General features: G+C 72.1%; 52 protein-coding genes, 1 tRNA gene and 1 other RNA gene (1 of these 54 only partly in view). 38 read left to right on the forward strand and 16 right to left on the reverse strand.

The annotated features are described in order from the left end of the window. Window positions 1–166: 166 nt before the first annotated feature. From rocD to ACZ4XD_RS16395, 3 genes are all read right to left on the reverse strand, one after another. Window positions 167–1,402, reverse strand: a complete 1,236-nt coding sequence (rocD, locus tag ACZ4XD_RS16385) for an ornithine--oxo-acid transaminase (protein ID WP_468042597.1) — start codon at window positions 1,400–1,402, stop codon at window positions 167–169. Continuing rightward, window positions 1,402–2,214: a dimethylargininase gene (gene ddaH, locus ACZ4XD_RS16390; RefSeq protein ID WP_468042779.1), complete on the reverse strand. Its 813-nt coding sequence runs from the start codon at window positions 2,212–2,214 to the stop codon at window positions 1,402–1,404. The genes rocD and ddaH overlap by 1 nt, the downstream gene beginning before the upstream one ends. Window positions 2,215–2,478: 264 nt before the next feature. Beyond that, window positions 2,479–2,973, reverse strand: a complete 495-nt coding sequence (locus ACZ4XD_RS16395; RefSeq protein WP_468042599.1) for an Lrp/AsnC family transcriptional regulator — start codon at window positions 2,971–2,973, stop codon at window positions 2,479–2,481. A 255-nt stretch (window positions 2,974–3,228) separates the two neighbouring features. On the opposite strand from ACZ4XD_RS16395, the gene ACZ4XD_RS16400 reads away from it, so the two are divergent. The 4 genes from ACZ4XD_RS16400 to ACZ4XD_RS16415 all read left to right on the forward strand — a co-directional run bounded on the left by ACZ4XD_RS16400 (window position 3,229) and on the right by ACZ4XD_RS16415 (window position 8,482). Then, window positions 3,229–4,068 (forward strand): alpha/beta fold hydrolase, encoded by an 840-nt coding sequence (locus ACZ4XD_RS16400; RefSeq protein ID WP_468042601.1) that lies wholly within the window; start codon window positions 3,229–3,231, stop codon window positions 4,066–4,068. A gap of 166 nt (window positions 4,069–4,234) precedes the next feature. Next, window positions 4,235–5,167, forward strand: a complete 933-nt coding sequence (locus tag ACZ4XD_RS16405; protein WP_468042603.1) for an ATP-grasp domain-containing protein — start codon at window positions 4,235–4,237, stop codon at window positions 5,165–5,167. Further along, entirely contained in the window at window positions 5,164–6,093 is a 930-nt protein-coding gene (locus ACZ4XD_RS16410) for an ATP-grasp domain-containing protein (RefSeq protein ID WP_468042605.1), read from the forward strand. The genes ACZ4XD_RS16405 and ACZ4XD_RS16410 overlap by 4 nt, the downstream gene beginning before the upstream one ends. Before the next feature lie 154 nt (window positions 6,094–6,247). Continuing rightward, a complete protein-coding gene (locus tag ACZ4XD_RS16415; protein ID WP_468042607.1) occupies window positions 6,248–8,482 on the forward strand; it encodes a terpene synthase family protein in 2,235 nt (744 codons plus the stop codon). A 172-nt stretch (window positions 8,483–8,654) separates the two neighbouring features. On the opposite strand, the gene ACZ4XD_RS16420 is transcribed toward ACZ4XD_RS16415, so the two are convergent. Beyond that, window positions 8,655–8,828, reverse strand: a complete 174-nt coding sequence (locus tag ACZ4XD_RS16420; RefSeq protein ID WP_468042609.1) for a hypothetical protein — start codon at window positions 8,826–8,828, stop codon at window positions 8,655–8,657. Next, window positions 8,825–8,986: a hypothetical protein gene (locus ACZ4XD_RS16425; RefSeq protein ID WP_468042611.1), complete on the reverse strand. Its 162-nt coding sequence runs from the start codon at window positions 8,984–8,986 to the stop codon at window positions 8,825–8,827. Before ACZ4XD_RS16425 ends, ACZ4XD_RS16420 begins: the two co-directional genes overlap by 4 nt. Window positions 8,987–9,117: 131 nt before the next feature. On the opposite strand from ACZ4XD_RS16425, the gene ACZ4XD_RS16430 reads away from it, so the two are divergent. The 10 genes from ACZ4XD_RS16430 (at window position 9,118) to ACZ4XD_RS16475 (ending at window position 19,511) form a co-directional block, all read left to right on the forward strand. Continuing rightward, complete coding sequence (locus ACZ4XD_RS16430) at window positions 9,118–9,954, forward strand: helix-turn-helix domain-containing protein (RefSeq protein ID WP_468042613.1); 837 nt, start codon at window positions 9,118–9,120, stop codon at window positions 9,952–9,954. Continuing rightward, on the forward strand, window positions 9,951–10,145 hold the full coding sequence (locus ACZ4XD_RS16435) for a DUF397 domain-containing protein (protein WP_468042615.1): 195 nt from the start codon (window positions 9,951–9,953) through the stop codon (window positions 10,143–10,145). The genes ACZ4XD_RS16430 and ACZ4XD_RS16435 overlap by 4 nt, the downstream gene beginning before the upstream one ends. A gap of 31 nt (window positions 10,146–10,176) precedes the next feature. Next, window positions 10,177–10,380, forward strand: coding sequence for a DUF397 domain-containing protein (locus ACZ4XD_RS16440; protein ID WP_468042617.1), 204 nt, complete (start codon window positions 10,177–10,179; stop codon window positions 10,378–10,380). Between the two features lie 125 nt (window positions 10,381–10,505). After that, window positions 10,506–12,665 carry a nuclease-related domain-containing DEAD/DEAH box helicase gene (locus ACZ4XD_RS16445; protein WP_468042619.1) on the forward strand — a complete coding sequence of 720 codons (2,160 nt, stop codon included), beginning with the start codon at window positions 10,506–10,508 and terminating at the stop codon, window positions 12,663–12,665. Window positions 12,666–12,866: 201 nt separating this feature from the next. Continuing rightward, complete coding sequence (locus tag ACZ4XD_RS16450; protein WP_468042621.1) at window positions 12,867–13,673, forward strand: chitin-binding protein; 807 nt, start codon at window positions 12,867–12,869, stop codon at window positions 13,671–13,673. A 102-nt stretch (window positions 13,674–13,775) separates the two neighbouring features. Then, window positions 13,776–14,468: a Crp/Fnr family transcriptional regulator gene (locus ACZ4XD_RS16455; protein ID WP_468042623.1), complete on the forward strand. Its 693-nt coding sequence runs from the start codon at window positions 13,776–13,778 to the stop codon at window positions 14,466–14,468. Between the two features lie 177 nt (window positions 14,469–14,645). Next, on the forward strand, window positions 14,646–15,632 hold the full coding sequence (locus ACZ4XD_RS16460) for a hypothetical protein (RefSeq protein ID WP_468042625.1): 987 nt from the start codon (window positions 14,646–14,648) through the stop codon (window positions 15,630–15,632). Further along, window positions 15,629–17,893, forward strand: coding sequence for a hypothetical protein (locus ACZ4XD_RS16465; RefSeq protein WP_468042627.1), 2,265 nt, complete (start codon window positions 15,629–15,631; stop codon window positions 17,891–17,893). Before ACZ4XD_RS16460 ends, ACZ4XD_RS16465 begins: the two co-directional genes overlap by 4 nt. Further along, entirely contained in the window at window positions 17,890–18,855 is a 966-nt protein-coding gene (locus tag ACZ4XD_RS16470; protein ID WP_468042629.1) for a hypothetical protein, read from the forward strand. Before ACZ4XD_RS16465 ends, ACZ4XD_RS16470 begins: the two co-directional genes overlap by 4 nt. Window positions 18,856–19,037: 182 nt before the next feature. After that, complete coding sequence (locus ACZ4XD_RS16475) at window positions 19,038–19,511, forward strand: Pycsar system effector family protein (RefSeq protein ID WP_435602489.1); 474 nt, start codon at window positions 19,038–19,040, stop codon at window positions 19,509–19,511. A 40-nt stretch (window positions 19,512–19,551) separates the two neighbouring features. Here the strand turns inward: ACZ4XD_RS16475 and ACZ4XD_RS16480 are convergent, their stop codons facing one another. After that, complete coding sequence (locus tag ACZ4XD_RS16480; protein ID WP_468042631.1) at window positions 19,552–21,336, reverse strand: FAD-dependent monooxygenase; 1,785 nt, start codon at window positions 21,334–21,336, stop codon at window positions 19,552–19,554. 90 nt (window positions 21,337–21,426) lie between these two features. Here ACZ4XD_RS16480 and ACZ4XD_RS16485 point away from each other — a divergent pair, with 90 nt between their 5' ends. The 4 genes from ACZ4XD_RS16485 to ACZ4XD_RS16500 all read left to right on the forward strand — a co-directional run bounded on the left by ACZ4XD_RS16485 (window position 21,427) and on the right by ACZ4XD_RS16500 (window position 24,773). Further along, window positions 21,427–22,152, forward strand: coding sequence for a TetR/AcrR family transcriptional regulator (locus tag ACZ4XD_RS16485; RefSeq protein WP_468042633.1), 726 nt, complete (start codon window positions 21,427–21,429; stop codon window positions 22,150–22,152). Between the two features lie 4 nt (window positions 22,153–22,156). Then, window positions 22,157–22,957, forward strand: a complete 801-nt coding sequence (locus ACZ4XD_RS16490; protein ID WP_468042635.1) for an Fpg/Nei family DNA glycosylase — start codon at window positions 22,157–22,159, stop codon at window positions 22,955–22,957. A gap of 147 nt (window positions 22,958–23,104) precedes the next feature. Next, a complete protein-coding gene (locus ACZ4XD_RS16495; protein ID WP_468042637.1) occupies window positions 23,105–24,043 on the forward strand; it encodes an alpha/beta hydrolase in 939 nt (312 codons plus the stop codon). Window positions 24,044–24,053: 10 nt separating this feature from the next. Then, window positions 24,054–24,773, forward strand: a complete 720-nt coding sequence (locus ACZ4XD_RS16500; RefSeq protein ID WP_468042639.1) for a helix-turn-helix transcriptional regulator — start codon at window positions 24,054–24,056, stop codon at window positions 24,771–24,773. Window positions 24,774–24,911: 138 nt separating this feature from the next. Here ACZ4XD_RS16500 and ACZ4XD_RS16505 read toward each other — a convergent pair whose 3' ends face one another. Both ACZ4XD_RS16505 and ACZ4XD_RS16510 read right to left on the reverse strand, forming a co-directional pair. After that, on the reverse strand, window positions 24,912–25,568 hold the full coding sequence (locus tag ACZ4XD_RS16505; protein WP_468042641.1) for a response regulator transcription factor: 657 nt from the start codon (window positions 25,566–25,568) through the stop codon (window positions 24,912–24,914). Further along, window positions 25,556–26,737: a sensor histidine kinase gene (locus tag ACZ4XD_RS16510; protein WP_468042643.1), complete on the reverse strand. Its 1,182-nt coding sequence runs from the start codon at window positions 26,735–26,737 to the stop codon at window positions 25,556–25,558. The genes ACZ4XD_RS16505 and ACZ4XD_RS16510 overlap by 13 nt, the downstream gene beginning before the upstream one ends. A gap of 188 nt (window positions 26,738–26,925) precedes the next feature. Between ACZ4XD_RS16510 and ACZ4XD_RS16515 the strand changes: the two genes are divergently transcribed. Then, entirely contained in the window at window positions 26,926–27,090 is a 165-nt protein-coding gene (locus ACZ4XD_RS16515) for a hypothetical protein (RefSeq protein ID WP_467113049.1), read from the forward strand. A gap of 76 nt (window positions 27,091–27,166) precedes the next feature. On the opposite strand, the gene ACZ4XD_RS16520 is transcribed toward ACZ4XD_RS16515, so the two are convergent. The 3 genes from ACZ4XD_RS16520 to ACZ4XD_RS16530 are packed head-to-tail and all read right to left on the reverse strand — an operon-like array spanning window position 27,167 to window position 29,929. After that, on the reverse strand, window positions 27,167–27,661 hold the full coding sequence (locus tag ACZ4XD_RS16520; protein ID WP_468042645.1) for a GerMN domain-containing protein: 495 nt from the start codon (window positions 27,659–27,661) through the stop codon (window positions 27,167–27,169). Beyond that, the gene (locus ACZ4XD_RS16525) at window positions 27,658–29,235 is read right to left on the reverse strand and encodes an ATP-binding protein (RefSeq protein WP_468042647.1); all 1,578 of its coding nucleotides are present in this window, start codon (window positions 29,233–29,235) and stop codon (window positions 27,658–27,660) included. The genes ACZ4XD_RS16520 and ACZ4XD_RS16525 overlap by 4 nt, the downstream gene beginning before the upstream one ends. Window positions 29,236–29,242: 7 nt before the next feature. Then, the gene (locus ACZ4XD_RS16530) at window positions 29,243–29,929 is read right to left on the reverse strand and encodes a response regulator transcription factor (protein WP_042150635.1); all 687 of its coding nucleotides are present in this window, start codon (window positions 29,927–29,929) and stop codon (window positions 29,243–29,245) included. A gap of 133 nt (window positions 29,930–30,062) precedes the next feature. Here ACZ4XD_RS16530 and ACZ4XD_RS16535 point away from each other — a divergent pair, with 133 nt between their 5' ends. From ACZ4XD_RS16535 to ACZ4XD_RS16565, 7 genes are all read left to right on the forward strand, one after another. Beyond that, complete coding sequence (locus ACZ4XD_RS16535; RefSeq protein WP_468042650.1) at window positions 30,063–30,740, forward strand: hypothetical protein; 678 nt, start codon at window positions 30,063–30,065, stop codon at window positions 30,738–30,740. After that, window positions 30,698–31,834 (forward strand): peptidoglycan-binding protein, encoded by a 1,137-nt coding sequence (locus ACZ4XD_RS16540; RefSeq protein WP_468042652.1) that lies wholly within the window; start codon window positions 30,698–30,700, stop codon window positions 31,832–31,834. The genes ACZ4XD_RS16535 and ACZ4XD_RS16540 overlap by 43 nt, the downstream gene beginning before the upstream one ends. Then, on the forward strand, window positions 31,831–32,559 hold the full coding sequence (locus ACZ4XD_RS16545; RefSeq protein WP_468042654.1) for an ABC transporter ATP-binding protein: 729 nt from the start codon (window positions 31,831–31,833) through the stop codon (window positions 32,557–32,559). Before ACZ4XD_RS16540 ends, ACZ4XD_RS16545 begins: the two co-directional genes overlap by 4 nt. After that, complete coding sequence (locus tag ACZ4XD_RS16550; RefSeq protein ID WP_468042656.1) at window positions 32,556–33,764, forward strand: ABC transporter permease; 1,209 nt, start codon at window positions 32,556–32,558, stop codon at window positions 33,762–33,764. Before ACZ4XD_RS16545 ends, ACZ4XD_RS16550 begins: the two co-directional genes overlap by 4 nt. A gap of 606 nt (window positions 33,765–34,370) precedes the next feature. Next, window positions 34,371–36,302, forward strand: coding sequence for an ABC transporter ATP-binding protein (locus ACZ4XD_RS16555; RefSeq protein ID WP_468042658.1), 1,932 nt, complete (start codon window positions 34,371–34,373; stop codon window positions 36,300–36,302). Between the two features lie 268 nt (window positions 36,303–36,570). Beyond that, entirely contained in the window at window positions 36,571–38,223 is a 1,653-nt protein-coding gene (locus tag ACZ4XD_RS16560) for an APC family permease (RefSeq protein WP_468042660.1), read from the forward strand. A gap of 182 nt (window positions 38,224–38,405) precedes the next feature. Beyond that, entirely contained in the window at window positions 38,406–38,717 is a 312-nt protein-coding gene (locus ACZ4XD_RS16565; RefSeq protein ID WP_468042662.1) for an SHOCT domain-containing protein, read from the forward strand. A 193-nt stretch (window positions 38,718–38,910) separates the two neighbouring features. Here the strand turns inward: ACZ4XD_RS16565 and ACZ4XD_RS16570 are convergent, their stop codons facing one another. The 3 genes from ACZ4XD_RS16570 to ACZ4XD_RS16580 form a co-directional block, all read right to left on the reverse strand. Then, on the reverse strand, window positions 38,911–39,591 hold the full coding sequence (locus tag ACZ4XD_RS16570) for a DUF305 domain-containing protein (protein WP_468042664.1): 681 nt from the start codon (window positions 39,589–39,591) through the stop codon (window positions 38,911–38,913). A 94-nt stretch (window positions 39,592–39,685) separates the two neighbouring features. After that, on the reverse strand, window positions 39,686–40,099 hold the full coding sequence (locus tag ACZ4XD_RS16575) for a DUF6153 family protein (protein WP_468042781.1): 414 nt from the start codon (window positions 40,097–40,099) through the stop codon (window positions 39,686–39,688). Between the two features lie 148 nt (window positions 40,100–40,247). Continuing rightward, window positions 40,248–40,592, reverse strand: coding sequence for a hypothetical protein (locus tag ACZ4XD_RS16580; protein ID WP_468042666.1), 345 nt, complete (start codon window positions 40,590–40,592; stop codon window positions 40,248–40,250). A 287-nt stretch (window positions 40,593–40,879) separates the two neighbouring features. Between ACZ4XD_RS16580 and ACZ4XD_RS16585 the strand changes: the two genes are divergently transcribed. Then, complete coding sequence (locus tag ACZ4XD_RS16585) at window positions 40,880–41,815, forward strand: YcxB family protein (RefSeq protein ID WP_468042668.1); 936 nt, start codon at window positions 40,880–40,882, stop codon at window positions 41,813–41,815. 90 nt (window positions 41,816–41,905) lie between these two features. On the opposite strand, the gene ACZ4XD_RS16590 is transcribed toward ACZ4XD_RS16585, so the two are convergent. Next, window positions 41,906–41,993, reverse strand: a tRNA-Ser gene (locus ACZ4XD_RS16590). Between the two features lie 130 nt (window positions 41,994–42,123). Between ACZ4XD_RS16590 and ffs the strand changes: the two genes are divergently transcribed. The 11 genes from ffs (at window position 42,124) to ACZ4XD_RS16645 (ending at window position 54,645) form a co-directional block, all read left to right on the forward strand. After that, window positions 42,124–42,222: signal recognition particle sRNA small type (ffs, locus tag ACZ4XD_RS16595), an RNA gene on the forward strand. 46 nt (window positions 42,223–42,268) lie between these two features. After that, on the forward strand, window positions 42,269–44,872 hold the full coding sequence (locus tag ACZ4XD_RS16600; RefSeq protein ID WP_468042670.1) for a DNA polymerase III subunit gamma and tau: 2,604 nt from the start codon (window positions 42,269–42,271) through the stop codon (window positions 44,870–44,872). 166 nt (window positions 44,873–45,038) lie between these two features. Then, a complete protein-coding gene (locus ACZ4XD_RS16605; protein WP_078889642.1) occupies window positions 45,039–45,389 on the forward strand; it encodes a YbaB/EbfC family nucleoid-associated protein in 351 nt (116 codons plus the stop codon). 51 nt (window positions 45,390–45,440) lie between these two features. Then, the gene (gene recR, locus ACZ4XD_RS16610) at window positions 45,441–46,040 is read left to right on the forward strand and encodes a recombination mediator RecR (RefSeq protein WP_086718526.1); all 600 of its coding nucleotides are present in this window, start codon (window positions 45,441–45,443) and stop codon (window positions 46,038–46,040) included. Continuing rightward, window positions 46,033–46,695, forward strand: a complete 663-nt coding sequence (locus tag ACZ4XD_RS16615) for a DUF5063 domain-containing protein (RefSeq protein WP_042150613.1) — start codon at window positions 46,033–46,035, stop codon at window positions 46,693–46,695. Before recR ends, ACZ4XD_RS16615 begins: the two co-directional genes overlap by 8 nt. A 344-nt stretch (window positions 46,696–47,039) precedes the next feature. Beyond that, window positions 47,040–48,311 carry an aspartate kinase gene (locus tag ACZ4XD_RS16620; protein WP_018089933.1) on the forward strand — a complete coding sequence of 424 codons (1,272 nt, stop codon included), beginning with the start codon at window positions 47,040–47,042 and terminating at the stop codon, window positions 48,309–48,311. Next, entirely contained in the window at window positions 48,308–49,423 is a 1,116-nt protein-coding gene (locus ACZ4XD_RS16625) for an aspartate-semialdehyde dehydrogenase (RefSeq protein ID WP_468042674.1), read from the forward strand. Before ACZ4XD_RS16620 ends, ACZ4XD_RS16625 begins: the two co-directional genes overlap by 4 nt. 487 nt (window positions 49,424–49,910) lie before the next feature. Further along, on the forward strand, window positions 49,911–50,573 hold the full coding sequence (locus tag ACZ4XD_RS16630) for a SigE family RNA polymerase sigma factor (protein ID WP_468042676.1): 663 nt from the start codon (window positions 49,911–49,913) through the stop codon (window positions 50,571–50,573). Continuing rightward, window positions 50,570–52,150 (forward strand): hypothetical protein, encoded by a 1,581-nt coding sequence (locus tag ACZ4XD_RS16635; protein WP_468042678.1) that lies wholly within the window; start codon window positions 50,570–50,572, stop codon window positions 52,148–52,150. Before ACZ4XD_RS16630 ends, ACZ4XD_RS16635 begins: the two co-directional genes overlap by 4 nt. An 88-nt stretch (window positions 52,151–52,238) precedes the next feature. After that, window positions 52,239–53,177 carry an SURF1 family protein gene (locus ACZ4XD_RS16640; protein ID WP_468042679.1) on the forward strand — a complete coding sequence of 313 codons (939 nt, stop codon included), beginning with the start codon at window positions 52,239–52,241 and terminating at the stop codon, window positions 53,175–53,177. A gap of 295 nt (window positions 53,178–53,472) precedes the next feature. Next, the gene (locus ACZ4XD_RS16645) at window positions 53,473–54,645 is read left to right on the forward strand and encodes a cation diffusion facilitator family transporter (RefSeq protein WP_468042783.1); all 1,173 of its coding nucleotides are present in this window, start codon (window positions 53,473–53,475) and stop codon (window positions 54,643–54,645) included. Window positions 54,646–54,851: 206 nt separating this feature from the next. Here the strand turns inward: ACZ4XD_RS16645 and ACZ4XD_RS16650 are convergent, their stop codons facing one another. Beyond that, on the reverse strand, window positions 54,852–56,271 hold the 3' portion of the coding sequence (locus tag ACZ4XD_RS16650) for a S9 family peptidase (RefSeq protein ID WP_468042785.1). 416 nt of this gene lie beyond the right edge of the window; only the last 1,420 of its 1,836 coding nucleotides appear in the window; its start codon lies off the right edge, out of view; its stop codon occupies window positions 54,852–54,854.

A 56,271-nucleotide genomic window follows, 5' to 3' on the forward strand; every position in this document is an offset into this window, starting at 1 on the left:
TAGAGCCACGCGCTCCCAGCTCCCCCCTCCCCGCCCCCCCCCCCCCCCCCCCCCCCCCCCCCCCCCCCCCCCCCCCCCCCCCCCCCCCCCCCCCCCCCCCCCCCCCCCCCCCCCCGCGCGTGCCGAACGTGCGCCGGGTGCCGGGTGCCGGGTGCCGTGCGCCGGGTCAGCCCAGCGCCCGCTCCAGGCTGCCCAGCGCCGACGCCAGTTCCTCGGCGGTGATGGTCAGCGGCGGGGCCAGCCGGATCGTCGAGCCATGGGTGTCCTTGACCAGCACGCCTTCCTTCAGCAGACGTTCGCTGATCTCCCGGCCGGTGCCCAGGGCGGGGTCGATGTCGACACCGGCCCACAGGCCGCGGGCACGGAAGCCGGTCACGCCCTTCCCGGTCAGCGCGGCCAGGCCGTCGCGCAGTACGGCACCGAGTTCGGCGGCGCGGCGCTGGAACTCCCCGGTGGCGAGCAGCTCGGTCACGGCCGAACCCACCGCCGCCGCCAGCGGGTTGCCGCCGAAGGTCGAGCCGTGCTGGCCGGGGCCGAGCACGCCGAGCACCTCGCGGCGGGCGACGACCGCGGAGACCGGGACGATGCCGCCGCCGAGCGCCTTGCCGAGCAGCAGCATGTCCGGCACCACGGACTCGTGCTCGACCGCGAGGGTGGTGCCGGTGCGGCCCAGCCCGGACTGGATCTCGTCGGCGATGAACAGACAGCCGTTGCGCCGGGTCAGTTCCCGTACGCCGGTGAGGTAGCCGTCGTCGGGGATCAGGACGCCCGCCTCGCCCTGGATGGGCTCGATCAGCACGGCGGCCGTCGTCTCGTCCAGGGCCGCCTCCAGCGCGGCGAGATCGTTGTAGGGGACGGTACGGAAGCCGGGGGCGAAGGGGCCGAAGCCGACCCGGGCGGTGTCGTCGTCGGAGAAGCCGACGATGGTGGTCGTCCGGCCGTGGAAGTTGCCGCCCGCCACCACGATCGTCGCCCGGTCCGCCGGGACGCCCTTGACGTCGTACGCCCACTTGCGGGCCACCTTGATGCCGCTCTCCACCGCCTCGGCGCCGGTGTTCATCGGCAGCACCATGTCCAGGCCGGTCAGCTCGGCGAGGCCCTCGGCGAAACCGGCGAGCCGGTCGTTGTGGAACGCGCGGGAGGTGAGGGTGAGTTGATCCAGCTGCCGGTGCGCGGCCTCGATCAGCGCCGGGTGCCGGTGGCCGAAGTTGAGCGCCGAATAGCCGGCCAGCATGTCGAGGTAGCGGCGCCCCTCGACGTCCTCGACCCAGACCCCTTCGGCGCGCGCGACCACCACGGGCAGCGGGTGGTAGTTGTGCGCGAGCACCGGACTCTCGGCCTGGATGAGCTCCGCGGACGAACGGGGAGCCTGGGCCGGGACGGTACGGGTGGGAGCGGTCATCAGCGGATCTCCTGGGTGCAGCACTTGATGCCGCCGCCGGCCTTGTGGAACTCCGACAGGTCGACGGGGACGGGGACATAGCCGTGCGCGATGAGCTGCGCGATCAGGCCGGTCGCCTGCGGGGCGACGAAGACATGGCGGCCGTCGGAGACGGAGTTGAGGCCGAAGGCCATGGCGTCCTCCCGGGTGGCGAGCACCGCGTCGGGGAACAGCCGCCGCAGCACCTCACGGCTGCCGGACGAGAACGCCTCGGGGTAGTAGGCGATATGCGCCTCGCCCGTCTCCGGCGATTCGCCGAGGACGAAGAGCGCGGTGTCCAGGTGGTAGAAGTACGGGTCCACCAGCTGGAGGCCGATCGTCGGCACGCCGAAGAACTCCTGCACCTCGCGGTGCGCCGCCGGGGTGGTGCGAAAGCCGGTGCCGGCCAGGATGAAGCGGCCGGCCGGGACGAGATCGCCCTCGCCCTCGCACGGTGACTCCGGCCGGTAGACGTCGTAACCGGCCGCCTTGAACCAGGTCTCGTACTCCGTGGACTCCGGCCGCCGCTGCGGCGCGTGGAAGTGCGAGCCGAAGACCCGGCCGCCCACGACCAGCGCGGAGTTCGCCGCGAACACCATGTCCGGCAGGCCGGGCACCGGAGGCACCGTCTCCACGGTGTGCCCATGGGCGCGGTAGGTGCCCATCAGCGTCTCCCACTGGCGCCCGGCGAGCGCGGTGTCCACGGGCACGTCGGCCCGCATCCATGGGTTGATCGCGTAATGCACGGCGAAGTGTCTGGGCTCGCAGACCAGATAGCGCCGGGGGCGCGACACACGACTCATCGGCACGGGACGATCCCTTCGCTTCCTCGGGCAAGGCGGGGCGACCAGGGGTCACAGAGCGTCACCCCGAATGCTTCCAAGGTAAGGAGCGAGGGATTCGGGCCACAAGAAACAAATGCTGCTGAGCGGCGCAGCAATGCTGCGTGTCGCCGAGCTCTCACGCAGTTTTGCTGCGCGCTTTGGGTCCGGATTCCGCTTGCGCCGCCGACGGGCCGGGCCTCCGGCGGCTGTGACGGGCCGCGCGCAGCGGGCGCCTCAGCGGACGGTCCCTTCGGCGGACGGCCGGGCGCCCGCCTCCGGGCTGTCCGGCAGCAGATGGGACAGCACCATGTAGCTGATCGTCTTGCGGATGAACGGCTCGGCCCGGATGCGTTCGAGCACCTCCTCGAAGTGCTCCACATCGGTCGCCCGTACGTGCAGCAGCGCATCCGCGCCCCCGGTGACCGTCATCGCCGCCGCGATCTCCGGGTGGTTGCGCACCACCTCAGCGAGCCGGCGGGGCGGCGCCGCGCTGTCGCAGTACACCTCGACATACGCCTCGGTCAGCCAGCCCAGCGCGGCCGGGCGGACGGTGGCGGTGAACCCCGTGATCACGTTGTTCTCCCGCATCCGGTCCACCCGCCGCTTCACCGCGGTGGACGACAGCCCGATCGCCGTCCCGATCTCCGCGAAGCTCGCCCGGCCGTTGTCGATCAGCGCCGCAACGATCTTGCGGTCGAGGTCGTCGAAGGGCACGGCCTTATGGGTCACTGGGCCTCCCGATTGCTCCCGGTCCATGCCGGTCCTGCTCCGTTGCGTCGCCTCACGGTAGCGACACCGGGAGCGGAGGCGGACGGGGCCGCTCCGGCGGGCGGAGCGGGGCGGCCGGGCGGCGTGGGACGGCCGGGCGGTTTCCGGCGGCCGGGCGGCGGCCTTGCCGCCCGACGTACGGGCAGCCGTGCGGGCAGCCGTACGGCCAGGGGAAACCAGTTGCTCCGCACGGACGCCGCTGACAAGGTCGCGGCCATGCCCACCTTCTCCGCGCCCGACGGGACCACGCTCGCCTACCACGTGTCCGGAGACGGACCCCCGGTGATCTGCCTGCCGGGCGGACCGATGCAGGATTCCGCATACCTCGGCGACCTCGGCGGCCTGGCCGCGCACCACCGGCTGATCAGGCTGGATCTGCGGGGTACCGGCGGCTCCGCGGTACCGGCGGACCCGGCCTCCTACCGCTGCGACCGGCTCGTCGACGATGTGGAGGCGCTGCGCGAGCACCTCGGCCTGGAAAGCGTCGATCTGCTCGCGCACAGTGCCGGCGCGAACCTCGCGGTGCTGTACGCGGGCCGCCACCCCGACCGGGTCGGCAAGTTGGCGCTGATCACGCCCAGCGTCCTGGCCGTCGGGCTCGTCATCACCGGAGACCTCCGGCGCGAGACCGCGCGGCTCCGCCACGGCGAGCCGTGGTTCGCCCCCGCGTTCGCGGCGTTGGAAGCGCTCGTCGCGGGCCGGCCGACGGACGACTGCCGAGCGGCCATCGCCCCGTTCTTCTACGGCCGTTGGGACGCGGCGGCGCAGGCCCACCGGGCCGCGGAGGACGGCCAGCGGAACGCGGCGGCCGCGGCTGTCTGCGGCGCCGACGGTGCCTTCGACCCGGAGGCCACCCGCAAGGCGCTCGCCGCCTTCGGGCGGCCGGTGCTGCTGCTCGCCGGTGAGGTCGACCTGGGTGCCCCGCCGCCTGCGATGGCGGAGTTCACCGACCTGTTCCCGCAGGCCCGGCTGGTCGTACAGCCCGGCGCCGGGCACTTCCCGTGGCTCGACGACCCCGGGCGCTTCGCGGCGGCCACCACGGAGTTCCTGGCGTAGGCGTAGGCGTAGGCGTCGGGTAGCCGCGGCCCACCGGGTCCGCCCTTGGACGGGCCGGGGCCCGGCGCGTGGGTGCACCGTCCCCGGCGGGCTCCGCATGGGATCCTGGTGTGTCCAGGATCTGCCGGACGGACGGTGGACGTGCGGCGATGACGAGGGTGCCCCGATGAGACTCTGCTTCCTGGTGGAGGAGCAGTACCGCCATGACGGCATGCCGCTGGAGGTGATCCACCAACTCCGCGCCTGGGGCCACCAGGTGGACGTGGTGTGGCCCGGCCGCTCGCTGATCCGGATATCCGAGGCGGTCCGGGCCGGCAGCCACGATGCCTGGGTCCTCAAGACCGTCTCCGGCGGTCCGGGCCTGACGCTCCTGGAAGCGGCCGCTTCGGTCGGGCTGACGACGGTGAACGACGTCCGGGCCATCCGTGGCGTACGGGACAAGGCGCTGGCCGCGGTGATCGCCCGCGGCAAGGGACTGCCGGTCCCGGTGACGTATGCGGCGGCCCGCCCCGAGGAGTTCGCGGAGATAGCCGAGGCGGAGTTCCCGCTGGTGGTGAAGCCCGCGGACGGCAGTTCCGGGCGCGCCGTGCGGCTGGTGGCGACGCCGGACCGGCTGCTGGAGCCGGGCGGCGCGGACGGACCGGCCGACGGTCTGCTGATCGCCCAGCCCTATGTCCCCAACTCCGGTACAGATCTGAAGGTCTACAGCGTCGCCGGTGAGCTGTACGCGACCGAGCGGTGCTCCCCGCTGCACCCCGCACACGCCGTATGCGAACGACAGGTGCCGCTGACGCCCGAAGTCGCCCGGATCACCGCCGAGATAGGCGCCGTCTTCGGCCTCGACCTCTACGGGGTCGACATCCTGCTCGGCCCGGACGGCCCGGTGGTCGTCGACATCAATGACTTCCCCAGCTTCCGTCAGGTGCCGGACGCGGTCGCCCGGGTGTCCGCCGCGGTCCTGGACCTGGCCCGCCAGGGGGCGCGGGGGACCTACGCCACCGCGCGGACGAGCGCGATGGCCGCCCCGCCGCCCCCGTTCACCGCGCCGCCCGTTCCCCGCCCCACCAGGCCCGCGGCGTCGATCGGCGGCGGCCGGTGAGGATCTGTCTGCTCACCGCGGACCCCGCGCATCCGCTGCTGGCCGCGGTCACCGGTCTGCTGACGCCGGATCACCGGGTCGAGACCCTGGACCCGGGCGTCGAGGGGCCGGGCCCGGACCTCTCCTCGCTCGCCGATGTCTATCTCCTCAAGGCACGGACGCCCCGGGCGCTGGCGCTCGCCGCGCTCCTGGAGGAGCACGGCGCACCGGTGCTCAACTCGGCGGCGGCGACCGCCCGGTGCCAGGACCGGGTGACGATGGCCGCGATGGCGCGCGCGGCGGGGCTGCCGTTCGCGGCCACCCGCGCCGTGGCCACCCTGGGGGAGCTGGCAGCGGCCGGTGCCCCGGACGGCCCGCTGGTGATCAAGAGCCGGTTCAGCCGCCGCCGGGACCTGGTGGCCCGCGCCGACAGCGCCGTACGGCTGCGGGAACTGGCCGCCGACTGGGCCGGGGAGCCGGTGGTGGTCCAGGACTTCACCCCGAACAGCGGCTGGGACCACAAGCTGTGGGTGGTCGACGGGCAGCTCTTCGCCGCGCTGCGCCGCTCGGAGCTGGCCCCCGACGGCCGCGGTCCGAATCTGCCGCTGCCGGTCGGTGAGCTGCCCGCCGGCTGGACCGCCGCCGCGCTCCGGGTGGGCGAGGTGTTCGGCCTGGACGTCTACGGGGTGGATCTGCTCGATGCCGGGGGCGGTGCGCCCCTCATCGTGGACATCAATGCCTTTCCTGGTATCCGCGGCCAAGCCGGTGCCCCGGAGGCGCTGGCGGCGCTCGCCCTGCGGACCGCGGCGCGCGGCCGGGCCGAGCGGACCGGCGGGTCTGGCGGGGCCGACGAGGCCCACCGGGCAGGCGGGGCGGCGGGGCCGACGGGGGCGGCAGGGGCGGCAGGGCCGGACGAAAGAAAAGTGCCACAAGTCAGCGAGAAATGAACCCGGTTGGTGTCGCTCCGAACCGAAGGGGAGTGGAGGCGGACGCTCCTCCTCCGTAAGGCCTAAGGCGCCGGGCCCCGGGGTAGCGCAGCCCCGTCAGGGGGGCGTGATCCACCGCGCTTCCTTCCGTACGCAGGGGAAGAGGCCGGCAACGGTGACACAGCCATTCGAATTGCCCCATTTCTATACGCCCCATCCGGCGCGGTTGAACCCGCATCTGGAGACCGCGCGCACGCATTCCAGGAAGTGGGCCCACGCCATGGGAATGCTGGAGGGCTCGGGCGTCTGGGAGGAGAAGGATCTCGACGCCCACGATTACGCCCTGCTGTGTTCCTACACCCACCCGGAGTGCGACGCCGACGCGCTGTCGCTGGTGACCGACTGGTATGTCTGGGTCTTCTTCTTCGACGACCACTTCCTGGAGAAATTCAAGCGGACGCTGGACCGGAAGGGCGGCAAGGAATATCTGGACCGGCTGCCCGCCTTTATGCCGATGGACCTGACCGCGCCCCTTCCGGAGCCGGCCAACCCGGTCGAGGCCGGGCTCGCCGACCTGTGGCGGCGCACGGTGCCGCAGATGTCCATGGACTGGCGGCGGCGGTTCGCCGAAAGCACCGAGCATCTGCTCAATGAATCGCTGTGGGAACTGTCCAATATCAATATCCACCGGGTGCCCAACCCCGTTGAATACATCGAGATGCGCCGCAAGGTCGGTGGCGCGCCCTGGTCGGCGGGCCTGGTGGAGTATGCGACCGGCGCCGAGGTGCCCGCGTCCGTCGCCGCCTCCCGGCCACTGCGGGTGCTGCGGGACACCTTTTCCGACGCCGTTCATCTGCGGAACGACCTCTTCTCCTATCAACGCGAGACGGAGGAGGAAGGCGAGCTGAGCAATGGCGTCCTGGTACTGGAGAATTTCCTGGACTGCACCACCCAGGAAGCGGCGGATGCCGTCAACGATCTGATCACCTCCCGGCTCCAGCAGTTCGAGAACACCGTCCTCGCCGAACTCCCTCCGCTCTTCCTGGAGACGGGGCTCGACCCGGCCTCCTGCGCGAAGGTGCTGGCGTACGCCAAGGGGCTCCAGGACTGGCAGTCCGGCGGCCATGAATGGCATATGCGCTCCAGCCGCTACATGAACGGCGGCGGGGCGGCGGCCGACAGCTCGCGGCCCTGGTCGCCCTTCTCCTTCGGCGGCCTCGGCACCTCGGCGGCGGACCTGAAAACCGCCCTGGCCACGGCCGGTGCGCTCCGCCTCCGCAGCGGCACCCACCTCCCGCACCAGAAGGTCGGACCGTCCCGACTCCCCGACTTCTGCATGCCGTTCACCACCACCCTCAGCCCGCACCTGGAAGGCGCCCGGCTGCGGCTCATCGACTGGGCGCACCGTATGGGCCTCCTGCAGCCGCAGCCCGGTGTGCCGCTCTCCGACATCTGGGACGAGCCCGTGATGGTCCGGCACGATCTGGCGCTGTGCGCGGCGGGCATCCACCCGGACGCCACCCCGGAGCAACTGGACCTGGACGCCGCCTGGCTGGCCTGGGGCACCTACGCCGACGACTACTATCCGGCGGTCTTCGGCCGCACCCGCGACCTCGCCTCGGCGAAGGTCTGCACCGAGCGGCTGTCGGCCCTCATGCCGCTCGATCCCGGCACCACCCCACCCGAGCCGGTCAACGCCCTCGAACGCGGGCTGGCGGACCTGTGGTCCCGTACGGCGGCCGGTATGGCTCCGGAGGCACGCCGGGCGTTCCGCGAAACCGTCGACACCATGACCGCCAGCTGGCTCTGGGAGATCGGCAACCAGATCCAGCACCGCATCCCCGACCCGGTCGACTACATCGAGATGCGCCGGGCGACCTTCGGCGCCGACCTCACCATGAGCCTGAGCCGACTCGCCCACGGCCGGCGGGTCCCGCCGGAGATCTACCGCTCCGGCCCGCTGCGCTCACTGGAGAACGCCGCCGCCGACTACGCCGGCCTGATGAACGACGTCTTCTCCTACCAGAAGGAGATCGAATACGAGGGCGAGGTCCACAACGGCATCCTCGTCGTCCAGACCTTCTTCGGCTGCGACTACCCGACCGGGCTGGCCATCGTCCATGACCTCATGACCTCGCGGATGCGCGAGTTCCAGCATGTCGCGGCCCATGAACTCCCCGTCGTCTACGACGATTTCCAGCTCTCACCGGAGGCGCGCGAGGCGATGGACGGCTACGTCCGCGAGCTGGAGCACTGGATGGCCGGCATCCTCATCTGGCACCGGGACTGCCGGCGCTACCGGTCCTCCGAACTGCGCCACCCGATGGGTTCGCCGGGCCGACTGGGTGTGCCGACCGGGTTGGGGACGTCGGCGGCCGGTCTCTTCCGGTCGGCCGTGAGGGCCGGATAGCACCGGCATCCCGGGACGAGGCACGGCGGCAGACCAGGACCGGCGGGGAGGTAGACCACGCCGGATTCCCCGTCCAGTGCTCCGCCGTGCTTCGTCCACCACCCTTCGGGGCTCGCCTCGTACGGCGTGCCGGCGTAGGGGGCTGCGGTGGCCTTCTCCGCGTCCGGGGGGCTCACGGCTCCCCCTGCCTCTCGGCCTGTTCCGCGCCCTGGCTCTCGACCGGAACGTCGTCATGCTCCGGGTGCCGCCGCAGCAACACCCGGCAGTCGACGGCCTTCGACCGGTCGCCGTTCCGCTCGGCTGCCGCCAGCACGGTCCGCAAGGTCTCGCACGTCGTGCACCTCACAGCGACCTCCCCAGCTGTCCGTGGCGCTGCCGCCGGGCGTAGTCCTGGTGCATCCGCGCACGAAGGTGCGTGAGGGTCTCGCTGTCGCTGTCGCTGTCGCTGTCATCGGCTGGTTCGGGGCACTCCGGGTCCGCGTCGTCCGGTAAGCCGGTGTTCACCGCTACATCCTCTGGACCGCTCAACGCCCGCTCCTCTCCGTAGTCATTCCACTACCAAGGGCGGCCAGAGTGACCTAGAGTCGGGAGCTACTCAACCTGTCGAAGGAGGGGGAAGCGTTGGTGAAAGCTCTGTGAACCGCAAGGAGTTGACGCCGGACAGTAGTCCGCAAGCGGCCTTCGGGGCGCGCCTGCGCAGCTCACGGGAGGCGCGCGGCTGGACGCAGGACGAACTCGCCGAGCTGATGGGTTATTCCAGTACGCATGTCTCGGCGGTGGAAACTGCACGGAAACCCCCTACTCTGCGTTTTTCGCGTAGTGCCGACCGCACCTTCGGCACCGAAGGCACCGTGGACACGTTCGAACGGCAGTGGCGCGAGATCCGGCACGGCAGCCTGCTGGAGGGCTTCCCGGAGTACGTCGGCCACGAGGGCCGGGCGGCGGAGATCCGGCTGTACGAAGTGGGCATCATCCCTGGTCTGCTCCAGACCCCGGAGTACGCCTCAGTGTTAGCCGGGAGCCACGTCAGGCGCGGAGCCATCACGCCAGAACAGGCGGACGAACGGGTGTCGCTCATCGCGGAACGTCAGGCGGCGCTGGCCCGTACGCCACCGCCGCTGGTCTTCGTGGTGCTGGACGAAAGCTGCATCCGACGTCCCATCGGCGGATACGCCGTCATGGAAGCCCAGTTGGCGCGGCTGGTCGAGTTCGCCGAGCTGCCGAACACTGTGGTCCACGTTGCCCCGTTCGAGATGGGGGAGCGGCGACCATTCCACCTACCGATCACGGTGCTGACGCTGCCGGATCGCTCGCTCATGTCCTACGCCGAGTCTGCCCAACGAGGCCATCTTGAACGGGAAAGCAGCTCGGTGTTGCCCATACTGGCGGCCTACCATCAGCTACAGGCCGACGCCCCTTCCCAAGCGGCGTCCGTGGCCATGATCAATGACCTACGAAAGGGCATCTCGTGACCGAATCCCTCCGCTGGTTCAAGTCCTCGTACAGCGACAATGGTGGTCAGTGCATCGAGTGGGCGCCCGAACATGCGGCGGCGACCGGTGAGTTCCTGGTCCGTGACAGCAAGGACCCGAACGGACCGCAGCTCGCGCTGTCCCGTCAGGGCTTCGCCGGGCTCGTGGAGTTCGCCAAGTTCCACGTGTGATCCGCTCCCCATTCGCAGGAAAGGGCGTTCCATGACGACCGATTCCCTCCGCTGGTTCAAGTCCTCGTACAGCAGCAACGGCGGCCAGTGCATCGAGTGGGCGCCTGAGCCTGTGGCGGCCACCGGCGAGTTCCTGGTCCGGGTCCGTGACAGCAAGGACCCGAACGGACCGCAGCTCGCGCTGTCCCGTCAGGGCTTCGCCGGGCTCGTGGAGTTCGCCAAGTCCCACGCGTAACCCGCCTCACCGCGGACCTCCGCACCATGCGCCCGTGCCCCTCCCGTGCGCACTTCCGTGTCATGTGACCTCGTCCTAGGGTTCTTGGCTCATGCCTACGGGGGCGAGCGGTGAGGGGGCGGACGATGGCGGCAGGGAGTGGGCTGGGCGGGTCGGCCGGGGCGTCGGCGGCCCGGCGGGCGCAGCAGGCGCGTCGGCAGGAGCGGCTGTTACGGGAACAGTGGCAGGCCGCCAGGGCGCGGGCCGAGCGCTGGGAGGCGGCGAGCGAGGGGGAGCGGCGGGTCGCCGCCCAGCTGCTGATGCTGGCCGAGCGGGGCTGGCGGCTGCTCGTGGACCGGCGCTGGCCGGGCACCCGCGCGGCCAATGTGGACATGCTGCTGATCGGCCCCGGCGGAGTCTTCGTCATCGACGTCAAGAACTGGCGGGCCGCCCCGGAGACCTGTGCCGGCCGGCTACGGGCCGGCGGATTCTCCCGCGACGAGCACCGCCGCAAGCTGCTCGCGGTCACCAAGGCCGCCGAGAGCGCGGTGGCGTCCCTGGGGATGTCCCCGGTGGCGGTGCGGCCGCTGCTGGCCTTCGCGGGGCATCGGGTCGACGCGGAGCTGGGCCGGGTGCGGCTGCTGGGGGAGCGCGAGATAGGCCCGGCGCTGCTGTCGGAGCGCACCCGGCTGTCCGCCCAGTCCGTCCGCGCCCTCACCGAGCATCTGGAACGGGTCTTCCCCGAGTACGAGGCCCCGTCCGCCGCCCCCACCCCGGACACTCCCGCCCTGGACACCGCCGCCCCGGGCACCGCCACTTCGGATACCGCCTCCCGAATACCGGACGACCCCGCATCCGACGGCCTCTTCGACCTCGACGGGCTGCGGGACGCCGCGCTCGACGAGGCGCGCCGGGCGCCCATCGAGCAGTGGATGACCTTCCTCGACCCGGACCAGCTCGCCCTCGTACGGCGCAACTGGGCCGGTCCGGCCAGGATCAGCGGCCCGGCCGGCACCGGTAAGACGGTCATCGCCCTGCACCGCGCCGCCTACCTCGCCCAGCGCACCAACGGCCGCATCCTGTACGTCACGTTCGCCAACAACCTGCCCCGCGTCCAGGCCACCTTCCTGAAGACCATGGCCCCGGCGGTGGCTGACCGGGTCGACTTCCGCAGCCTGCACTCCTGGGCACAGGAGTATCTGCGCGACCGCGGCGTGCCGGTCCACCTGCACAAGGAGAAGGCGGAGACGGCCTTCAGCTTCGCCTGGAAACACGTCGGCCGGAACAGCTGTCTGACCGAGATCGATCCGCTGCACCCGTATTGGCGGGAGGAGATCGACTACGTCATCAAGGGCCGCGGCATCACCTCCTTCGACGAGTACGCCGCGCTGCCGCGCCGTCGCCGCCGCGCCGGGCTGCGCCGTCCGCACCGGCAGGCCGTCTGGTCCCTGTATGAGGCGTACGAGGCGCAGCGCACCGAGCGTGCCGTCCACGACTTCAACGATGTGCTCTCCCTCGCGCTCGCCGAGGCGGCCGGCCGGATCGGGCACAGCGCCTACACGGCCGTCGTCGTGGACGAGGTCCAGGACCTGACCCTCGTCGGGGTGCGGCTGCTGCACGCCCTGGTGGGCGACACCCCCAACGGCCTCCTCCTGGTCGGCGACGGCCAACAGGCCGTCTACCCGGGCCAGTTCCGCCTCTCGGACGCGGGCATCGACATCCGCGGCGACCGCGGCCAGGTGCTGCGCGCCAACTACCGCAACAGCAAGGAGATCGTGGACACCGCGCTCTCCGTGGTCGCCGAGGACGCCTTCGAGGACCTCGACGGGCTGCGTACCCCGGGGCGCCGGGACATCGACCTGACCTACCACGACGGCGAGGTGCAGCGCGCCGTCCTGCCCACCCCCGCCGCGCACGACGAGGCGCTGCTGACCGCGCTGCGCGGCCTGACCCCGCAGGAGCTGGCCGGTTCCGCCGTCCTCTGCCCCGCGAAGCGCGCCATCGAGCACTACCAGCGCCTCCTCACCCGGGCCGGCCTGCGCGTCTGCTCGCTGGACCGCTACGACGGGCACCCGGTGGAGGCCGTCAAACTCGGCAGCTACCGCCGCGCCAAGGGCCTGGAATTCAAGCGCGTCTATCTGCCGCAGCACGACACCCCGCCGCCCACGGGCACCCCGGACGGCCGCACCCCCGTCGAAACCGCCCACGAGCGCGCCGAACTGGCCCGCAGTCAGCTCTACGTCGCCATGACCCGCGCCCGCGACGTCCTCTGGCTGGGCAGCGTCCGGCCGGTGCGGGGGAACTGAGCGACGGGGCCGGCCCCGGTCCAGGCCCGGCCCCGTCGGCCTTACCGACCCCGTCCCTGCCGCCCGTAATGTCCTGCTGCACGGTGAATCTCCCCTTCGGTGGGAATATCCCGAGAGGGCGTCGGGAACCCCACATGGCGACATCCCGTAAGGGCCAGGCCCAGGACCGGCCCGCCGCCATGGCTGACAGGAGTTCCGACTGTGCGACGCAAGACCGCTTTCCTTGGTGCGCTGGCTCTCACCGGGGGGCTCGTCGCGTTCGCTCCCTCCGGCGCGCATGCCATCACCGGCGTCATCACGTACCACACCCGCCCCGACAACCGGCCGCACGAGATCCTCGACCCCGGCGACGACCACTGCTACGGAGTGGGGGACGGCTACGGCGAGGTGGACAACGACACCCCCACCGACCTCGTCCTGTACAACGGCCGCGACTGCACCGGCTCCGTGGTGACCGTCGTACCCGCCCGCGGCTGGCTCACCGCGAGGTTCGGCAGCCTCCAACTGAGCTCGAACGGCCCCCGGGAAGAGGTCCCCTCCGCCGACGAGGACCGCCGTGACGACCAGGATCGTCGGGACGACCAGGATCGTCGCGATGACCAGGATCGTCGGGACGACCAGGACCGTCGCGATGACCAGGATCGCCGTGACGACCAGGACCGTCGCGATGACCAGGACCGCTCGGACAGCCCGGACCGTTCCGACGGGCAGGACCCGTCCGACAGCCAGGACAGCGCCGACCGTCCGGACCGCGCGGATGACACGGATGCCTCCGACGCCCCGGGACGTGCCGACGGCGCCGGCGCACGGGACACCACGGGCAGCGCCGACCCCTCCGACAGCCTGGATCACTCCGAGTACCCGGAGACCCCGCAGGACAGGGACACGAATGGCACGGAGCGCCGGGACCGGCCCGCGAGTTCGGCGAGCGCGCATCCCGTGGATCCGGTGAACGCGGGGAACCCGGGACGTCCGGGACGGCAGGGGCGTCCGGTCCGCGCGGGCTGAGGCGCGGCAGAGGGGGCTGAGGTGCGAGGGAGCCGGGTGGGGGCCGGCTCCCGTCACCGCCTTCCGCCGACACCGCGGGCGGAGTTCTTCTAGGCTCGGCACATGGGTGAGCGCCAAGGGGGAGCGCCGGTCGCGACAGGCCGGACACTGCGGCACTTCGTGGGCGACGCGGTCTGGCGGGACCTGCTGGGCCAGGTGTACGAGCGCCGGCATCCGGCCGGGACGATGATGCTCCGTCAGGGCGAGCCCGGGACGCATGTGCTGGCCGTGCTGAGCGGGGTCGCCAAGGTGCTCCGGCGCGAGCGGAACGGAGATCTGACCCTGCTGGCGTTCCGCGGGCCGGGGGAGCTGCTCGGCGAGGTCGCGGTGCTGGACGACGACGTACGGTCGGCGAGCGTGGAGACGATCTCGTCGTGCACCGTGGGGGTCGTCGGCAAGGCGGAGTTCCTGCGGTTCGTCGTGGACCACGATCTGTTTCCGGTGCTGGTGCGGTACGCCTTCACCAGGATGCGGGAGTCGGACGAGGCCCGCGGTGGTGGTGACACCCTGACCCGGCTGGCGGCCACCCTGGTGGGGCTCGCCGATATCGCCGGGCAGACGGGCGGCCGCCCCGGTGAGTCGCTGGAGCTGGCCCTCACCCGTCACGAACTGGCCCAGTACCTGGGCATTTCCCGTAACACGATCTCGTCGACGCTCGCCGAGCTGGAGTCCTGCGAGGTGCGGGCCGGACGGAAAAGCATCGTCCTCGGCGATCTGACCGCGCTGCGCCGGAGGGCCGCCGCTCCCGGAAGCTGACGCCCCATCCGGTGTGGCGCGCGTCACGCCGTCACTGCACTACGGGTGCACACCGGGGAACCGTCCCTCGCGAGACTCGTGTGTGGAGCTGAACGACGGATTCAGCCCCGGTTCATGACGGCCCGTCGCCCGGCCATGAACCCGGTGAAGACCGCACGGGAAAGCCAAGGAGTTCCGATGTCATCGTCCCGCCCGGACCTGCCCGAAGCCAGTGCCCAGCCCTACTCCCGCAGCCGGCCGCTGCCGCCGTACCGGGGGATCGTGGCGGTCGACGCCAAGGACTTCACCGGATACCCGGCCATCGAGCACGGCGCGATCAGCCAGGCCATTCCGCAGCTCCTCCAGACCTCGTTCGAGCGGGCCGGCATCGCCGAGGTCTGGGCGGAGCGGCGGTTCCCCGACTCCACCGGCGACGGCTATGTCTTCGGGTTCGACCCGGCGAAGATGCCGTTCGTCATCCACCCCTGGCTGAGCACCCTCCAGGACGTGCTGACCGAGTTCCATCTGCACTCCACGGGCGCGGTGCGCATCCGGCTCAGGGTGAGCCTGCACATCGGGCCGCTGCCCGACGCGGGGCAGGAGTACGACGGCAACGGGACCCCGCGGAACGACACCCACCGGCTGCTCGACTCCCGCCCGGTCAAGGCGATGCTGGCGGCCTCCAGCGCCAACATCACCCAGGTCGCCGCCATCCTCTCCGACCGCTGCTACCAGGACGCGGTGGTGAGCGGCTACACCGGGCGGCACCCCGACCACTTCCTCCAGGTGCCGGCCACCGTCGAGGGCAAGCAGTTCGACCAGGCGGCCTGGCTGTATGTCCCGGCCCCGTCGGGCAATCTGTACGACCGCCGCATCCTCGGGGACCGGGTGGTCGAGGACCACGAGTCCGGCGAGAGGGAGCGCGCTGAGGATTCCCGGCGCGCCGCGCGCCGGGACGCCGCCCCGCAGGTGCAGTACCGGGCCGACCGCGGGAACATCAACCGCGGGACCGTGTACGGCGGTCAGAACGTCCGGAACGTCGAGACCGGCGGCGACTACATCGGCGGTGACTACGTCGGTGGCGACCGCTTCGGTGGGGACTACGTCGGCGGTAACAAGGCCGGCACGGTGCAGGGCAACCAGGGCGACACGGTCCACGGCGACAAGCACGAGGGCCGCCGATGAGCGCCGAGGACACGCGTACGGACATCCCGCAGCAGAGCGACGGGGCGTCCCGCGGGGCACCGGAACCGCAGGCAGCGGGCGAGGAGCCGCCCGAGGGCGATATCGGCTTCGCGGACCCGGACGACGCGGACGTCGACGAGGCGGCGGCGGAGTACGCGCTGCACGGCGGGGAGTTCGCCGGTCTGCCCTTCGGCAGTCAGCCGCCCTCGATGATCTACGCCCCGCACGCCAACATCAACACCGGCTCCGTGCACGGCGGTCAGCGGGTGCAGAACAGCGGGGGCACCGGCGGCACCGGCGAACGGCGGGTCGAGGCGCACGAGGGGCCCATCTCCGCGGTGGAGGTCCTTGACGCCAAGGCCGGGTTCGCGGAGCCCGACTGGTTCCCCGCGGCCCTGTCCGAACTCGACAGCCGGCTGCTGTTCCTCACCGGCGAGCCCGGTACCGGCCGCCGCACCGCGGCGCTCAACCTGCTGCACCGGCACAGCGGCGGCAGCATGAGCCTGCGGGCGGTCGACGGCGATATGAATCTTGCGTCCTGGCGCCCCAGGCACCGCGACACCCGCGGCTATCTGGTGGACGGGCTGCTGCCCGAGTACCCGCTGAAGCCGGGGATGGTCCGCCACCTCCAGAGCCTCCTGAGCACGGCCGACGCCCGCATGGTGGTGGTGCTGCCGGACGCCCCGGAGCTGGTCCGGCGCCTGTCGCGCGAACTCCATGTCACGCCCGTCCGGTGTACGCCACCGGCCGCGCGGGCGGTGTTCGACGCCCGCTTCGCGGACGCGGTACCGGACCCGTCGGAGCGCACCCGGCGGCTGGCCCTCCTGGAGCCCGGGCTGCTGGACGAGCTGCTGGCCCCGGAGCTGGTGCCGGCCCAGGTGGCCGAGCTGGTGGCCGCGGTCGCCACCGCGGAGGACGGCGGGCCGGACCTCGCCGACATCCAGAAAAGGCTGAGCTTCCTCGCGGAGGGCGAGGTGCCGGACCTGCTCGCACGGCTGCGGGACGATGCCGACGGGCTCGCCTTCCTCCTCGCGACCTGCGTGTTCGAGGGCCTGGACCACCGGATCGTGCGGGAGGAGGCGGAACGGCTGCTGGAGCTGGCGGACGGGCGGCTCAGCTCCGTACTGCCGGAGGGCGCCGCCGGCTCCGACGAGGACGGGCGGCGTGACCGGGAGCGGAAGCCGCGGCCCAATCCGCAGTTCGTCTTCCGGCGGTCGCTGGACGAACTCCTGTGGAGCGTCCGGGCGGAGCGCTCCCCCAGGGAGATCCACTCGAACTCCGGCTACACCTACGCCGTGGAGGCCGTGCGCTTCACCCGCCACCGGCAGGCGGAGGCCGTGCTGCGGCATGTCTGGCGGGAGTACGGACACCTCTCCGGCCTGCTGACCGAGTGGATGGCGGACCTCAGGAACGAGCAAGAGCTGACCGAGCCGGTGGGCCGGGTGATGGGCCGGGCCGCCGGCTGGGGCGGGGGCCGCCGGGCCCTTGAGCACATCGGCACCCTCGCCAGGTCTTCGCGTCGGAGCAGCCGCACCATCGCCGCGTACGCGCTGGGCGTGGCGGCCGGAGATCCCGTCCTGGCCCGCGAGGTCAAATACCGCCTCAGCCGGTGGAGCGCGCAGCAGAGCTGGCAGGTGCGCTCCACCGTCGCCTACACCTGCGGTGCGGACTTCGGCGCCTCCCGGCCCGAGGTGGCCATGCGGCTGCTGCGGAATGTGCCCCGTGGCCGGGACGACGAGCACGAGTTCACCGTGGACCGGGCGGTCCGTGACGCACTGGGCGATCTGTTCGCCTCCGGCAGCCAGGCCACGGTCTTCCGGCATCTGGCCGAATGGGCGGACGGCGAGGGGGCCTTGGCCGACATCGCGCTCTGGACGTTCCCGCAACTGCTCCAGAACACCTCGTGGTGTCAGGAACAGCTGGCCGACGACGGCGAATACGCGGCGCAGATCATCGACCTCGTCCACCGGACCCTCAACGACGAGGAGCGCTTCGCGGCGACCTGCAGCGCGGTGCTCTGGTGGTGCCGGATGGCCACCTGGGGCGACCTGCCGCGAACGGCCGTGGAGACCCTGCTCAGCGCGCTCGCGGCGGACTTCCGGCACGGGGTGTTCCGCCTCTTCGTCGTGATCGACCGGGCCGATATCCCCGATCTCGCCGGACTCGCCATCGCCCGGGAAGCCCTGAACTCCTGGCGGAACGGCGAGCAGCCATGGCAGCCGGCGAACGGCAGCACCCACCCGAACGGGAGAACGTCATGACGACCGACAGCAACCAGCCCGTCTACACCCCCGCCGCGCGGGCCCCTTGGCGGGAGATCCTGCGGCACCGCTGGTCCGGCCGCCTCGACCGGGCCCTGGTGCTGCGGGAACACAGCGGCGCCTACCGGGTACTGGGCTCCCGGAATCGGGCACTGCTCGGGACAGCCGACGAGGCGGCCGCGCAGGCGTCCGCCGCGCCCAGGCTGCTGGGCGGCTACGACAGCGCCTTCCACGTCCAGCTCCATGAGCAGTCGGGGACCCGGAGCGTGGCACTGCCCACCGCCTACGGCACGGAGTCGGTGGACCTCCGGGTGCTGTGGTGGGTGCACGACCCGGTGGAGGTGGTGCGCTCGCGGACCGCGGACGGCTGGGACGCGGTCCGTAAGGAGCTCGACCGGCGGCTGCGTCACCTGGAGGACGCCCACGCGGCCGACGGGCAGACCCTCGGCGCACCCGAGATCATGCAAGATCTGGCCGCGCCACAGGAGCTGGAGGGTCTCGGCCTCACCTACCGCGTGACGGACATCAGCGGACAGGAATCAGAGGGTGAGCTGCGGCTGGGGCAGCCCGGCGGGGGCGAGCTGCCGTACTCCTGGACCGCCAACCGGCGGGAGGAGTTCCAGTTCTGCGAGCAGGCCGTGCGCAACGGCCCGGTGTCGCTGGCGGCGCTCTGGCTGGTCCGGCACCCCGACCAGGTTGGCCAGGTGCTGGACTGGACGGTGAACCACCGCGGTCTGCTCAAGGAGGAGACCAGCTGGCAGGACGAAATCGCCGGACTGCTCGGCACGTTGACGGAGCAGGAGCGGCAGGAACTCTCCGGGCTGCTGCGGGACCGGCTCGCCGGACTGGGACGCCGGGTGCCCGCACCGTCGGCACCGCAGGATGCGCCGGCGGACAAGGGGCCTGGGGGCTCGGGGCTGAACGGCCACCGGCGCGGGCCGGCGAAGGAGTGGTCGGTGTGAGGCGTACGGCGCTCCCCCGTCCTTCGGTGCGCCTCACGCCGCAGCGGGGAGCGCGGGCCGGGGCCGCCGGGGCGCGCCGGCGCCCCGCTCCGCGCCCGCTCCGTCAGCGGCACCGGACCCTGCGTGACCGCCGCGTCCCCGGCACGGCGCCGGGGACGCCGCACCCGGAGACCCTGGCGGCGATGGAACGCTTCCTGGCCGCCAACGGCGTGGAGATCGCACGGGCGGACACCAAGGCCGCGGTACTGCTGGGCTTCATGGGCGCCGTGCTCGGCGCGTTCATCACGGTGACCCGCGGTGCCGCCACGCATCAGGCCGCCGCCTCGTGGAAGGCGGATGTGCTGTGGTGGGGCGCGGTCACCACCGCGCTGCTGGCCATCGTCTGCTTCGTCTCCGCCATCGCCCCCCGGAGGCGCAGGGGAAGGAAGCCCGGCCTGGCGGGCCCCGGCTACTTCGAGCACATCGGACGGGGGGAGGACGGCGACGGCCTCAGCCACGCCTTCGCCCGTATCGCACACGACCCCACCGGCCCGCTCCTGGACTCCGTCCGGCGCACCAGCGCGATCATCCGCTCCAAGTACCGCTGGATCGAAACGGGAACGGCACTGCTGCTGGTGGCCCTTCCGCAGTTCGCGGCCGCGTTACAACCGGGGTGAGGGTGCGGGCCGCCGATGGGTGGAAGGGCCTCGCCCCTGACTACCCCTGCACCGGGGCACCCGCCCACTCCGTCAGGGCGCGATGGCGCTCGGTGCGGCGGTCTGCCAGGGCCGGTGTGCGGGTGGCCCAGGCGATGTGGCCGTCGGGGCGGAGGAGGATCTCCCGTACCCCGTCGAGGTCGGTGCGGTGGTCGTGGCGGGTGACGGTCAGGGCGGTCACCCGGGGGCCCCAGCCGGGGGTGACGGTCCGCCGCAGCTGCTCGTCACCCGCGAGGTCCAGCAGGACGAAGCGGCCGGGCGGGAGGAGTTCGTAGGCGCGGATGGCCGCGGAACCGGTCGCCGTCAGGGCGATATCGGGCATCCGGCGTCCCGTCAGGGGGTCGGCGTCGGTGGCGGTGGGCGGATAGACCGTGTCGAGCGCGGAAATCCGCCCGGCCAGGCGGCGGTTGACCTCCTCGATGCCCAGGAGTTCCGTCAGCAGGGTGCGCAGCGCGGCGGCCGGGCGCTGATACGGGGGGAGTAGGGTCAGCTCCATCAGCAGCGTCTGGACCTCGGTGTTCTCGGTGACCGCCCGGCCGACCGGATGCCGTTCGGCGTGGTAGCTGTCGAGCAGTCCGGGCGGGGCCCAGCCGTGGATCTCGGCGGCGAGCTTCCAGCCCAGGTTCATCGCGTCCTGGAGCCCGGTGTTGAGGCCCTGTCCGGCGGCCGGGAAGTGGATATGGGCGGCGTCGCCGGCCAGCAGGACGCGTCCGGCGCGGTATTGGGCGGCGAGGCGGGTGGCGTTGCCGAACCGCGACAGCCAACGGGGCTGCGCCACCCCGCAGTCGGTGCCGCAGAGGTCCACCAGGGAGCTGCGGAACTCCTCCGGTGTCAGCGGTTCGGCGGATGGTGTGCGCATCCGCCGCGGGTCGATGAGGACGAGCCGGGTGAGGCCGCCGGTCCGGCCCTCCGCCGGGCCGTTCGCGGGTCCGTCCGCCTCCAGCGGGGCGACCAGGACGCCATGGGCGCGCACACGGTCGAGGGCCGCCGGGTCGACGACCGCGAAGTCCCCCAGTACGCCGGTCAGGGTCTCGTCGGTGCCGGGGAACGCGATGCCGGCGGCCCGCCGCACCGCGCTCCGTCCGCCGTCGCAGCCGACCACATAGCGTGCGCGGACGGTCCGCAGGCCGCCGCCGGGCCCGCGGACGTCCACCTCGACACCGCCCGCCATCTCGACACCGCCCGCTGCCGCGCGCCCGCCCCGCCCGTCGCCGCAGCCTCCGTCACCGCCCTCACCCTGGCGCAGCCCGATCACCTCGTATCCGCGCCGGACCGGCACCCCGAGTTCGCGGGCGCGTTCCGCCAGCAGCTGCTCGGTGCGGGCCTGGGCGAGGAACAGGGTGTAGCCGTGCCGGGTGTCCAGCGCGCTGAAGTCCAGCCGGGTGTCCAGTCCGGCGAAGTGCCACTCCGGGACGGCGCGTCCGTGCGCCAGGAAGCGTTCCACCAGGCCCCGTTGGTCCATCAGCTCGATGCTGCGCGGGTGCAGGGTCAGCGCCCGTGAGTCCCGCTGGGCCGCGGTCCGCCGCTCAAGGATCTGCACCCGTACGCCGCCCAGTGCCAGCTCGGCACCGAGCATCAGCCCCGTCGGCCCCGCACCCACCACGAGCACATCGACCTCGTCGGCCGCCTCGGCAGCGGCCTCCCTCACCTGGGCCTCCACTTCGGCCGCCACCTGGACCTCCCCATCGGTCGCCACCTGGGCCTCGACTTCGGCTACCACCTCGGCCTTCCACTCGGTCGCCACCTCGGCCTCGCCCTCGCTCTCGCCCTCGAAAGCGGCATCCATCGACTGCCTCCCCGCATTCGTGCCCGCTATTTGGTGAACGCTATTTAGTGAACGATGTTCACGTGAACGCCGTTCACTATAATGAGCGCCATGAGCGCCGCGTCAACCCCCAGCCCGACCAGCCCTCCCGGCGCCCGGCCCGCCACCACGGGGCGGGGCCGGCCCCCGAAGCTCGACCAGGCGCGGACCGTCGAGGTGGCCCTGGCGCTGCTGGACGAGGTCGGGCTGGACGCGCTCACCATGCGGCGGCTGGCCGAGGCCATGGACGTACGGGCCGGTGCGCTCTACCGCTACTTCGCCACCAAGCACGAACTGCTGACCGCGATGGCCGAGGTGCTGCTGGCCGACTGTCTCGACCGGCCGCTCGGGTCGCCGGACTGGAGCGAGCGGGTGGCCGAACTGGCCCGCCGGATGCGTACGGCGCTCCTGGGCCACCGCGACGGCGCCCGCGTCTACGCCGGTACGCACGCCACCGGCGCCCACACCCTCGGCTTCGCCGACGCCCTCGTCGGCGTGCTGCGGGAGGCGGGCTTCGCCGCCGACGACGCGGGCCGGGCCGCCCTCACGGTCGTCCACTTCACCCTCGGCCACACCCTGGAGGAGCAGGCCGCACACCAGGGCACGGACGCCGGCCCGGCGGACCCGGCACGGCTGCGTGCAGCGGTGACCCCCGGCCAATACCCCCATCTGACCACCGCGTTGCCAGTGTTTGCCAGCACGGACTTCGCCGCCCACTTCGAATTCGGGCTGGGGCTCCTCCTCCAGGGCCTGCGCGCCCTCGGGCCCGGCGCCGCGCCCCCGGGGACCGGCGGGTGACGCCATGCCCGAGCTGCCCGACGTCGAGGCGTTCCGGGAAATCCTGGCCTCCTGTGCGCAGGGGAGGCGGATCCGGCGGACCGAGGTGTACGACGCGGGCGTACTGCACGGGGTGAGTGCCGGGCGGCTGCGCCGCGAGCTGACCGGCCGCCGGTTCGCCGAGCCGGAGCGGCGCGGCAAGTGGCTGCTTGCGCGCACCGACGGCCCCACCGTGCTGCTGCACTTCGGGATGACCGGTGAGCTGGTGTGCGCCACCCCCGCCGAATCGGCGCACGCCCATGACCGGGTGGTGTTCACGGTGACCGGCGGACGCCAGCTGCGCTACCGCGACCAGCGCAAACTCCAGGGCCTGTGGCTGGTCGACGAGGCCGGGCTGGACCGGATGCTGCGCGACCAGGGGCCGGATGCGGCGACGCTGACCCACCAGGGGTTCGCGGCGGTGCTCGCCGGGCGGCGCGGCAGCCTCAAGTCGGTCCTCATGGACCAGTCGGCACTGGCCGGACTCGGCAATCTCCTCGTCGACGAGATCCTGTGGCGCGCCCGGCTGCACCCCGCCCGACGGGCCGGTGCGCTCTCCGCCGACGAGCACGGCCGGCTGTACACGGAGCTGCGCCGCACCCTGCGCTCGGCGGTCCGCGCGGGCCGCGTACCGCCACGCAGATCCTGGCTCACGGGACGCCGCGACGACCCCGGGGCGAGCTGCCCGCGCTGCGGCACGACCCTGTGCCGCAAGCGTCTCGCGGGCCGCGGCACGGTGTGGTGCCCCGACTGCCAGCCCGAGGGGAACGACGGGGGCGAGAGCTGAACTACGATCCGCGGTAAGCCGCTTGGGGCCGTGCGCGCGGTCAGTAGAGGGGGCGGTGACGCGGCAGGCGGCAGGGCAGGAGTGTGGCGCGGCTCACCAGGAAAAGGTGACAGGGGGGTGTCGCGGACGGCTGCGAGCGTGGGCGGCATGACGCTCACCGATGAGGACTGCCTCGACGAGACCCTGGCATTCAACAAGCAATTCGAGGCCGCTGCCGCGAGCCGCCCGGCGCGCGAAGAGACGCCGGACGCAGCCCTGCTGGCCACCCTTCGGCGCAACCGGCTCGGTGGTGACACACCACCGGTCAGACTGCCGCACGGCCAGGACCGCGTCAGTGCGGGCGGGGTGGCGGTACGGGTCTTCGTGCCGGAGCACGTGGAGGGCGTGTATCTGCATTTCCACGGAGGCGGCTGGGCGTTCGGTGCCGCGGACGGACAGGACGAGCGGCTGTGGCGGCTCGCCGAGCACGCCCGGCTGGCCGTGGTCAGCGTGGACTACCGCCTCGCGCCGGAACACCCGTTCCCCGCCGGGCCCGACGACTGCGAGACGGCCGCCCGGTGGCTGGTGCGGCACGCCGCGGCCGAGTTCGGCACCCAACGGCTGCTGATCGGGGGTGAATCGGCCGGTGCCCACCTCAGTGTCCTGACGCTGCTGCGCCTGCGCGACCGGCACGGCATCACCGGCGCGTTCCGGGCGGCCCATCTGCTCTTCGGCCCCTACGACCTGTCCATGACGCCGAGCCAGCGCGCGTTCGGATCACGGCGGCTGCTGAGCAATACGGACACGCTGCGGCGGAGCTACGAGCTGTTCACACCCGGCACGGGGCCGGAACAACGCCGCGACCCCGAGGTCTCGCCGCTCTTCGCCGACCTCGCCGGTCTGCCGCCCGCACGGATCGTCGTCGGTACCGAAGATCCACTGCTGGACGACTCGCTGTTCCTGGCCGGGCGGTGGCAGGCGGCCGGTGCGCCCGTGCACCTCGGTGTCGTCGCCGGCGCCATGCACGGCTTCACCCTGTTCCCGCTGACCATCACCGAGCGGGAACTGCGGCGTGAGCGGGAATTCCTGTCCACCACGGGACGGTAGCGTCGCCCGGATGAACCGCACTGCCCGGCTCTATGCGCTGGTGGAGGAGTTGCGTGCGGCGGCGCCGCGGCCGCTGACGGTCGCGGTGCTCGCCGCGCGGTTCGAGGTGAGCACGCGCACCGTGCAGCGCGACCTCCAGGCGCTGATGGAGACCGGTGTCCCGGTACGCGCCACCCCCGGGCGGGGCGGCGGCTGGTCGGTCGACCCGGAAATGACCCTGCCCCCGATCCACTTCACCACCGAGGAAGCCTCGGCACTGGCCGTCGCCCTGGCCGCGGCCGACGCCGCCGCCCCGTATGCCGCCGCGGCCCGTACGGCGGCCCAGAAGATCGCCGCTTCGTTGTCCGGCCCCGCCTCGGCAGCCGCACAGCAACTCGCCGCCCGGATCGTCACGCTGCCCTCGCCCGCCCACGCCACGGTCCGCACCACGGTGGCACGGGCCCTCGCCACCCACACGGTGCTGCGGCTGTCCTACACCGACGCGGCAGGACGCGTAAGCGACCGCGCGGTGGAACCGGCCGGACTGCTCACCGCCAACGGCAGGTGGTACCTCATCGCCTGGTGCCGCACCCGCCGGGCCGGCCGGGGCTTCCGGCTGGACCGCATCACCGCGGCGACTCCTACTACGGAGCAGGCGCAGCCCCACGACCTGACCGCACTCCTGCGCGCCTCGGCGGCGGCCGACGCGGTACGGCCCACCACTCTGGCTCCCCTCACTTCCCCGCGTTGAGAAACCGAGGCACCGTTACGGACCCGCTCCGGCCCATCTCCCGCTCCCCGAGCGGAACTTCGCAGCCCGCAGCAGCCTGCAACAGCCCGGCACAGCCCGCAACAGCCCGCCGCCCGTCCCCCGCACCCGTACGAGACATCACGCCCCCGCCCTCCCCCCGTTCAGATACGTCAGCACCGCCAGCACCCGCCGATGGCCGCTGTCGCCCGCCGGCAGGCCCAGCTTCGCGAAGACATTGCCGATGTGTTTGCTGACCGCCCGGTCCGACACCACCAGCAGCCGGGCGATCGTGGTGTTGTCCCGACCTTCCGCCATCAGGTGCAGTACCTCGCGCTCGCGCGGGGTCAGCGTGTCGAGCGGATCGTCGCGGCGCCGGGTCATCAGCTCCGTGACCACCTCCGGGTCCAGCGCGGTGCCGCCCGCCGCGACGCGTTCCAGTGCGTCCAGGAACTCGTCGACCCGGCCCACCCGGTCCTTCAGCAGATAGCCGACGCCGCTCGCGCCGCCGCCCAGCAACTCCGCGGCGTAGGCCTCCTCCACGTACTGGGACAGTACGAGCACCGGCAGCCCGGGGATCTCCCGGCGGGCCGCCAGCGCCGCCCGCAAGCCCTCGTCGCGGAAGCCGGGCGGCATCCGGACGTCCAGCACGGCGGCGTCCGGGCGGTGTTCGAGGAGCGCGGGCAGCGCCTCGGGCCCGCTGGCCGCCACCGCCGCCACCTCGTGTCCCGCGGAGGTCAGCAGCAGCACCAGCCCCTCCCTGAGCAGGGCGTTGTCCTCGGCGATCACCACACGCACGGCAGCTCCACATCGATCACGGTCGGGCCCCCGCCGGGGCTGGTCACTTCCACGGTCCCGTCGAGCGCCGCGACCCGGCGCCGGATGCCGAGCAGCCCACTGCCGCCGGAGGCGCCCGGAGAGCCGGTCTCCGCGCCGCCGCGCCCCTCGTCACGTACCGACAGCGTCAACCGGTCGGGCCCGCGGGCCAGTTCCACCCGGGCCCGGTCCGACCCGCTGTGTTTGGCAGTGTTGGTCAGGGCCTCGGCGACGACGAAGTACGCGGCCGCCTCGACCGCGGCCGGTGCGCGCGGGCCCTCCGCCAGCCCGTCCTCGGACACCGCCACCTCCAGACCGCTGCTCGCCGCGAGCGCCCGCACCGCTCCCACCAGGCCCCGGTCGGTGAGGATCGGCGGATGGATGCCGCGGACGACCTGACGCAGCTCGGTGAGGGCCTCTTCGGTCTGGTTCTGTGCGTCGTCGAGGAGCGCGCGGGCCGCCTCGGGGTCCTTGTCGTAGGCCCGCCGCGCCAGCCCCAGCCGCATCGAGAGCGCCACCAGCCTTGCCTGGGTGCCGTCGTGCAGATCCCGTTCGATACGCCGCAGTTCGGCGCCGTGCGCGGCGACGGCACCGGCCCGGGTCACGGTCAGCTCCTCGACCCGCTCGGCGAGCCGGGCCCGGTGCGCGCTGTCCGGCGACGGCCGCAGCAGCGCACGCGACCAGGCCGCGTCGAGGTCGGCGAGGCGCCCGATCAGCGGCAGGACGACGGCCCGGTGCCGCAGCAGCCCGCACCACACCCCGTCGACGAGCAGCCCGACGGCCCACAGCGGCAGCGCGAGATACGCCAGCAGCCAGCCGTAGCCGAAGTGGGCGGCGAGCCAGCGCAGATCGCGGTAGGTGCCCGGGTCGGCGAGCGCGGTACGCACCCGCGCCAACAGGCCCCCGGTGAGCGGCAGATACGCCTCCGGCACCGGCACCCCCGTCCAGGCCGCCACCCGGCGCCGCTTGAACCCGGCCATCCGTCGCAGCAGCAGAACGGTCTCGGGCAGCACGCCCGCGCCGATCACGATGGCCGTCACCACGGCGGTGAACAACAGCAGCCCGAGGAAGAGATACGACAGCAGCGCCAGCCCGCCCGCCGTCATCAGCTGAGCCGTGGCCCGCCCCGCCCGCCGCACCGTCTCCCCCATGGGGCTCAGGCTAAGGGACCGTCACCGGGGGCGCGGGCGGGTGCGCTCCCCGGCCGGGGTGTAGCGCGCTACACCCCGCATTCGGGAGGGCGCTCCCTCGAACCGGCGGCCGGCGGCGGCCAGTCTGGATGCAGCGATACCCGCCTCGGCACGGTGCGGCGGGTGACCCTCCGGAAGGAAGAAAATCCATGAAAGCCCTGCTCTGGTGCGTGCTCGTGCTCGCCCTCCTCTTCAATGTCGCCACCAGCTTCGCCTTCGACGGGGTGCAGCAGGTGCTGGTCAGCGTCGGCAGCGGGGTGGTGGTGATCGGGTCGGCGGTGGGGCTGTTCCTGAGGCGCACCAAGCGGTCCTGAGGCGCACCAAGCGGTCCTGAGGCAGGCGGTTCGGTGTTGAGGCGGGACGGCGGGAGCCCGGGCGGCAGCCAGGCGCTCAGTGCGACAGGAACTGCTGGCACTGGTACGGCCCGGCGCGCTCCCCGCTGATCACGATGGTCACCTGGACCTTGTCCGGGCGGGTGCCGTGGAGGAGGACCTCGGCGCGGGCGAAGGTGCAGACCAACTGGCCGGTGCTCTGGTCCTGGGGGGCGTCGGCGGTGGAGTGCGGAATGTTGATGGTGACACTGCCGTCGTGGGAGGTGACGCGGAGCCACTTCTCGGGGGCGACGAGATTGGCCAGGCCGTTGAACCGCTCTTCCGGGGTCGGCCCGTCGAGCAGCAGTCGGTAGGCGGCGTTGAAATCCCTGACCTTTCTGCCGGGCCGGGACACCCCCCGCAATCCGCTGTCGGAAGCGAAGTAGACCCGCATGTCCTTCGAGATCCCGGAGGGCGCGGTGCCGCCGGCCGTGACGCCGGTGGGGCGGATACCGCAGCCCGTGGCGACGAGGGCGAGCACACAGCAGGTGAGGGCGGTGCGGGGACGCGTCATGAGGCGGATTCCGTACGGAGGGGCATCTGGAGGGTGAAGACGGTGCCGACGCCCGGCGCCGGGGGCGCGAGCTCGATGGTGCCGCCGTGCAGGCGGGCGTTCTCCAGGGCGATGGCCATGCCCAGCCCGCTGCCTTCGGAGCGGCTGCGGGCACTGTCGGCCTTGTAGAAGCGGTCGAAGACATGACGGGCCACTTCGGGAGTCATCCCCGGGCCGTGGTCGGCGACCGCGACGGTGAGCCGGTCGTCCGCCGCCCGTACGGTGACCGTCACCGGTGGCGCGCCGTGTCGGAGGGCGTTGCCGACGAGATTGGCGACGATCACGTCGAGCCGGCGGCGGTCGAGCCGGGCCCGGATGCCCGGGGGGAGATCGGCTTCGACCCGGTCGGTCCAGCCGCGTGCCGCGAGCGTGGCGCGCACCGCCTCGGCCATGTCCACGGAGTGCACCGTGAGCGCCACCGCGCGGGCATCGAAGCGGGATATCTCGATGAGGTCGTCGACGAGCCGGGTCAGCTTGGCGGTTTCGGCGCTGACCGTGCGGGCCGCGTGTGCGGTGTCGGGGGTGAGCTGGTCGGCGTCCTCCTCCAGGACGCTGGAGACGATGGTCATGGCCGCGAGCGGGGTGCGCAGCTCATGGGAGACATCGGCGACGAAACGGCGGGCCAGGGCTTCCTGGGCGCGCAGTTCGCTGACGCTGTCCTCCAGCGCGCCGGCCGTTTCGTTGAAGGTGTGGGCGAGTTCGGCCAGTTCGTCGCGGCCCCGCTCCTCGACCCGGATGCTCAGCTCGCCGGTGGCCAGCCGGCGGGTGGCCCGCGCCAGTTTGCGTACCGGGCGCAGCACCGTACGGGCCGCGAGCAGCGCCAGGACGGCGGCCAGCAGCACCACGGGCAACAGACCGCGCTGCACACTGCGCACCAACTCGGCGGTGTCGCGCTCCTCGTCCGCCAAGGAGACCACCGCGAATATCTCGACGCCGGACGGCTGCCCGGAGCTGCGGTCACGGCCCGCGGAGTCCAGAAGGACCGGGGCGCCCAGGGCCAGCCAGGGCTTCCCGCCGTGCTCGACCCGCTGGAGCGAGACCTGGGTGCGGGTGCGCACGGTCGCGCGCAGCTCGGCGGTGATCCGGCTGCGGTCCGCGGACGGGTCGGAAGAGGCGGTGTAGTCGCGGTACTGGGCGACGACCAGCGCGCCGCGCAGGCCGGACGAGACGTCGGTGGCGAACCGGGCCATCGAGCGGGGATCGGTCGGGACATCGAGATCCGCGGCAAGGCTGTCGACGCGGTTGCGGAAGTCCTCGACGGCGGCGTTCTGCGCCCGCTTGAGGACCGCGTCGCGCGATTCCCGGTACGCCAGTGCGGTGGCGGTGACCGAGCTGATCAGGGCGACCACGACGACCGTGATGATCAGCCGGCCACGGAGCCCGTCGAGACGCGGCAGCCGTATACGGGCCCGCAGTCCGGTCCTCGCGGCCGACGGCGGAACCGACTTCGCCGTGGTCCCGTCCGTGGCCCCGTCCGTGCTCTCTTCCGTGGTCCCGTCCGTGCTCTCGTGCGTGCTCTCTTCCGTGCCGCTCATGGCGTGCTCACAGCGGCCCGAATCGATAGCCGAAGCCACGCACCGTCTGGATGTAGCGCGGCTTGGCGGGGAGGTCCTCCAGCTTGGCGCGCAGCCGTCCGACCGCCGCGTCCACCAGCCGGGAGTCGCCCAGGAAGTCGTGCTCCCAGACGAGTTCGAGGAGCTGCTCCCGGCTGAAGACCCGGCCGGGGGCGGCCGACAGCTCCAGCAGCAGCCGCAGTTCGGTGGGCGGGAGGGGAATGGCGGTGCCGCGCTTGGTGACGGTCAGGCCGGCCCGGTCGATGACGAGTCCGGCGAAGTCGTCGCTGTCCGTGCGTGTCACCGGTCCGGCCCGGCGCAGGGCCGCCCGGATACGGGCCTCCAGCACCCGGCCGGTGATCGGCTTGACCACATAGTCGTCGGCGCCCGCCTCCAGCCCGCTGACCACGTCCAGATCGTCACCGCGGGAGGTGAGCATGATGATCGGCAGCTGGCCCCGGCCCCGGATGCGGCGGCAGACCTCGAAGCCGTCGATACCGGGCAGCATCAGGTCGACCACCGCGATCTCGATGCCGCCGCCGCCCGGGCGGGACAGCAGCTCCATGCCTGCCTCGCCGGAGGCGACGGCGTCGACCTCGTGGCCGTGCCGGCGCAGCACCAGCTCCATTCCGTCCCGGACGGACGTGTCGTCCTCGATCAACAGCACATGCGGCATGCCGACGATTATGGGCGAGGGTTTGCGCAGCTCAGGAGTTATCCACAGGGCGAAAATGCGGACCGGCGGCATTGTTACGTTCTCATCATGCGGCCATGGAGCGGCCACCAATTCCGGCCCCGAGATTGTCGGCATGACGCAGAAGACTTGCACCCGCTCCGGCTCCCGGTCCGGCACCCGCTCCGGCTCCCTCTCCCGCTCCCGTGGCGCGCGCCTCGCGCTGCTGATCGCCGCCCCCGCTCTCGCGCTGACCACGGCCTGCGGCGGCGCCGCCGAGTCCTCCGACGAGGGGGTCGCTTCCGTCAGCAAGGCGCCCTCCACCGACCGCACCAAGGGCAGCGCCGACTCGCCCCAGGCCGGTCCGGCCAAGGGCAAAAGCGCCTTCTACGACGCACAGATGAAGTTCGTCCAGTGCATGCGCCAGAAGATCAACAAGGATTATCCCGACCCCAAACTGAGCGGCCATCTCGACTGGACGAAGATCAACGAACTCCAGGACAAGATGGGCAACGACGACGTCGCCAAAGCCGGCCGGGGCGGCGCTTGCAAGAACGAGATGCAAAAGGCCATGAGCCTGGAGCCGCCCCGCGATACGCAGAAGGATTACGAGTCGATGCTCGCGCACGCCAAGTGCATGCGCGCCCATGGCGTATCGAAGTTCACCAACCCGCGGTTGCAGGACGGCAATGTCATCCCCGGTGGTGACCCGAACCCCGCCTCGCCCGAGATCGCGCCGGACTCGCCCGCCTACAAGCAGGCCGTACAGGCATGCAAGGACAAGCTCCTCGACGGACTGGACGGCATGCAGTGAGTTCTGCACGGAAGCGCCGCCGGGGCCTGGTCGCCCTGGCAGCCGCGGTCACCGCGACCGCGGCGACCGCCGGTGTCATGCTCCTCACCGGCCCCGGGAAGGACGCCTCGGCCGGAAAGCCGAAGGGGCCGCCCACCACGACCGAGATCACCCGGACCGACCTCGTGCAGAGCAAGACCGTCGACGGGCGGCTGGATTACGCGCAGCGCCGGGTGGTGAAGTCCCCGGTGGAGGGCACGGTCACCAAGGCCGCCGAACCGGGGAAGACCGTCTCGCTCGGGCAGCGCCTCTATGAGCGCGACGCCCGGCCGGTGACCCTCCTCTACGGCGCGACACCGATGTTCCGCACGATGAAGACCGGCGCCCGTGGCCCGGACGTCCTCCAACTGGAGCGCAACCTCCGCGATCTGGGCTTCGGGGCGGGTCTGTATGTGGACGTCCGCTTCGACGAGGCGACCGAGGCCGCCGTCAAGCAGTGGCAGAAGTCCCTCGATGTGACCTCCAACGGCGAGGTCGGCCAGGGCGACGTCGTCTTCCAGCGCGGCCCGCTGCGGGTGGTGTCCGCCGACGCCGCCCTCGCCGACCGTGTCGGTCCGGACAGCAAGGTCCTCACCGTCGCCTCCACCAAGCCGGTCGTACGGGCCGAGCTGGACGCGGCCGACGGTGCGCTGGCCGCCAAGGGCACCAAGGTGGAGATCGCCATGCACAGCGGAGACACCCGGCGCGGCAAGGTCAGCGGCGTGGTGGCCCCGGAGGACTCCGGCCCCGCCGAGGGCGGGGCCGCCGGCAGCGGTGGCCCGTCCGGGGACGCCCTCCAGGTGGAGATCACGCTCGACGACGGCACCAAGCTCCAGGAGAAGGACCGGCAGGGCACCCTCAGCGTGAAGTTCGTCAGTGAAAGCCGTAAGAACGTGCTGACGGTCCCGGTCGAGGCGGTCGTCGCGCTGCGCGAGGGCGGCTACGGGCTGGAGCTGGTCCAGGGCGGCAAGACGCGCATGGTGCAGGTAGAGACCGGTCTGACGGCCGACGGCCGGATCGAGGTCAGCGGCGCCGGCCTGGCCGAGGGCATGAAGGTCGGAGCGGCCGAGCAATGACCGAAGCCGTGATCGAACTGCGGGCGGCCACCAAGTCGTACCCGGGCGGGGTGCACGCCCTGCGGGGCGTGGACCTGCGGGTGGAGCAGGGCGAACTGACCGCCATCGTCGGCCCGTCCGGCTCCGGCAAATCCACCCTGCTCAACCTCCTGGGCACCCTCGACCGGGCCACCTCGGGCGAGGTCCGGGTGGCCGGGTACGACGTGAGCAAGCTGTCCGACGCCCAGCTCTCCGTGCTGCGCGCCCGGCACATCGGCTTCGTCTTCCAGCACTTCCACCTCGCCCCCGGCCGCAGCGCCCAGGACAATGTCGCCGACGGTCTGCTGTACGGCGGGACGGGGCTGCGGGAGCGCCGCGCGCGGGCCCGTACGGCCCTGGAGGAAGTGGGGCTCGGGCACCGTATCGACCACCTCGCCCACCAGCTCTCGGGCGGCGAGAAGCAGCGGGTGGCCATCGCCCGCGCACTGGTCGGCGACCCCGACCTGCTGCTCGCCGACGAACCGACCGGCGCGCTGGACACCGCGTCCGGCGCCATGGTCATGAACCTCATCCGCGAGCTGCACGCGGCCGGGACGACCGTCTGCGTCATCACCCACGACCACGAGATCGCCGCCGCGCTGCCCCGCCGGATCCGCTTCCGCGACGGCGAGATCGTCCACGACTCCGGTGCCGCTCCGCCCGCATCCGGCTCCCCCGTGGAGCCCACCGAGGAGGTGACCCGATGAGCGGCCCCGCCCTCCGCCCCGCCCTCCGCCCGGCCCGGCTCTCCCCGGCCGATGTGCTGCGGGTCGGCGCCGAGGGCCTGCGCAGCCGGCGCACCCGGGTCGTGCTGTCCGCCCTCGGCATCGCGATCGGCATCGCCACGATGGTCGCGGTCATCGGGCTGTCCACCTCCAGCCGCGCCGACCTCATGAACCGGCTCGACCGGCTCGGCACCAATCTGCTCACCGCCGAGGCGGGGGAGGACCCCATGGGCGGCACCGTCAAACTCCCCAAGAACGCGGTGTCGATGGTCGAGCGGATCGGCCCGGTCCAGCACGCCACCGCGACCGGCGCGGTCGACGCCCGGGTGCGGCGCAGTGACGCCGTGCCGGAGGAGAGGGCGGCCGGCATCACGGTCCAGGCCGCCCGCACCGACCTGCTCGACGCGCTCAACGCCCGTATCGGTCAGGGCAGCTGGCTGAACCGCGCCAGTGAGCGACTGCCCACCGTCGTGCTGGGCTCGGTCGCCGCCGACCGCCTCGGCATCTCCGCACCCGGCGGCAAGATCCTGCTGGACGACCGCTGGTACGTCGTCACCGGCATCCTCGCGCCCGTCGAGCTGGTGCCGAATCTGGACCGTACGGCGCTGGTCGGATACCCCTCCGCCGAGCGCTACTTGGGCTTCGACGGCCACCCCACCATGCTCTTCGAGCGCTCCACGGACGCCTCGGTGGAGGCGGTCCAGGGGGTGCTGGCCCGTACGGTCAACCCGGGTGACGAGGGCTCGGTGAAGGTCTCCCGCCCCTCCGACGCCCTCGCGGCCAAGGCCGCCACCGATGAGGGGCTGACGTCACTGATGCTCGGCCTGGGCGCGGTGGCGCTGCTCGTCGGCGGGGTGGGCGTGGCCAACACCATGGTGATCTCGGTGCTGGAGCGCCGCCAGGAGATCGGGCTGCGCCGCGCACTGGGCGCGACCCGCGGCTCGATCCGGATTCAATTCCTCACCGAGTCGCTGCTGTTGTCGGCGCTCGGCGGGCTGGCGGGCGCGGCCCTCGGCGCCGCCGCCACCTTCGCCTTCGCCCGTGCGCAGGGGTGGACCGCCGTCGTACCGCCCTGGTCCCTGGCCGGCGGTCTGGGCGCCACGCTCGTGATCGGGGTCATCGCCGGTCTCTATCCGGCCGTACGGGCCTCCCGGCTGCATCCGACGGTGGCGCTCAGCGCGACCTGACCGACGGCGACGGTGCCGGTCCAGCGGCGCTCGGGCGGCTCGGTGGGTCCGCCGCACGGGCGCCCGGACCGGCCTGTCGCGCTCTCCTTCCACGGTATCCGGAGAGTGACGATTCAGCACGCTTTGCCATGTTCACTAAGAATCTTGGCTTATGTCTGAATTTTCACGCAAATCGCCTTGTTGGAGACAGGTGAGCGTCGTAGCTTGGGAGTTGTCGTAACCGGTAACGGTTCGACCAACAAGGAACAAAATCCTAGGAGGCGAGAATGAGCTTCCGGAATGTCTTCCCGAGAAGGCGTAGGCACGACGACGATTACGACCACGACCACGGCCGCCGTCGGCGCCGCAGGAGGCGTGGACGCAGGTATCTGCGCAGGCGTCGTCACCACCACTGACTCAAAATCCTGAGTCCGAGGCAGGCTCGCGTACCGCGCGGGTCCGCCTCGTCGGTGTGAGGGGCCCCTTCCGGGCCCCGGTCAACCGCCCGAGCAGCGACGATATGACGTAGCGACCATGCACCTCCGCAGCTCACGCCGGCGCCTGGAGCGCCGTGCGGCGTCGCCTCAACAGGGCACGGAGCCACCGTCTGTGGGACAGGGTTCGTCCGTGTCGCAGCAGGACGGTGACGCGTCCGCCCTCTCTGCCGCCGGACCGCGGGCAGCGGCACAGCCGCCCCTGGAGCCCGGTGCGGACCGGGTCCTGGGGAGCGGCCTCGTGGCGGCCGCCCCGATCCGCACCAGGCGGGTGGGGTTCAAGGAATCCGTGCGGCGCTTCTGGCCGCTGACCCGGGGCGACCGGCGCTGGATCCTCCTGGTCTGCCTGAGCGCCATCCTCGCCGCGTTCGCGGAGACCGTGGCCATCCTGGTCTTCGCCGAACTCACCGACAACGCTCTTCAGAAGGGCTCGGTCAGCGCCTTCTGGGCACCGGCCGGCCTGTGGCTGGGCGTGGCCGTCGCCGGCGGGGTGGTGGGGTATCTGGGCAACTCGCTCGCCGCATGGACGGCCGAGCGCTTCGTGATGCGGCTACGGGCCCGCGTCTTCGCCCACCTCCAGAAGCTGCCGCCGCACTTCTTCCAGCGCAATCGCCGCGGTGACCTGGTCGAGCGGATGACCGGCGACGTGGACGCCATCGAAGCGCTGGTGGTCAGCGGTCTGGTCCAGGCGGCCACGGCCATATTCGGCGTCATCTTCTACGCCGGTGCCGCGTTCTGGCTGCGCTGGGACATGGCCCTGGTCACCTTCGCCCTGGCCCCGCTCTTCTGGATCGCCACCCGCCGCTTCACCGGCCGGGTCAAGGAGGTCTCCCGCCGGGAGCGCGCGGCCGACGGCGCCATCACCTCGGTGGTCGAGGAAGGGCTGGTCAATGTCGTCCTGACCCAGGCCTACAACCGCCAGCACGACGAGCAGGAACGGCTCCGCCGCGAGGCCCGCAGCTGGCTGCGGGCGTCGGTGACCAGCGCCCGCCTCAACGAGCTGTACGAGCAGATCGTCGAGGTCCTCGAAACGCTCTGCGTCCTGGCGATCATCGGCCTCGGCGCATGGGAGATCTCCGCGGGGCGGATGACGCTCGGGGAGCTGCTGGCCTTCGCCGCCTTCGTCGGCTACCTCTACCCGCCGATCCGTGACCTCGGCCAGCTGGGACTGACCGTCACCGAGGCGACCGCCGGATCCGAGCGGCTGCTGGAGATCCTCGACGCCCGCCCCGCCGTCACCGACCCGGACCCCGCCGCCGTCGTCCCGGCGCCGAACCGCGCGGTCGGCGCGGTGGAAGCCTGCCGGGTGCACTTCCGCTACCCCGGCAGCGAGCACGAGGTCCTCCAGGACTTCTCGTTCAGCGCGGTGCCCGGGGAGCTGGTGGTGATCACCGGGCCCAGCGGCGCCGGAAAGTCGACGCTCGCCGCCCTGCTGCTGCGGTTCTACGACCCGGACGCCGGCAGCATCCGGCTCGACGGCATCCCCGTGAACCGGATGCCGCTCGACCGGCTCCGCCGCAACATCACCCTGCTGCCCCAGGAGACCCTCGTCCTGCACGACACCGTGGAGGAGAACATCGCCTGCGGGCGGGACGACGTGACCCACCGCGATGTCGTCCGCGCCGCCCGCGCGGCCGACGCCGAGGTGTTCATCGACGCCCTCCCCGACGGCTACGAGACCGTCATCGCGCCCGGCACCTCCCGGCTCTCCGGCGGCCAGCTCCAGCGCGTCGCCATCGCGCGGGCCATGCTGCGCGACGCCCCCGTTCTCGTCCTCGACGAGCCCACCACCGGCCTGGACGTCCTCGCCACCCAGCGCATCCTCGGGCCCCTGCGGCGCCTCGCCGAGGGCCGCACCACCATCGTGATCACGCACGACCTGGACCTCGCCACGGACGCCGACCGCATCCTGGTCCTGGACGAGGGCCGCCTGGTGGAGTCGGGCACCCACGCCCAACTCCTCGCCCACCACGGCCTCTACGCCACCCTGTTTTACGCCCACCCACCGCCGCACAACGGCTCCCCGCACCCCCTCGCCCACCCCTCGGGCAGTCACCGGCGGTAACCAGTAGCGGCCCCGCGCCCGTAGCCGCCGAGGCGTCGCTCACGCCCCGCGCCGCACACCGGACGAGCGCCGGCACGCCCCCGTAACCGCCCACAGCGCCCACCCGCCCGGCACCGGCCCACACGGCTCGACGAGGGAACTCCCCGCCCAAACCGGAACCTGACGCGCCACCACGCGTTTACTCTCCGTATACGGGCGACGCGCCGCGCGCCGGCAGCGCGAGGCCTGCGTCCCAGGACGAAGCCGGCCCGGTCAACCAGGAGCGCGCGTGAGCAAGGCAGCCGTAGCGGGGAGCGAGAGCGCGGGCGGTGGCCGTCATCTGCGCCGGGCGGTCGGATTCTGGGGGCTGATGTTCCTCTCCCTGGGGTCGATCATCGGCTCCGGCTGGCTGCTGGGCGCGCTCACCACCGCCGTCATCGCCGGCCCGGCCTCGCTGATCTCCTGGGTGCTCGCCTCGGCGATGCTCGCGGTGCTCGCACTGGCCCACGCGGAGCTGGGCGCCACCTACCCGATCGCGGGCGGCACCGCCCGGTTCCCGTTCTTCGCCTTCGGCCCGCTGACCGGCTTCACCGCGGGCTGGATGTCCTGGCTGCGCTCGGTGCTGATCTCCCCCATCGAGGTCGAGGCCACGCTCTCCTATCTGGACCGCATCGGCTGGATCCACGACCGGGTGGACATGCTGAACCCCAACGGCACCCTCACCACCCCGGGCCTGGTGATCGGCACCGTCTTCATGATGATCTTCACGTTGATCAACGTCCTCGGGGTCCGGCTGATGGCCGGGATCAACTCGGTCACCGCCGTGTTCAAGACGGCCGTACCCCTGCTGACCGTCATCGTCCTGATGACGCTGTCCTTCCACAGCGCGAACTTCACCGCCGGCGGCGGCTTCGCCCCCCACGGGGCGCACGGGGTCTTCGCGGCCCTGCCCGCCGGAGTGGTGTTCGCGCTGCTGGGCTTCGAGCAGGCCATCCAGCTGGCCGGGGAGGCCCGCAATCCCCAGCGCGACATCTCCCGGGCCGTGGTCGTGGCCATGGCCATCGGCACCGCGCTCTACCTCCTGCTCCAGATCGCCTTCATCGCCGCCCTGGACCCCGGCGCCCTGGCCCGCAGCTGGGACAACCCCGTGGGGGCGGGCAACTTCGGCCCCTACGCCACCCTGGCCACGGCCGTCGGCGCCGGCTGGCTGGCGACCATCCTCTACGTCGACGCCGTCATCTCCCCGGCAGGCACCGGCCTCGTCTACATGGCGGGCGCCGCGCGCCTCTCCTACGCCATGGGACGCGAGCGGGTGCTGCCCCAGCCCCTCACCCAGGTCGGCCGCAGCCGGGTCCCCGTCATCTCGACCCTGCTCGCCTTCGTGGTCGGCGAGCTCGCCTTCCTGCCGTTCCCCAGCTGGCAGGCCCTGGTGGGCCTGGTCACCTCGGCCGCGGCGATCATGTACGCGTTCGCCCCGGTGTCGCTGCACGCCCTCCGCATCCGGGACGGCGATCGCAACCGCCCCTACCGGCTGCCCGCCGGACCGGTCATGGCCCCGCTCGGCTTCGTCTTCGCCAACTTGATCTTCTACTGGTCCGGCTACGAGGCGGACTGGAAACTCGGCATCGCCGCCCTGCTCGGCTTCGTCTTCCTCTTCCTCACCCGCCGCGGCATCCCGGCCGCCGAACGCAGCGGCCTGCGCGCCCGCAACGCCCTATGGGTGTGGCCCTGGCTCGGCGGCATGATCCTCATCGCCCGCTTCGGCCGCTACGGCGGCACCGGCGCCCTCCCCGACTGGTGGGACCTGGTCATCGTGATCGTCTTCAGCCTGGCCATCCACTACACCGCGGTACGCCTCGCGATCCCCTCCGAGGCAGTGGACGCAGCCGTCCAACACGAGGAAGCGGGCGAGTCGGTACCGGAGCAGCCGGACCGCCGGTAGAGCTCACCGAACAGGCACGCGCTCTCCGTGGTGGCCCCGGCCGACGGACATCCCGGCGCCCGCGGTCGCGCGGCGCACCCATGGCTCCCCGCCCCCGACCGAGAGACCATGGAAGGGCATAAAGCCGAGGTCCCCTGCGGGCACCGGGCCCGCACCCCGCGTCGCGGGAGGTGGAGGGCGAGATGTTGTGTTGGTACGGCCGCCATGGCGGCGGGTGGGCCTGGCTCGCGATGTCGATCAGCATCTTCCTGTTCCTGGCGCTGCTCTTCGTCATCGCGCTGCTGATCGTCCGCACCCTGGGCCGCTCGGCCCCCGCCCGCGGCGAGCCCCCGCCGACCCGCGGCGGACCGGCCGCCGAACAGATCCTCGCGGAGCGGTACGCCCGCGGTGAGATCGACGAAGAGGAGTACCGCCGCCGGCTGGCCACGCTCCGGGGAGCGCCGCCAGGATGGGCGCCGCCAGGCGGGGCGCCACCGGGTGGGCCGTCGCCTTAGGGGGTGGGCGCGGCCTGACTGTCGCCCGTCGGCCCGCCGTCTGCACGGAGGACCGACGGACAACGATCACGCGGCTCACGGCCTGCCGGTGGCTACGGCCGATGCCCCTGGTGCCGGCTGCGGCCTAGCGCCGACAGCTATGTCCTGCCGCCGGTAGCTACCGCCTGCCGCCCCGGAACTGACGGGCGGCGGCTCACCCCTTCCCCAGCAACCTGTTCATCCGTGCGATCTCCGCCTCCTGGGCCTTGATGACGGCGTCGGCCAGCGTCTTCGCCGGGCCGTAGGCACCCTTCTCCTTCTCGGTGCCCGCCATCTTCACCGCGCCCCGGTGATGCCCGACCATCATCTCCATGAAGGCCGTGTCGAATGCCTTGCCCGACTTCTTCTTCAGCGCGGCCATCTCCTCAGCGCTCATCATTCCGGGCATGGCCGAGTGATCCATGCCAGGCATACCGGAGTGGCCGGAGGAGCCGGAGTGCTCGGAGTGATCCATGCCGGGCACCTCCTCCGGCACCTGCTCGCCCCACGCCGTCAGCCACCCGGACATGGTCTTGATCTCCGGGTCCTGGGCTTGCTTGATCTTGGCGGCGAGTTCCTTCACCTGGCTCGAAGAGGCCCGTCCGGCGGCCAGGCCGGCCATTTCCACGGCCTGCCGGTGGTGCGGAATCATCCCCTTCGCGAACGCCACATCGGCCGCATTGTGCGCCCCGGCCGAGGCGCTGGGCGAAGAGGCGGACGGTGACGGGGAGCGGTGCGCGGGGTGGCCGCCGCTGTCCTTGCCGCCACAGGCGGCCAGTACCACCGCGGAGGCGGCGGTTGCGGCCACGACAACGAGGCGGCGCGTGACGGAACGGTTGGACTTGTACCTGCTCATGGCTGACTGAACTCCTGGAAAAAGCAGCGGTATCGGAACATGCCGAACGGCGGCACCGCGCCCTTGAGCGGGCGTCCGTGCCGTCGGGGTGTTCCTAGATCCGCAGGAGCTGGAGTTCGGCCAGATCGGGCGGCGCCCGCCCACCGTCCCGTTTGCCCGGTGCGCCCGCGCCTACCGCGTCGGCGGGCTCCACGGGGCAGCCGAGCGAGGGCGCCAACGCCGGGGGCGCGGGCGGCCCGTGCAGCGCGGCGGACGCACAGGTCGAGTCCGCGTGATGGACATGTCCGGTGCCACCGCAGTCACTGTCCCCAGGGCAGTGCGCCTGGACCGTGGCCACTACGGACGCCGCGGTCGCCGCGGTCATCCGGTGCCCGTGCGCGGACGAGGGCACCGCAACGGCAGGGCCGAGCCCATGCATACCCAGCAGCCCCGCCAGCAGCCCGAGCACACACCACACACGCCACCGCCGTGCGGCGGCCCGTGGCGGAACGAACGGGCGGCTGGACATCACGCCCTCATGCTAGGCAGCAACAGAAAAACCCGAACGAGCGGCTCCCCCTGAGGAAGTTGCCCCATCCTCAGGGCGGCGACCCAGCCGCATCCGCCCCCTCACCCACGTCCGCATCCGCATCGTCTGTCTTGGTGACGGAAAACGGTCAGATGCGACGAACCCGAGCGGCGATCCCATGCCCCAGCAGCAGGTAAAGCCCGGCAGGCAGACCGTAATTGAGGAATACCCGCACCCCTTCGCCGTCCATGGTGAAGATGTCCTGCGACCACCAAGCGAGCGCGTCGGCCACTCCGTGGACGAATTCGACGAAAACATTTCCCTGGTTCGCTTCGAGCAGGTACAGCAGTATCCACAGGCCCAGGAAGCCGGCGGCCACATCCCCGATCGTGTGGATGATCAGCGCGGCCCGATGTGCGCCGAGACCGGGCCGGTTGTGCCCATAGCCGTCATAGGAGTGGTTTGCGGGCATGGGTTCGTGGGTGTTGTTCATGTCTTCGTGTTTGCCGGGGCCGAGTAGGCGAAACCACCCTTCTGTCTGCGATTCGATAACCACTCGGCATCATTGGCGACCACCCGCTTTTCCCGCGCCCCGCTGCGCCGCATTTCGCGGGTTTCCCATTCCCTCGAGAAAATAGTCCGCCGTTACGCCGATTTCCCCACCCGAAAAGGGAGTTGGCGCGGCTCCGGGCGCGCTGAGCTTCCTTGCGTCAAGATCAGGTCACGGGAGCGGCTGAGAAAGCCTCTACGATCCGGTGGATCACCTAACGGGGAGGGGCCATGGCCGAGGGCCGGGAAACGGACGCGGTCGCCGAGAGACCGGTGGAGCTGGCCTACCGGCCGACCGTCGGCGAATTGGCGTCCGCGCTGCGGGCACGCGCGAGGAGCACCGGCGCGGGACGCTTTCAGCGCCGGGCGCTGGTCTGGACGGTGGCGGTCTCGATCGTCGGCGCCCTGTTGTCGGCGGCCAACTCCGGCCGCCATGACACACCGTGGCCGCTGTATGTGGGGGTGGTGGTCTTCGCCGCCTTCATGACCGCACTGCCGTGGTTGCAGGCGCGCCACCTCCACCGGCTCGCCGAACGGCAGGGGGACATCCGCGGGACGGTCGACGACACCGGGGTCCGGATCACCACCGCGCACAGCTCGGCCGGCACCGACTGGCACCTCTACCCGCGCTATGTCGAGACCCCGGAGCTGTTCGTGCTGCTCAGCGCCGACAAGTCCGCCGTCGGCTTCGTCGTCCTGCCCAAGCGGGCCGTGGCGGGCCCGGAGGAGGTGGACCGGCTGCGGGCGGTCCTCGACCGGCGGCTCGTGCGCGCGGACGCCGAGGCGTCCGGAAGTCCGCGAAGCCGGGGCCGGGCCGTCGGCCGCGGGGCCGGCTCCGTCGGCCTGTTGCTGCTCGGCCTGCTGCTGTTCTTCTTCGCTTTCGCCGCCGTCCAACAGGCCGCGCACCCGGACCGCTTTCCCGGGATCCAGAACAACACCGCTCCGATATCCGCCGTCATGCTGGGGCTGGGGACGCTGGCGGTCGCCGGGGCCTGGTGGCTCGTACGGCGGATGACGGCCATGCGGACCGTGATCGCTGTGCTCGCCGTCCTTGCCCTGCTGGCCGGTGGCGCCGCCCTGTACCGCGTGGGGCCGATGCTCCACTGCTGGAGCTCCGCCCGGATCGCCCACGGGCCCGAGGGCACCTACGTCTGCTACGACTCCTGAGCGGGCCGCGGTCTCCGCGCAGAGACGAAGAACCGCGAAGGGCCCCACCGCAAGCGGTGGGGCCCTTCGACGTTGTGCCCGGTGAGGCACTGGCGGAGGATACGAGATTCGAACTCGTGAGGGGTTGCCCCCAACACGCTTTCCAAGCGTGCGCCCTAGGCCACTAGGCGAATCCTCCGCCGCAAACAATACAAGACGTTGGGGAGTGCTCGCGACCATGATCCTCGGGAGGGGATGGCGGGGGTGGAGGAGTGGGTCGGAGGCGGGGCCGGGTTCGTTTCTTGGGCGGGGGATCCGCTAGTGTGGTGCGCAGCCCCTCACGTGGCGCTATCTGACTGAACTCCCCCAGGGCCGGAAGGCAGCAAGGGTAGGTCGGCTCTGGCGGGTGCGTGGGGGGCGCTTGCGTTTGCGGGGCCCCGTCGGTTGTCAGTGCGGCCCGATATCGTCGTATGCGTGTCGTCCCTTGCGCTGTACCGCCGCTACCGGCCCGAGACCTTCGCCGAGGTCATCGGGCAAGAGCACGTGACCGATCCGCTCCAGCAGGCTCTGCGGAACAACCGCGTCAACCACGCCTATTTGTTCAGCGGCCCGCGCGGCTGCGGCAAGACGACGAGTGCGCGGATCCTGGCGCGCTGCCTCAACTGTGAGGAAGGTCCCACTCCCACACCCTGTGGAAAGTGCCAGTCGTGTGTGGACCTGGCCAGGAACGGCCGGGGTTCCATCGATGTGATCGAGATCGACGCGGCGTCCCACGGTGGTGTGGACGACGCCCGTGAGCTGCGCGAGAAGGCGTTCTTCGGGCCGGCCAGCAGCCGCTACAAGATCTACATCATCGATGAGGCGCACATGGTGACCTCCGCGGGCTTCAACGCCCTGCTGAAGGTCGTCGAGGAGCCGCCGGAGCATCTGAAGTTCATCTTCGCGACGACCGAGCCCGAGAAGGTCATCGGGACGATCCGGTCGCGTACGCATCACTACCCCTTCCGCCTGGTGCCGCCGGGGACGCTGCGGGACTACCTGGCAGAGGTGTGCGGGCGGGAGGACATCCCGGTCGAGGACGGGGTGCTGCCGCTGGTGGTGCGGGCCGGGGCAGGCTCGGTGCGGGACTCGATGTCCGTGATGGACCAGCTGCTCGCGGGTGCCGGTGCGGACGGTGTGACGTATGCCATGGCGACGGCGCTGCTCGGTTACACCGACGGCTCGCTGCTGGATTCGATCGTGGAGGCGTTCGCCGCGGGGGACGGCGCGGCGGCCTTCGAGGTCGTGGAACGGGTCATCGAGGGCGGCAACGACCCGCGGCGCTTCGTCGCGGACCTGCTGGAGCGGCTGCGGGATCTGGTGATCCTGGCGGCCGTGCCGGACGCGGGGGAGAAGGGGCTGATCGACGCCCCCGCCGATGTCGTGGAGCGGATGACGGCGCAGGCGTCCGTCTTCGGGGCGGCCGAGCTGAGCCGGGCCGCCGACCTGGTCAATGCGGGCCTGACGGAGATGCGCGGAGCGACCTCGCCGCGGCTCCAGCTGGAGCTGATCTGTGCCCGGGTGCTGCTGCCCGCGGCGTACGACGACGAGCGGTCGGTGCAGGCGCGGCTCGACCGTCTGGAGCGCGGGGCGGGTGCCGCGCTGCTGGGCGGGGCCGGCGGTATGGGCGGCGGTGCGGGTTCCGGGGCCGGCCCCGGGCTCGGGGCGCCGCCCGTGGTGGCGTCCGGGGGCGGGCCCGCGGCCGGTTATGTGCCGGGGCCGGAGGCTCATCCGCCGATGCCGGCGGGACCGTCCGGGCCGGCCGCCGCGCGGGCCGCGGTGCGGGGCGCGGTGAGCGGCGGCCCGGCGGGAGGGGCAGGGGCTCCGGCAACCGCCCCGGCGGCGCCGACGGCCGGTGCCGGGGCATCCGGCGGGCCGGTGGCCGCGCCCACGGGCGGGCAGCAGCAGGGCGACAGCGGTGGTGCGGCGGCGCCCCAGGGCGGCCCGGCGGACGCTCCGCAGGGTGGCCCGGGTGGCCAGGCCGGTGAGACAGCGGCCCCGCGGCCCGGCGCCTGGCCGGGAAGTACGGGCAAGGGGACCGGCGGCGCCCCGGCCGATGCTCCGCAGGGCGGCCAGGGCGGCCAGAGCAGTGAGGCAGCGGCCCCGCGGCCCGGCGCCTGGCCCGGGAGTGCGGGCAATGCCACCGGTGGCGGCCCCGCGGCCGGTGATGGTGGTGGTGCCGGACGGCAGCCCGGTGGCTGGCCCACGGCCGTGGCGCCGGGGCAGGGCGGTCAGGCGCCGCAGGGCGGGGCTCCCGCTGGGCCGCCGGCCGCGTCCGGACCGCTGGCCGGGGCGCCCGCGCCCGCGGCCCCGCAGCCGCCGGCGGCCGCCGCGGCCCCGGGGGCTGCGCAGGGTGCCGCCCAGGTGCGGCAGATGTGGCCGGACATCCTGGAGGCGGTGAAGGACCGCCGCCGTTTCACCTGGATCCTGCTGAGCCAGAATGCCCAGGTCTCCGGCTTCGACGGCACCACGCTCCAGATCGGCTTCCCCAATGCCGGTGCCCGCGACAGCTTCGCCAACGGCGGAAGCGAGGACGTCCTCAAGGACGTGCTGGCCGAGCGGTTCCAGGTGCAGTGGCGGGTCGAGGCGATCGTCGACCCGTCGGGTGGCGCCGGTCCCGCGACCGGTGGTGGCCCCCGCGGCGGCGGAGGGGGCGGCGGCTTCGGCGGCGGTGCGCCCGCCGCACCGCAGCAGAGCGCGCCGCAGCCCCCGCCCCAGCAGACCGGCCCGGCGGCGCCCCCGTCGTCCGGCGGCCAGTACGGGCAGGACGGCAACAGCGGTGGCAATGGCGGCGGTGGCGGAAGCCAGGGTGCGCGGATGGCCCGGGAGGCCGTCTCCGCCCCGTCGTCCGGGGGCGGCGGGCAGGGCGCGCCCGCGGCGGAGTCCGCCTACCGTGCGCCGGAGCCCCCGCCGACGTCCATCGAGTACGACATGCCGGCCGAGGACGACCCCGATCTCGTCGACTCCGCGCTCAGCGGACACGACCTGATCGTGCGCGAACTGGGCGCGACGGTGCTGGAAGAGTTCAACAACGAGTAGGCGCCGAAGGGCACCGCGTAGGCGGGGTGGGAGGGGCGAAAAGGGGTAACCGGGCGTACGCCCGGCGTACACCCGTGCTCCTCCCTACGGCGTAGGGCGCGGGGCCCGTGAAACACGTAGGCTCGGGCTACCGCACCAATCGTTGTCGTATGGCAGGAGTCACGTCGTGATCCCCGGTGGTCAGCCCAATATGCAGCAGCTGCTTCAGCAGGCTCAGAAGATGCAGCAGGACCTCGCGGCAGCCCAGCAGGAACTGGCGGAGACACCCGTCGAGGGTTCCGCGGGCGGCGGTCTGGTCAAGGCGACGGTGACCGGCTCCGGAGAGCTCCAGGGCCTGGTCATCGACCCCAAGGCGGTCGACACCGACTCCGCGGAGGAGACGGCCGAGACGATCGCCGACCTCGTGCTGGCGGCGGTCCGGGACGCCAACGCCAGCGCCCAGCAGCTCCAGCAGCAGAAGCTCGGCCCGCTCGCCCAGGGTCTGGGCGGTGGCGGAATCCCTGGTCTCCCTTTCTGAGGAGTAGCCAACTAGCGTACGCATCACGGCAGAAGAGAAAGAAGACGTTCCGTGTATGAAGGCGTGGTCCAGGACCTGATCGACGAGTTGGGCAGGCTGCCCGGCGTCGGTCCCAAGAGCGCGCAGCGGATCGCCTTCCACATTCTTCAGGCCGAGCCGACCGATGTCCGCCGGCTCGCGAACGCGCTGATGGAGGTCAAGGCGAAGGTCCGGTTCTGCGGTACCTGCGGCAATGTGGCGCAGGAGGAGCAGTGCCGGGTCTGCCTGGACCCGAGGCGCGATCCGGCGGTCATCTGTGTCGTGGAGGAGCCCAAGGACGTCGTGGCGATCGAGCGGACCCGCGAGTTCCGCGGTCGCTACCACGTCCTCGGTGGGGCGATCAGCCCGATCGAGGGCGTGGGCCCCGACGACCTGCGGATCAGGGAACTGCTGGCCAGGCTCGCGGACGGCACCGTCACCGAGCTGATCCTGGCCACCGACCCGAATCTGGAGGGCGAGGCCACGGCCACGTATCTGGCCCGCATGATCAAGCCCATGGGCCTGAAGGTGACGCGACTGGCGAGCGGTCTGCCGGTCGGCGGCGATCTGGAGTACGCGGACGAGGTCACGCTGGGGCGGGCCTTCGAAGGGAGGAGACTTCTCGATGTCTGATGCCACGCTGCACAACGCGACACAGGACCCGGACGACTTCGCGGTATCGATCTCCGATTCGATCGAGAGCTTCATCGTCGCCGTGACGGAAGTCGCCAAGGGCGACGAGCCGGACAGCGCGGTGCCCTTCCTGCTGCTGGAGATCTCCCAGCTGCTGCTCACCGGCGGCCGTCTGGGCGCTCATGAGGACTTCGTCCCCGACGAGCGGTACGAGCCGGACATCGGCCCGGAGCCGGACGTCGACGAGCTGCGCGAGCGCTTCGCGAACCTGCTCGACCCGGTGGACGTGTACTCCGAGGTCTTCGACCCGTATGTGCCGCGCAGCGAGCCGGTCGCCAGCCGGATCTCCGACGACCTGGCCGACATCATCACCGATCTGCGGCACGGTCTGGCGCACTACCGCGCGGGCCGGGTCAGCGAGGCCCTGTGGTGGTGGCAGTTCTCCTACCTCTCCAACTGGGGCCCGACCGCCTCCGCCGCCCTGCGGGCGCTCCAGTCGCTGGTCGCCCACGTACGCCTCGACCAGCCGCTGGACGAGCTGGACGGCCTGGACACCGACAGCGGCGTCAGCGGCGACGAGGAGCAGCTCGCCGAGGAGGCCGGGAAGGTCATGGCGGCGGAGATCGCCGGGCCGCTGGGACTGCGGGGGATGTGAGCCCGGGGGACGGCCGTCGGGGCGGGATGCTCCGGCTCCCCGGGCGTCCTCGCCGTGGCCATACCTTGTGACCTGGGTTACGTTTCCGTGTGTACCGGCCTGGAGCGGGCATGTGCTCGCCGAGCGGGCGCAACGGTGCGCCTTGTGGAGCCGCCGCGGGACGTGGAACGCACGAGCCAGGTGAACACGGTGAGGTTGCCGTGATCAATGGGTGAGTCCCATGTCTCACGATGTGGTATCAGCAGGGCGGATTCCGCCTGCTCGATAGACTGAGCCGACCGCAGTACCCCCATTTCCGGGGGTCCGGGAGGAAACTCCCGAAGAGACAGTTGCGAGGAGCGCACGTGGGCCTTGTCGTGCAGAAGTACGGCGGCTCATCCGTTGCGGATGCCGAGGGCATCAAGCGCGTTGCCAAGCGAGTCGTCGAGGCCAAGAAGAACGGCAACCAGGTTGTCGTGGTGGTTTCGGCGATGGGCGACACGACGGACGAGCTGATCGATCTCGCGCAGGAAGTGTCCCCGATTCCGTCGGGGCGTGAGTTCGACATGCTGCTGACCGCCGGAGAGCGGATCTCCATGGCCCTGCTGGCGATGGCGATCAAAAACCTCGGCCATGAGGCACAGTCCTTCACGGGCAGCCAGGCCGGTGTCATCACCGATTCCGTGCACAACAAGGCACGGATCATCGACGTCACGCCGGGCCGGATCAAGACCTCCGTCGACGAGGGCAATATCGCCATCGTCGCCGGGTTCCAGGGTGTGTCCCAGGACAAGAAGGACATCACCACGCTGGGGCGCGGTGGGTCGGACACCACCGCCGTCGCGCTGGCGGCCGCCCTGGACGCCGATGTCTGTGAGATCTACACCGATGTCGACGGTGTCTTCACCGCCGACCCGCGGGTCGTGAAGAAGGCCCGGAAGATCGACTGGATCTCCTTCGAGGACATGCTGGAGCTGGCCAGCTCCGGCTCTAAGGTGCTGCTGCACCGTTGCGTCGAATACGCACGTCGTTACAACATCCCGATCCATGTCCGCTCGTCCTTCTCGGGACTGAGGGGCACCTGGGTCAGCAACGAACCGCAAGGGGACCAGCCGATGGAGCAGGCAATCATCTCGGGCGTCGCACATGACACCTCCGAGGCGAAGGTCACGGTCGTCGGAGTCCCGGACAAGCCGGGCGAGGCCGCGCGCATCTTCCGTGCGATCGCGGACTCCGAGGTCAACATCGACATGGTCGTGCAGAACGTGTCGGCCGCCTCGACCGGTCTGACCGACATCTCCTTCACGCTGCCCAAGGCCGAGGGCCGCAAGGCCGTCGCCGCCCTGGAGAAGACCCGGGCCGCGGTCGGCTTCGACTCGCTGCGCTACGACGACCAGATCGCCAAGATCTCGCTGGTCGGCGCGGGGATGAAGACCAACCCGGGCGTCACCGCGACGTTCTTCGAGGCGCTGTCGAACGCCGGCGTGAACATCGAGCTCATCTCGACCTCCGAGATCCGCATCTCGGTCGTCACCCGTGCCGATGACGTCAACGAGGCCGTGTGCGCCGTGCACACCGCCTTCGGTCTCGACACCGACAGTGACGAGGCCGTGGTCTATGGCGGCACCGGTCGATGATTCCGGCCGAGGCGGGCCGTCCGTCCCTCGCTGACACGCTGGGGACGGACGCCCGTACGGCCGCCAAGCCGCAGCTCGCCGTCGTCGGTGCCACCGGCGCCGTCGGCTCGGTCCTGCTGGGCATCCTGTCCGAGCGGGCCGACATCTGGGGCGAGATCCGGCTGATCGCCTCCCCCCGCTCGGCCGGCCGCAAGCTGACCGTGCGGGGCGCGGAGGTCGAGGTCGTCGCGCTGAGCGAGGAGGCCTTCGACGGGATCGATGTCGCGATGTTCGACGTCCCCGACGAGGTCTCCGCGCAGTGGGTGCCGGTCGCGGTCGCCAAGGGCGCGGTGGTCATCGACAACGCGGGCACGTTCCGGCTGGACCCGGACGTGCCCCTCGTCGTGCCCGAGGTCAATGCGCACGCCGCCCGGGTCCGCCCGCGCGGCATCATCGCCAACCCGAACTGCACCACGCTCTCGATGATCGTCGCGCTGGGCGCGCTGCACGCCGAGTACGGGCTGAGCGAGCTGATCGTCTCCTCGTACCAGGCCGTTTCCGGGGCGGGCAAAGCAGGCGTGGACACCCTGCGGGCCCAGCTGTCCGCGGTGTCCGGTACGGAGCTGGGGAACACGCCCGGCGATGTGCGGCGGTCCGTAGGGGACACCCTGGGACCGTTTCCGGCGCCGATCGCCCTCAACGTCGTGCCGTGGGCCGGCTCGGTCCGGGAGGACGGCTGGTCCTCCGAGGAGCTCAAGATCCGTGACGAGTCCCGCAAGATCCTGGGGCTGCCGGAGCTGCCGGTTACCGCGACCTGTGTACGGGTGCCGGTGGTCACGACCCACTCGCTGACCGTGCACGCCCGGTTCGAGAACGAGGTCACGGTCGCCGGCGCGCACGAGATCCTGGCCGCGGCCCCCGGCGTCGTCCTCAGTGACGACCCGGCCGAGGACGAGTACCCCACGCCGGCCGATGTCGTCGGGACGGATCCGACCTGGGTCGGGCGGGTGCGGCGGTCGCTGGACGATCCGCGGGCGCTGGAGCTGTTCGTGTGCGGGGACAATCTGCGCAAGGGGGCGGCTCTCAACACCGCGCAGATCGGCGAGCTGGTGGCGGCCGAACTCCAGGGGTAGGCCCGGTCCCGGACCGGTTTCCGCGTGCCTTACTGTCTTGCTGGCCCGGTGCTCCGGTGTTCCCGTTTTCCTGGTCTCCCCGCGTTCTGCTGCCGCGCGTTCCGTCGTGGTGGGCGCCGTGGGGGGCGAGTTGGCGGGATCGGCCGTCGTGCCTCGTCCGCCTGGGAGATACTTTGTGCAGCGTGTGAAGATTCTGTGAGCGAATTGCCGGTCCCCGCCTCTTGATCTGGGCTGACGATCCGTTCGACCATTCGCTCCCCGCCGCACTGCAACCGGCAGTTGGGTGGGGGGCGTCTTTGTGGCCGCCCTCAGGGGTGGCCTCAGGGGTGCCCGCGGGCCACAGGTGAGCCCTCGGGTATCGGGGTCTTCACGTAGGGGTAAATCAGGGCATTCAGGAAGAGCTGGTACGCATGAGGGCATTTGATGCATCGTCAAAAGCGGTGCCTTGCGCGTACAACCCTTACAGGGGGAAGCGTGTCCAACAGGCGTGGCAGAGGTACTCGGATTCACCATCGCCCCAGCGGGCGCAGCCGGCGCGGCAGTGCACCCACCGCGCTCCCGTGTGTCCGGGGGCATGCCGGTGATCGCTCCCTGGCCCACCACGCGTCCCGCACAGCTTCCCCCTCAGCGTGGGGACACTGACGACGCGATGGCAGCGGGCACCACAGTCGACCACCTCACCGAGACCTATCGCGCGCACTACCGCTCGCTGCTCGGTCTCGCCGCGCTGCTCCTCGACGACACCGCCTCCTGCGAGGACGTCGTCCAAGAGGCCTTCATCCGCGTGCACTCCGCGCGCGGACGGGTGCGCGAACCCGAAAAGACCCTCGCCTACCTCCGGCAGACCGTCGTCAACCTCTCGCGCTCCGCGCTGCGTCGGCGCATCCTCGGGCTCAAGCTGCTCTCCAAGCCGATGCCCGACATGGCGAGCGCCGAGGAAGGCGCGTACGACCTGCTGGAGCGGGACCAGCTGATCAAGGCGATGCGCGGACTCCAGCGCCGGCAGCGCGAAGTCCTGGTGCTGCGCTACTTCGCCGATATGACCGAGGCGCAGGTCGCCGAGACGCTGGGCATATCGCTCGGTTCCGTGAAGGCCTACGGGTCCCGGGGCATCGCGGCGCTCCGCGTCGCGATGGAGGCTCCGGCATGAGTGGCACGACGTATGGCCGGCACCACCCGTACGACGCCTGCGGCGCGTACGACACGCTCCGCCCGGGCACCCCGATGTCCCCCAGCACCTCGATCGACCTCATGAACCACAGCGGCACCCCCGGGCCCGGCCCGCTCGACTCGGCCCGCCCCGGCACCCCGTACGGCCGGACCCCCGAAGCACCCGGCGTCCGTGGCGCTCCCGGCCTCACGGCACGGCGCGACGCGGACGTACCGGACGGCCTGCGCGCGCGGCCCGCCGATGCGACGCGTGAGCTCCCTGCGGCGCGTGCGACGCAAGGAGGAGCCGACGGGGAGCCGGAGGGCGGCCGTCAGCCCGACGTCCCCTGCGGGCAGGGCACGAAAACCGGCCAAGTATCCGGCAACGGCGATGACATCGCTGTCACGGACAGTGCGGCCGGTGCCACGGAGGGTTCCCCGGGCCCCGGTGACGAACCCGACAGCCATGCGTACGGCACCGACGGGCCCACCGGCTCCGGCTTCGGCGGCGGCACCGGCAACGGCGGCGGCGACGGCCCCGGCCGAAGCCACCCCACCGGCGGCGACTTCGGCGGCGAGGACGATCTCCGGCGGCTGCTGCACTCCCGCGTCGGCGACCTCGAACCCGCGCCGGACGCCCTGGAGCAGCTGCGACGCGCGGTGCCCGCCCGTCGCCAGCGCCGCCGGCACGCCGTCGTGGGCGCCGCGGCCGCGCTGCTGCTCGGCGGCACCTCCATCCCCGCCATGGTCCATGTGGCCCACCTCGCCGGCAGCTCCGAGGAGCGGCCCGCCAACGCGGCGGGCAGCCCACGCCCCCAGGGCGGCGCCGAGGGGGCGCACGGCGAAGGCACCGAGCAGGCCGGCCCGCAGCCGGCCGGCAAGGACGGCGCGAAGCCCGGCGAGGACAAGCCCGCCGGCAAGGGCAAGAACCCGGGGAAGGCCGGCGCGGGCCACGGCGCGGGCGCCGGCACCCCCGCTCCGGACGAGACCATGGACGTCACCTCGCCGCTCTGCGGGCGGGAACAGCTCGGCCAGGGCACCAGCACGGTCGGCGCGGCGGACTCCACGGGCCGTGTCTACGGCGCGTTCCGGGTGGTCAACACCTCCGGAACCGCATGCTCCGTCGAGGGCGGCGGCACCATTGGCCTGGTCGCCCAGGGCTCCACCAGCCCCGACCGCATCCATGTCGTCGACCACACCTCCGGCGACGAGGCCACCGGGCTGCCCGACCCGGCCACCACCCCTGACCAGCTGGTTCTCAAGCCGGGGGAGGCGTACGAGGTCAAGTTCGCCTGGATCCCGGAGTCCGGCGGCGGCACCACCGGGTGCGTCAATCCCGGCCCGTCGCCGACGCCCGACGCCTCCAGCGACCCGGGGCAGTCCCCGGACGGCGCGACCCCGCCCGGCGACGGCGGCGAGGCGGGCGGCAGCGAGGGCCCCGGCGACGGCGGCACCGCGCCCGGCGGCATCGTGCTCAGCCACACACCGGAGGCGGGTGAACCCGCCACCGCCGACGCCAAGGTCACGGACGCCTGCGCGGGAACGGTCTACCGCACCGAGGCGCTCGCGGCGCAGTGACACCGACGGGCCCAGGTACCGGCCGTCGGGGCCGGACCGTGGAGGGGTCGGTGCGGCCCCGTGGGCCGGGCCCCGTACCGTTGAGGGCGTGTACCGGTTCCTGCTGACCCCGCGGTGGTGGGGAATCAACGTCTTCGCCGTACTGGCGATCCCCGTCTGCATCTTCATGGGCAGCTGGCAGCTGAGCCGCTTCGAGGACCGCGTCGACAGCCACCGGCAGCAGGAGGACCGCTCCGCCCGGGCCAAGACCGCGGCCGCCCGCCCCCTGGAGCGGCTGCTGCCCGTCGACCAGGTGACCTCCGGCCGCCAGGCCAGCGCCCGCGGCCACTACGACACCGGACACCAACTGCTCGTACCGGGCCGCACGTTGAAGGACAAGCACGGCGAGCGGCAGGGCTTCTACGTCCTCACGCTGCTCCGTACGGACGGCGGCAAGGCCCTGCCGGTCGTCCGGGGCTGGCTGCCCGGCGACGCCGGCGCCAAGGCCGACACCGCGAAGGTGCCCGCGCCGCCCAAGGGCGAGGTGACGGTCACCGGCGCACTCCAGGCCTCCGAGACCCAGGGCACCGACGGCGTACCGGGCGGCGGCGGGCCGGCACCGGGTCGGCTCACCATGATCAGCGCGGCGTCGCTGGTCAACATCGTGCCGTACGACGTCTACGACGCCTGGATCACGCTCACCGACACCCAGGCCCCGCTGCGCGCCGTCCCCCCTGCCGCGGCCGAGGGCAGCGGACTCGACCTCAAGGCCTTCCAGAACCTCGGCTACACCGGCGAGTGGTTCGTCTTCGCCGGCTTCGTGCTCTTCATGTGGTTCCGCCTCTTCCGCCGCGAGTCCGAGGCCGCCAGGGATGCGGCGTTGGGGATCGGGGTGGGGGTTGGTGGTGCTGTGGGGGCTGATGGTGCTGTGGGGGTGGAGGGCTGCGTGGGGGCTGATGGTGGCGTGGCGTTGGAAGGTGGCGTGGGGTCGGAAGGTGGCGGAGGGCAGGACGAGGGGGCGTCGGCCGGTAAGGCCGGTGGCCGGTAGCCACTGGCCGGAGCGTCCGGCGACGCACGCCGCCCGGTGGTCTGAATTCCGCGCCGGCCCGCGACCCGCACGTGGCCTGCTTCTGCAACGAGGTCGCACCTGGTCAGCGGGCGTATCACGCTGGTAGCCGCAATCGAATCGGCGTGCCACGGTAGGGCCTATGGCAGGCAAGGGCACTCAGCCGCAGGGCAATGATCACCTGCCCGGCCAGGGGCAGCCGGAGGGGCGCGGCCATGTGGAGGGGGACGGTCATGGCTCTGTGCAGGGTCATGGTTCCGCGCCAGGTCACGGCGATGTGCAGGGCTGCGGTTCCGAGCCGGGCCACGGCCACGTTCAGGGCCACGGTGCCGCGCCGGGGCACGATTCCGTGCAGGGCCGCAGCCCGGCGCAGGGCCACGGCCACGCGCAAGGCCATGCCACTGAGCCCCCGCCCCCTCAGCACCCTCAGCACTCCCGGCACCACTCCGGCCGCCTGGCACGTATGCGGCACCGGCTCGCCCATCTCCTCACCCCGCACAGCCATGCGGCCGTGGACAAGGTCGACACCGCGCTGGAGACCTCCCGCGACGGCCTGCGCACGCTCTGGATCTCGCTCGGCATCCTCGGCCTGACCAGCCTGATCCAGCTGGTGATCGTCGCCCTGTCCGGATCGGTGGCACTGCTCGGCGACACGATCCACAACGCCGCCGACGCACTGACCGCCGTACCGCTGGGCATCGCCTTTCTGCTCGGACGCCGGGCCGCCAACCGCCGCTACACCTACGGCTACGGCCGCGCCGAGGACCTCGCGGGCATCGCCATCGTGCTCACGATCGCCGCCTCCTCGGTATGGGCCGCGTACGAGTCCGTGGACCGGCTGCTGCACCCCCGCGACGTCACCCACCTGTGGGCGGTGGCCGTGGCCGCCGTGATCGGGTTCCTCGGCAACGAATGGGTTGCCCGCTACCGCATCCGCACCGGCCGCAGAATCGGCTCGGCCGCGCTCGTCGCGGACGGCCTGCATGCCCGTACCGACGGCTTCACCTCCCTCGCCGTCCTGCTCGGCGCGGGGGGCGCGGCGCTCGGCTGGCAGCAGGCCGACCCGCTCATCGGCCTGCTGATCACCGCCGCCATCCTCATGGTGCTGCGCGACGCCGCCCGGGAGGTCTACCGGCGGCTGATGGACTCCGTCGACCCCGCACTCATCGACGCCGCCGAGGCCGCACTACGCGCGGTGGACGGTGTCCATGGCGTCGGGCAGGTCCGGATGCGCTGGATCGGGCACACCCTGCGGGCCGAGGCGGACATCGTGGTCGACGCCCGCCTGACCGTGGTGCAGGCCCATGCCCTGGCCGTAGCCGCCGAACACGCCCTCATCCACGCCGTCCCCCGCCTCACCGCCGCAACCGTCCACACGGATCACACCCCCGACAACACCCCCGAGGGCCGCAACCCCCACGCAGCCCTGACCCACCACACCAGCCCCTGACTTCTCGGCCCATTCCCCCCGGGGCCCCTCTCCGCCGCAGCCACGGGTCTGGCTCGCCCCCACGGCCCGCGGGGAACGGCGCGGCCGGCCACAACGCAGCCGTAGCCGTAGCCGTAGCCGTAGCCGTAGCCGTAGCCGCACGACGGACGGCGGACGAAGACCACCCGCCCCTCCCGCCCCTCCCGCCGCCCCCCGCGGGAACCCCCTCAGCTCCTCTCGTTCACATGCCGCTGGGCGAATTCGAGTTCCAGGCGGACCTGCTTGATGCGTTCCTCCACCACGAGGGAGCCGTGGCCGGCGTCGTAGCGGTAGACCTCGTGCGGATGGCTGCGGCCCGCCAGGCGCTGGACGTAGTTCTCCACCTGCTGGATGGGGCAGCGTGGGTCGTTGACGCCGGCGGAGATATAGACCGGGGCCCGCACCGCGTCCACATACGTCAGCGGTGACGACGCCTCGAAGCGCTCCGGGACCTCCTCAGGCGTGCCGCCGAGCAGCGTCCGGTCCATCGCCTTGAGGGCTTCCATCTCGTCGTTGTACGCCGTGACGTAGTCCGCGACCGGAACCGCCGCCAGGCCCACGGCCCAGGCGTCCGGCTGGGTACCGAGCCCCAGCAGCGTCAGATAGCCGCCCCATGAGCCGCCCGACAGCACCAGCCGCTCCGGGTCGGCCAGTCCGGACGAGACCGCCCATTCGCGCACCGCGGCGATGTCCTCCAGCTCGATCAGCCCGACGCGATGCTTGAGGGCATCCGTCCAGGCGCGGCCATAGCCGGTCGAACCGCGGTAGTTGACGCGTACGACCGCGAAGCCGTGGTCCACCCAGGCCGCGGGGGACGAGGCGAACGCGTCGCTGTCGTGCCAGGTCGGACCGCCGTGGATGTCGAACACCGTCGGGAAGGGGCCCTCGCCCGCCGGCTGCTGCACCAGGGCGTGGATGCGGCCACCGGGGCCCTCCACCCAGACGTCCCGCACCGGTACCGACCCGGGCGCCTTCATACCGGGCGGGTCCAGCACGACCTCGCCGCTCGTCGACCGCACCTCCGGGGGCTGCGCCGCCGACGACCACAGGAACTCCACCGTGCCGTCCGGCCGCGCCGTTGCCCCCGAGACCGTGCCGGCCGGGGTCTCGACCCGGGTCAGCGGACCGGCGGCCCCGACGGCCCCGGCGGCCGCATCGCCGGCACCGGCCGGGGCGCCGTGCCCGCCCGGCGTGCCCAGCTCATAGCGCCACAGCTCGCTCCGTGCCTGGTACTCGTGCTCCACCAGCAGCGCCGACCCGTCGGGGTACCAGTCGGCGCCCACGTCTCCGGGCAGGTCGATGTCCAGGGCGGTCTCCACCCCGGTCAGCGGGTCCCAGATCATCGGCTCCCAGCGGCCCCGCCGCTGGTGTCCGACCAGCAGCCGGGCGTCCCCGTCCACCGGGGCGAAGCCCATTACCGACAGGCCCAGCTCCTCGGTCCCGCCGTTGGTGTCGTCCAGCTCCGCGACGGTGGAGCCGTCGGGCCGTACGACGCGGATCGCGGAGTGCATCGCATCGCCGTGCTCGGTGTGTTCGAGGGCGATCAGCGAGCCGTCGTGCGAGAGATCGCCGACGCCCGCGGATTCGCGGTGCCGGTAGATCTCCACC

The sequence above is a fragment of the Streptomyces sp. NPDC029466 genome, from assembly GCF_055574515.1.

Excerpts from the sequence above, each read along its gene's own strand:
- rocD (WP_468042597.1), bottom strand. The coding sequence starts at position 1,402 with ATGACCGCTCCCACCCGTACCGTCCCGGCCCAGGCTCCCCGTTCGTCC.
- ACZ4XD_RS16400 (WP_468042601.1), top strand. The coding sequence starts at position 3,229 with ATGCCCACCTTCTCCGCGCCCGACGGGACCACGCTCGCCTACCACGTG.
- ACZ4XD_RS16405 (WP_468042603.1), top strand. The coding sequence starts at position 4,235 with ATGAGACTCTGCTTCCTGGTGGAGGAGCAGTACCGCCATGACGGCATG.
- ACZ4XD_RS16440 (WP_468042617.1), top strand. The coding sequence starts at position 10,177 with ATGACGACCGATTCCCTCCGCTGGTTCAAGTCCTCGTACAGCAGCAAC.
- ACZ4XD_RS16445 (WP_468042619.1), top strand. The coding sequence starts at position 10,506 with ATGGCGGCAGGGAGTGGGCTGGGCGGGTCGGCCGGGGCGTCGGCGGCC.
- ACZ4XD_RS16455 (WP_468042623.1), top strand. The coding sequence starts at position 13,776 with ATGGGTGAGCGCCAAGGGGGAGCGCCGGTCGCGACAGGCCGGACACTG.
- ACZ4XD_RS16460 (WP_468042625.1), top strand. The coding sequence starts at position 14,646 with ATGTCATCGTCCCGCCCGGACCTGCCCGAAGCCAGTGCCCAGCCCTAC.
- ACZ4XD_RS16465 (WP_468042627.1), top strand. The coding sequence starts at position 15,629 with ATGAGCGCCGAGGACACGCGTACGGACATCCCGCAGCAGAGCGACGGG.
- ACZ4XD_RS16470 (WP_468042629.1), top strand. The coding sequence starts at position 17,890 with ATGACGACCGACAGCAACCAGCCCGTCTACACCCCCGCCGCGCGGGCC.
- ACZ4XD_RS16475 (WP_435602489.1), top strand. The coding sequence starts at position 19,038 with ATGGAACGCTTCCTGGCCGCCAACGGCGTGGAGATCGCACGGGCGGAC.
- ACZ4XD_RS16480 (WP_468042631.1), bottom strand. The coding sequence starts at position 21,336 with ATGGATGCCGCTTTCGAGGGCGAGAGCGAGGGCGAGGCCGAGGTGGCG.
- ACZ4XD_RS16485 (WP_468042633.1), top strand. The coding sequence starts at position 21,427 with ATGAGCGCCGCGTCAACCCCCAGCCCGACCAGCCCTCCCGGCGCCCGG.
- ACZ4XD_RS16490 (WP_468042635.1), top strand. The coding sequence starts at position 22,157 with ATGCCCGAGCTGCCCGACGTCGAGGCGTTCCGGGAAATCCTGGCCTCC.
- ACZ4XD_RS16495 (WP_468042637.1), top strand. The coding sequence starts at position 23,105 with ATGACGCTCACCGATGAGGACTGCCTCGACGAGACCCTGGCATTCAAC.
- ACZ4XD_RS16500 (WP_468042639.1), top strand. The coding sequence starts at position 24,054 with ATGAACCGCACTGCCCGGCTCTATGCGCTGGTGGAGGAGTTGCGTGCG.
- ACZ4XD_RS16510 (WP_468042643.1), bottom strand. The coding sequence starts at position 26,737 with ATGGGGGAGACGGTGCGGCGGGCGGGGCGGGCCACGGCTCAGCTGATG.
- ACZ4XD_RS16515 (WP_467113049.1), top strand. The coding sequence starts at position 26,926 with ATGAAAGCCCTGCTCTGGTGCGTGCTCGTGCTCGCCCTCCTCTTCAAT.
- ACZ4XD_RS16520 (WP_468042645.1), bottom strand. The coding sequence starts at position 27,661 with ATGACGCGTCCCCGCACCGCCCTCACCTGCTGTGTGCTCGCCCTCGTC.
- ACZ4XD_RS16525 (WP_468042647.1), bottom strand. The coding sequence starts at position 29,235 with ATGAGCGGCACGGAAGAGAGCACGCACGAGAGCACGGACGGGACCACG.
- ACZ4XD_RS16530 (WP_042150635.1), bottom strand. The coding sequence starts at position 29,929 with ATGCCGCATGTGCTGTTGATCGAGGACGACACGTCCGTCCGGGACGGA.
- ACZ4XD_RS16535 (WP_468042650.1), top strand. The coding sequence starts at position 30,063 with ATGACGCAGAAGACTTGCACCCGCTCCGGCTCCCGGTCCGGCACCCGC.
- ACZ4XD_RS16540 (WP_468042652.1), top strand. The coding sequence starts at position 30,698 with ATGCAAGGACAAGCTCCTCGACGGACTGGACGGCATGCAGTGAGTTCT.
- ACZ4XD_RS16545 (WP_468042654.1), top strand. The coding sequence starts at position 31,831 with ATGACCGAAGCCGTGATCGAACTGCGGGCGGCCACCAAGTCGTACCCG.
- ACZ4XD_RS16550 (WP_468042656.1), top strand. The coding sequence starts at position 32,556 with ATGAGCGGCCCCGCCCTCCGCCCCGCCCTCCGCCCGGCCCGGCTCTCC.
- ACZ4XD_RS16565 (WP_468042662.1), top strand. The coding sequence starts at position 38,406 with ATGTTGTGTTGGTACGGCCGCCATGGCGGCGGGTGGGCCTGGCTCGCG.
- ACZ4XD_RS16570 (WP_468042664.1), bottom strand. The coding sequence starts at position 39,591 with ATGAGCAGGTACAAGTCCAACCGTTCCGTCACGCGCCGCCTCGTTGTC.
- ACZ4XD_RS16575 (WP_468042781.1), bottom strand. The coding sequence starts at position 40,099 with ATGTCCAGCCGCCCGTTCGTTCCGCCACGGGCCGCCGCACGGCGGTGG.
- ACZ4XD_RS16580 (WP_468042666.1), bottom strand. The coding sequence starts at position 40,592 with ATGAACAACACCCACGAACCCATGCCCGCAAACCACTCCTATGACGGC.
- ACZ4XD_RS16585 (WP_468042668.1), top strand. The coding sequence starts at position 40,880 with ATGGCCGAGGGCCGGGAAACGGACGCGGTCGCCGAGAGACCGGTGGAG.
- ACZ4XD_RS16615 (WP_042150613.1), top strand. The coding sequence starts at position 46,033 with ATGTCTGATGCCACGCTGCACAACGCGACACAGGACCCGGACGACTTC.
- ACZ4XD_RS16625 (WP_468042674.1), top strand. The coding sequence starts at position 48,308 with ATGATTCCGGCCGAGGCGGGCCGTCCGTCCCTCGCTGACACGCTGGGG.
- ACZ4XD_RS16635 (WP_468042678.1), top strand. The coding sequence starts at position 50,570 with ATGAGTGGCACGACGTATGGCCGGCACCACCCGTACGACGCCTGCGGC.